This is a genomic window from Hymenobacter sp. BT559 (genome assembly GCF_017571525.1).
Classification (GTDB): domain Bacteria; phylum Bacteroidota; class Bacteroidia; order Cytophagales; family Hymenobacteraceae; genus Hymenobacter; species Hymenobacter ginsengisoli.
Map to the genome: position 1 here is coordinate 1 of NZ_JAGETY010000019.1, position 57,671 is coordinate 57,671.

The following is a 57,671-nucleotide window of genomic DNA, read 5'->3' on the forward strand; positions in this document are numbered from 1 at the left end:
GGTACTGCCTTCACCGGTGGGAGAGTCGGTCGCCGCCAACTTTATCGTGAGCCCTGCTTACTGCGCTTTCACCAGCGTGTAAGCAGGGCTCTTGCATTTCCTGCCCTCGACCCACGCCCCCGCCCCTCGCTGCCGGCGCCACGCGCCACGCGCCACACGCCACACGCCTGCTGAACAAGGAGCTAACATTGGGAGCTACCGCTCTAGTAGATTAGCGAGAAGGTCGTTACCATTGTTCCTTAAATTCCTCACTTTAGTTGTGTTTCAAGGGGCTGGAGATACATTAGCCGTACTACCAATCGCGGTGGCTTTGGTCCAGGAATTTAATTGCGCCTGCTGGTGAATAAAAGGGTAGATTTGTAGTTCTAGCTAAGCGAATTAAGCTAAGCAAGATTACAAGCGAATGCAGTTAGTATATCCAGAATTTTTATGGGGCTTAGTAGCAGTAGGCCTTCCCATTATAATTCATTTATTGCAATTAAGAAGGCCACAAAGGGTACTTTTTACTAACACTGGTTTTATTAGGCAAGTTGAACTGACAACCATGCGTCGGCGTCGGTTGCAGAAGCTGTTAGTATTGCTGGCGAGAATGTTGGCTGTAGTAGCATTAGTACTACTCTTCTGCCAGCCTTTCATACCGGCGGCTAATACTAGTATTGAAAACGCTGGTGAAACTATAGGCGTGCTGGTTGATAACTCGGGTAGTATGCAGGCGGCCGGCTTAGTGCAGCCACATTTAGCGCAGGAGGCAGTGACTGGCGCTGTTGCCTTGGGTAAAAATTATGGGCCTAGCACCCATTTTAAGCTTTTGGGGCAGCATGGCCGTAATCTGAATGAGGCGGCTTATCGAGTTGAAGTGGCAAACCAGCCGACAGCAACACGAACAGCTAGCTGGGGGGTGACGTCGGTGCGCGAGGCTTTGCAGGATGAACAGCAGGGGCCCCTCTACTTATTTAGCGATTTTCAGAAAAACGAAGTGCCTCCGCAGTTTTGGCAGCATGTCAGGCAGAGGGGCGAGGTGGTGCTGGTGCCCCAAGTGGCTCGGCCGGTCGGGAATATGTACGTAGATAGCGTTTGGCTGAATGATGCTTTTGTGCGGGCGCATACCACTGTTGGGCTGCACATTAGGCTGCGTAATGGTGGAAGTGAAACGGTCGCTGACTGCCCGGTAAAAGTATTGCTAGGGTCACAGCAGGCGGCAACCTTCCAAGTGACGGTGGGCGCCGGGCAACTGCGTGAGGTAACGGCTCAGGTGCAAGTGCCAGATACGAGCTTGGCGCTGGGGCGGGTTGTAACGAGTGATGTGCCGGTAACCTTTGACAATACATATTACTTCACCATGCAGCCAGCGGCGGCCATCCGCGTATTAGAAATAGGCGCGGAACCGGTTACTAAACAGGCTTATGAGGGAGAATCCTTATTTATTTACTCGTTTGCCAAGCCTCACGCGGTGAACTATAACGAAATGCGGCGGGCTAACCTAGTAGTGCTGCGCGAAGTGCCGCAGGTAGATGCCGGGTTGCGGGAGGCGCTAGCGGCGGTGGTACGGAGGGGCGGGAGCGTAGTAGTGGTGCCGCCGGCTAGCCCGGCAGCGCGGGGTACCTACCATGAGCTGTTTCGGATGCTAGGCATTGCAGGGGAGCAATGGGAGTTGCCCGGCCCCGGTGCTAGTGGGCTAGCACGGCAGGAAGTAGCGCTGCCTAATGCAGGCAATCCCTTTTTTAAAGATGTGCTGGGAGCGCAGCCACGGCAGGTAGTAATGCCAACAGTGGCGCCAGTAGTGCGGTTAGGCCGGGGCGGCACTGATATTCTGCGCTTGCGTGATGGCGATGGCTACCTTACGGAATTTACTAGTGGTTCGGGACGAGCTTACGTATTTGCGGCGCCTTTCGCGAAGGAGTATTCTGACTTTACTGCGCACGCACTGTTTGTGCCGGTGCTCTACCGCCTAGCCATGCTCAGCTATCATAGCGACCAGCCATTGGCTTACCGGCTTAATGCGCCCGCGCTGACTTTGACGGTGCCAGCGGGTAGCGGCGCAGTTGACGAAGCCAGCTACCGTCTAGTACATGACAGCCTGACGTACATCCCGGCCCAGCGCCTGCTAGGTGGCCAACTGCACTTAGATGTGCCAACTGGCTTGACAACCCCAGGCTTTTATGAGGTAACCAAGCAGGGTAAGGGACTAACCACCTTAGCCTTTAATATGGCGAAGCGCGAATCGGAGCTAGCTGCCTATTCGGCAGCTGAGCTACGGCAACTGTTAAGGCCAACTCACCCTAATGTGCAAGTGCTGGAAGGTGGCGCTCAGCCAGAAGTAGTAGCGCGCTATCGTGCGGAGCAAACTGGCCGGCCCCTCTGGCGCTATTGTCTGCTCTTGGCCCTAGCCTGCCTGCTGGCCGAGGCGCTGTTGCTGCGCTTTGGGCGTCCCCACGCCAGCACAGCCTCAGCGGCGGCCTAGCCGGCTGAGGCGCCTCACCAGGCCGTATCTTGCGGGCCGATTCGTAGGATATGCAGCCAGAAGATTCAAAAGCTAACGTAAGTGTAGGGGCTACCGATGCGTCGGGGCTAGTAGTGCGGCTCGGTTTATACTTTGGTGTGGGTGCGGGGCTAGTGTGTGCTGCATGGCTATTGTTTTTGCAATGGTCGGGCAACAACCCCTTTAGCCCTAAGCAGATAATGGGCCTGCTGGTAGTGCCATTCGTGGCGGCAGGCAGCCAGTGGTTTTTGCGCTATAAGCTGACGCCGGTGCGGCCGGGCGTGGGGCGTGCGCTCGCTGTTGGTGGCCTCACGGTGCTGCTGGCGGCCAGCATGGCTGCTGCCAGCGTCTGGGTGCTCGGGCACACTGTCAGCGAGCAGGAGCTGGCCCGCAACCGCAGCGAGCTGCTCGAAATAACCCGGGTGCAGCAGCGCCTGCGCGATAAGACCAAGCGCAACGCGGCATTCGAAAAGCAGGAGCTGGCGCAAGCCGCAGCCTTGTCAATTAATGATTTAGCTAGGGGTACATTTACGTGGACTATCTTGCTGGGCCTGTTGCTAGCTGTGCCCAGCGGCATATTTTTGCGCAAGTAGCTTCTCTCACCTCTTGTCCTGTTTCCTATGCAAACTGTTACGCCTTCCGCTTCTACTGCCGCCGTTGGCGGTCGCTTTGGCTTGCTCACTGGCTTGGTAAGCATTATTATCTCGTTTGGTATCTACGCGCTGCAACTGGAAACATATACCGCCGTGCGTTTTCTCACCACGGCGGTATTGGCTGTCGGGATTATCCTGGCGATGCGTAGCTTCAAAGACCAAAATGCAGGTTTTATGGGCTATGGCCAGGGGGTGGGGGTAGGCCTGGTGGTTTCGGGGGTAGTCGGGCTGCTTGGCGGAGCTTTTATGTACGTCTACACAACCCTCGTAGACCCAGACGTGCTCATGCGAATGATGGATAAGGCACGGGCGGATATGGAAGCCAAAGGCTTGGCTGATGCGCAAATTGACCAGGCAATGGCCCTATCGGGTAAGTTTATGAATGGTCCGTTTATGGCTCTTTCTGCACTACTAATTACTTTATTTTTCGGCTTAGCCATCAGCTTGCTAGCAGCCGCTTTTGTTAAAAACCCCAAGCCCGAGTTTGAATAAGCTAGCTGTCAGCTTTCCGGTGGAGCTTTCCATCGTTATTCCCTTGCTCAATGAAGCTGAGTCTTTGCCTGAGCTGACGCGCTGGATTCAGCGCGTGCTTACGGCGCGGGGGCTGTCGTACGAGGTGATTCTGATTGACGACGGCTCGACCGACGACTCGTGGGCGGTGATTGAGGCGCTGGCTGGCCAGGATATGGCACTGCGCGGTATTCGTTTCAACCGCAACTACGGCAAGTCGGCGGCGTTAAACGTAGGCTTCGACGCGGCCAGAGGCCGGGTGGTGTGCACCATGGACGCCGACCTGCAAGACTCGCCCGAGGAGTTGCCCGAGCTTTATCGCATGATAACAGAGGATGACTACGACCTGATAAGCGGCTGGAAGCAAAAGCGTTACGACCCCCTGTCAAAAACCATCCCGACTAAGCTCTTCAACGGCGCCACCCGGGCCATCTCGGGCATCCAGCTGCACGATTTTAACTGCGGGCTTAAGGCCTACGACCAGCGCGTGGTGAAGAGCATCGAGGTCTACGGCGAGATGCACCGCTACATACCGGTCATTGCCAAATGGGCCGGCTTCAGGAAGATAGGGGAGAAGGTGGTGCAGCACCAGGAGCGCAAGTACGGCGTCACCAAATTTGGCCTGGAGCGTTTTATCTACGGCTTTCTCGACCTGGCTAGTATCACGTTTGTGAGTCGGTTTCGGCGGCGGCCTATGCACTTCTTTGGTACGCTCGGCACGCTGTCGTTCTTCATTGGCATGGTGCTGACCGTATGGGTGACGGGCGAAAAAGTGTGGTTGTCGCTGCACAACCTGCGGGCGCGCAATGTGACCGAGCAACCATTGTTTTTTCTGTCGCTGGTGGCCGTCATTATTGGGGTGCAGCTGTTTCTGGCCGGGTTTCTGGCCGAAATGGTGCAGCTTAATGGGCCGCGCCGCAACGACTACCTAGTGCGCGAAACCCTGCGATGAAGGTTGTTATCATTGGCCCGGCTTACCCATTGCGCGGTGGCCTAGCCACGTATAATGAGCGACTGGCGCGTGCTTTTCGGGCAGCGGGCGATGAGGTGCGCCTCGTCACCTTTTCGCTACAATACCCTGATTTTCTGTTTCCGGGCCAGACGCAGTTTAGCACTGAAGCAGGCCCAGCTGACCTCGACATTGAAGTCAGTTTGAATTCGGTAAATCCGCTCTCATGGCTGGCGGTGGGGCGGCGACTACGCCGCGAGCGCCCCAATTTAATCGTTTTTCGGTTTTGGCTGCCGTTTATGGGGCCAGCGCTAGGCACGGTGGCGCGGCTGGCGCGCGGCAATGTCCATACCCGGGTGGTAGCCATCACCGACAACGTGATTCCGCACGAAAAAAGGCCCGGCGACGCACCACTCACGCGCTACTTCTTGAGTGCCTGCGATGGCTTTGTGACGATGAGCCGCGCCGTATTGGCCGATTTGCAGCGGCTAGGCTTTGGGCAAAAGCCGGCACTTTACCGGCCGCACCCGCTCTACGACAACTTCGGCCCGGCCCGGCCTAAGGCCGAAGCCCTAGCTGCGTTGAACCTTTCGCCCAAGTTTCACTACGTATTGTTTTTTGGCTTTATCCGGGCGTATAAAGGGCTGGATATCTTGCTCGAAGCCTTCGCCGATGCGCGCGTGGCGACGCTCCCCGTAAAGCTTATCATTGCCGGCGAGTTTTATGAGGATGCCGCGCCGTATGAGGCGCTTATTCACAAACACGACCTCGAAAGCCGGCTAGTGCGAGCTACCGACTTCATCCCCAACGAGCGTGTGGCTGACTATTTCAGCGCCGCCGACCTCGTCATTCAGCCTTATAAAAATGCCACCCAAAGCGGCGTGTCGCAAGTAGCCTATCATTTTGGCCGGCCCATGCTCGTGACCGATGTAGGTGGGCTAGCCGAACTCATTCCAGCCGGCGTAGTGGGCTACGTGGTGCCGCCTGCGGCCGGGGCCATTGCCGATGCACTGGTCGATTTTTATGCCCACGACCGTGAAGAGGCATTTGCCGCCGGCGTGCGGCAGGAAGCCAAAAAGTTTTCGTGGGAAGTAATGGTAGCGGCGCTTAAAGAGGTAGCGCAACTTTCGTAGTTGCGCTACTGGGGCACGCTCGCCACTACCGCTTCAAATACCTTTTCAGCGGGCAGGTCTTCCATACAGCTGGTGCCGAGGCGGCAGGTGCCCCGGTAAAAGCACACGCACTGGCGGTTGGGCTGCACGAGCTGGCCCCGGCCGTAGAGGTCAAATTCGTGGGGATTAAAGATGTTGTTCATCAAGATGGTGGGCTTGCGCAGTGCAATGCTGATGTGCATGCCCATGGTCACCTGCGTCACAATGCCCTGCATCTGGTTCATCAGGTTGATGAAATGGGGTAGGGGGAAGGTACCTAGGTAAGCGGCACCAGTGGCAGCTTGCAGCTCCAGGTTGCGCGGGTGCTCGGCCTCGCCGCCAAGTAGCACGGGTGCGTAGCCGGCCGCCTGCAGCTGCTGAATCAGCGCTATCCACTTCTCGGTGCTCCAGAGGCGAGTCGTCCACCGGTCGCCGCAGCCGGTGTTGAGGCCGATGCGCGGCCCGGCGCTGGCCGGCGGCAGGGGAGCCCAGTTGTAACCCTTGTCGTCGTGGGTGTCAAACACGTACTCCTCGCCCCGGAAATCGAAGCCGCAGAGCTCGAAAATTTCCTGCACATAGGGCTTGGTATTGCCCAGGCTGAGCTGGTCGAACACGCCGGTGAGGTACTTGTGGTCGGCTAGCTCGTTGATGGGCCACGGCACGCCGTCGTAGGGGCGCAGCGTGTAGCCAAACTTGCTAGGGGCCTGCACATTGAGTAGCAATGCGCAGGCTTCTTTCTCCTTGTCGAGATTAATAGCAATATCGAACTGCCGGGCCTGTAGCTGCAAGGCACTAGCATAGTCAAACTTCAGAATCTCCTCAATCTGACCCTGCGGCAAGATGGCCGGCGTGAGCGTGAGCCAAGTGATGTAGCAGCCCGGGTATTCTTGCCGCAGCCGCCGCAGCAGCGGCGTGGTGCGGATAACATCGCCGATGGCCCCCAGTTTAATGAGTAAAATGCGCTTCGTAACCGGCTCATATACTGGGCAATCGCCACACATATAGCCATGCTCCTTGTTGGGGCGGCAGGGCAGGTCGCCGCGATAAAAGCGACAATCGGGGCGAACGGGGATATCGTGAAGAAGCTGAGACACTAGGCGAATAGAACAGACAAGCCGCAAAAATAGCCGCTTCCGGCCATAGCCCCGTGCCGGCGGGCGCTAAATGAGGTCGAAGGCGCGGGCATACTGCCCCAACTCAAAGGCCGACTCAACCTTGAGTTTACGGCGCAGATTGCGGCGGTGCGTTTCGGCCGTTTGGGGCGAGATGAAGAGGCGCTGGGCGATTTCGGAGGTCGACTCGCCCAGCACAATGGCGCGCAGCACCTCGCGCTCGCGGCTGGTGAGGGCGGCAAACTGCCCGTAGTGTGCGCGCAAAAAGGTGTTTTCGTCGAGCAGCCGCTGCACCTTGTGGGTGATGTGGCTAGCCGGGTCGATAGACTGCGCCACGGTTAACAGAAGCAAAGGCTGACCTTCGGTATCGCGCTCGATAAGGCGCGAGGCACTCAGGTACCACTCAAAGGACTGATTGGGCCCGGTGCGCACCTGCTGAAAAAACGACACCGTGTAGGTAAGGTCATTCCGTTCCATCAGCTGAAACAGCTTTGGTACGTACTCGTGGGCTTCCTGCGGGTTGAAGTAGCGCTCGTGGTAGCCGGGGCCTAGCGCGCGCAGCTTGGGTAGGGTAGTGCCCAGCAGGGCCAGCCCCCGCGCCGACATATACTCGACTCGGTCATACAGGCGGTTGTGCATAATGACCACGCCCGGATACTGGTCGGCCGTGGCTGCAATCTCCCGTACTTTCTGCTCAATCAGGTAGTCGTTCGTCATAAGCGCGGCGCACAGCACTGTTTTTCAGTCCGGTAGTGCTTGGCAGTCGCTAAGTAATAAAGAAAGCCGGAGTCTTCATAATCGCCCACCCCTAGCGGCCTACGTAGCCAGCAGGCGTAAGGGCGCGCAGCTCGGCCTTCACGCTTTCGGGCACCGCCAGGCCCTCGACGAAGCCGGCAATAGTAGCTGCCGAAATAGCCTCGCCGGTGCGGGTGAGCTGCTTGAGAGCATTGTAGGGGTCGGGGTAGTTTTCGCGCCGCAAAATGGTTTGAATGGGCTCGGCCAGCACGGCCCAGTTCTGGTCGAGGTCGCGGGCTAGGGCACTTTCGTCCAAGGCAAGCTTGCCCATGCCGCGGCCTATGGCACCGAGCGCGATGAGGATGTGGCCTAGCGGTACCCCTAGGTTGCGCAGTACCGTTGAGTCGGTAAGGTCGCGCTGCAAGCGCGAAATCGGCAGCTTGGCTGCGAAGTGTTCGAGCAGGGCATTGGCCACCCCGAGGTTGCCCTCGGCATTCTCAAAATCAATGGGATTTACCTTGTGTGGCATGGCCGACGAGCCCACCTCGCCCGCCTTCAGCGTTTGCTTGAAATAGCCGAGCGAAATGTACTGCCACACATCGCGGCACAGGTCGATGAGGATGGTATTCAGGCGCTTCCAACCGTCGCAGAAGGCCGCCAGATTATCGTAAGGCTCAATCTGCGTGGTGGGGAAGGTGCGGGCCAGCCCGAGCGTATCGTTCACAAAGCGGTCGGCAAAGCCGTGCCAGTCGGTAGTCGGGTACGCCACAAAGTGCGCATTAAAGCCGCCGGTGGCTCCGCCAAACTTGGCCGCGTAGGGTACTTGCTGCAGCAGCGCCAGCTGACCGGCCAGCCGCACGCTAAACACATCGAGCTCTTTGCCCAGCCGGGTTGGCGAGGCAGGCTGGCCGTGGGTGCGGGCCAGCATGGGCACCGTGGCCCAGCCCGCCGCTAGGCTCGCCAGCTGCTGCTGCATGGCGGCCAGGCGCGGCAGCAGCACATCGGTCATGGCGCCTTTCAGGCTGAGCGGGATGGCCGTATTGTTAACATCCTGCGAGGTGAGGCCGAAGTGAATAAATTCCAGATAGTCAGCAAGGTTTAATTTTTTAAACTCGTCGCGCAAGTAATATTCTACCGCCTTTACGTCGTGGTTAGTCACGGCTTCGTGGGCCTTAATGGCTTGGGCTTCAGCTTCGCCAAACTGCTCATAGAGGCCGCGCAATGCCGGAAACACGCTGGCTGGCACGCCCGCCAGCTGCGGCAGCGGCAGCTGGCACAAGGCAATGAAGTATTCAACCTCGACGCGCACCCGGTAGCGCATCAGCGCCAGCTCGGAAAAAAAAAGGCCTAGTGGGGCGGTTTGGCGCTGGTAGCGGCCATCGAGGGGCGAAAGGGCAGTAAGCATAAAAGAGTAGGCGAAACGGGTTTGCGCCTACAAAGCTAGCGGGCAGCCGGGCGTGGCACAGGTGCCTTAAGCACGCAAGCCGGTTTGCCGCCGATGAAAATGTACGTAAAAACGCTGGGCCCCGAAAGCAAAAGCCCGAACCGGAAACCGCCAACCCGGTAACTTTGCGGGTATGCGCGTATCCGCCCTTGCTAAAAAACGAATTATTTACGCCCTGGGCGGCCTGCTAGCGGTGCTACTGCTAGCCTTGGTTGTCTTTTTGTGGAAGCGCCAGCAGCTGCTCAATTATGCGCTGGCTCAGGTTAAAGCCAAAGTCGAGGCCAAATACCCAGCTACTCTCACGCTAGGCCCCGCCCGCTTCACGGGCCTCAAAACGGTCGAAATCAATGGCATGAGCCTGGTACCCACCGCCGCAGCCGGTTCTGCGGCCGCTGGCGATACGCTGCTCACGGCCCGTCGCCTGCAAGCCAGCTTGAGTATGCGCTCGCTCTTCGCCGGCCGGCCGGTGTTCAGCGAACTGCAGATTGACCAGGCGCACCTCACCGCGCACAAAGACGCGCGCGGCCGGAATAATTTTTCTTTCCTACTAAAGAAAACTGGCCCCACCCCGGTAGCGCGCGACACCGCCCACGGCCGCAACTACGGCCTGCTGCTCAATCAAGTGCTTGATGCGGCGTTCGGCAACGTGCCGGGCGCGGCCGACTTCCGTCAGTTTGTGGTGAGCTACGCTAGCCCTCACCACCGCGTGCAGCTCAGCATGCCGCACCTGAGCTTCGACGACGGCGAGGTGCAGGGCCGCCTCACGGCGAATGTCGATTCGGTGGTGAACGAGTTGGGGATGAGTGGCACCATCGAGCCCGGCGACGACGCGCTGAATCTGCGCTTATTTGGGGTAAATGGTTCGGTGCAGGTGCCTTACGTGGCCCGCAGGTTTGGCGCCCTGGTGTCGTTCGATACCATCCGGGTGCAGCTCATGGGCAAAGACTTCAAGGCCGACGACAAAACGGGCGGGCAGCTCACGGTGCGCGGCTCCGTGGCAGCCCGCAATTTTAGCTTCTTTCACAAGCGCCTCTCAAGCGACGACATTGTGGTGCAGCGCGGCCAGCTCGACTTTGTGGCCACGCTAGGCCGTGGTACGGTGGCACTCGACCCCGGCACCCGCGCCGTGCTCAACGAACTCGTGTTTCACCCCGAAATCGCGGTGCGCCTTAAGCCCAAGCTGGCCGTTAACCTGAAAGTAGATTCGGACCCCACGGCTACTAATGCGTTTTTCAATTCGCTGCCCGAAGGCATGTTCGACGTGGTGACCGGCACCGCGGGTACTGGCACGCTGACGTATCACCTCAAAGCCGACGTAGACCTGGCTAGGGTCGATAGCCTGCACTTAAGCTCTTCCTTACAGCCTAGCAATGACTTCAGTATTACCCATTTTGGGGCCGAAGACCTGAGTATGCTGGAGCGGGAGTTTCCGTTTACGGCCTACAACGACAAGGGTGATTCGCTACGCACTTTTATGGTGGGGCCCAGCAACCCCGACTTCACGCCTTTTGCCGAGGTGTCGCCCTTCATGCCGGCCGTTATTCAGACCACTGAAGACCCGCAGTTCTTTCGGCACCACGGCTTTATGGAGAAAGCCTTTGTAAACGCAGCCATTGCCGACATCAAGGAAAAGCGCTTTGCGCGCGGCGGTAGCACGCTCAGCATGCAGCTGGTGAAGAACGTCTTCCTGAGCCGCGAAAAAACCGTGGGCCGCAAGGCCGAAGAAATGCTGATGGTATGGCTCATCGAAAACTGGCTGGTGGCCCGTACCCACACCCTCACCAAGGAGCGCATGTTCGAGATTTACCTCAACATCGTGGAGTGGGGCCCCACCGCCTACCGCTGGCCTAGCGGCAAGCGTGGCGTGTACGGCATTCGAGAAGCGGCTTTGTTTTATTACGCCAAGCGCCCTAGCGAGCTCAACCTGGGCGAGTGCATCTACCTGGCCAGCATCATTCCCAAGCCCAAGTACTACAAAGACTCGTTCAATAAATACGGTGAGCTGCGCGGCCAGACGCGCTGGTTTTTCCGCTTCATCGCCGACATCATGCAGGATAAAGGCCTGATAACGCCCGGCCAGCGTGACAACCTCAACTACGCAGTGAGCCTCAAGGGCCCGGCCAATAAGTACATTGTGCGGGCCATCCGCGATACGGTGCGGACTGTGCAGCCCGGCGACACCGCCGAGCTAGCCCCACTCAACCTGGTCGACCTGCTCAATACCGGTGCCCAGCCGGCCCCGGCGCCCGCCACGAGCACGCCCCCCGCGCCCGGCACGCGGCCCTAGCCCCGGCCAAACCTCCGGCCCGGTTGTTGGTTATCAGCAGCTTTCACGCCTTTACCCCTCTCATTACTCATGAAATTCTCTGTTCTGGCCCTGGCGGCTGCCGCGTCGCTCGGCCTGGCCTTCACCACCCACCGCCCCGCGCCTATGCACCCCACCGAAACTGCCGCCAACCCCGGCACCGTGTACGACTACACGGTGAAAACCATCGATGGCAAAGAAGTGAAACTGAGTAAATACAAGGGCAAAAAGCTGCTCATCGTGAACACCGCTTCCAAGTGCGGCTTCACGCCCCAGTACAAAGAGCTGGAGGAGCTGTCGAAAAAATACGCCGGCAAAGTGACCGTGCTGGGCTTCCCCAGCAACAGCTTCAACCAGGAGCTGGCTTCGAACGAGGAAGTTGCCGCTTTTTGCGAGAAGAATTATGGGGTGACGTTCCCCCTTTTCGACACCGCCCCGGTGAAAGGTGATGACGCCCAGCCACTCTATAAGTTCTTGGCCGACAAGGCGAAAAACGGCGCCGTAAGCGACGCGCCGAACTGGAACTTCTGCAAGTACCTGGTCGATGAAAAAGGCCACGTGGTGGCGTTCTACCCATCGAAAGTGAAGCCTAGCGACCCCGAGCTGGTGGCCGCCCTCACGAAGTAAGTACGCGCTGCATAGCCACATACCAGAACGTCATGCTCATCTGGCGTCTGCTTGCCGAAGCCTCGCATCGTTAGGAATAGTACCCCTAGCGGCGCGGTAGAGCTACTTCGGCAAGCGGATGCCAGATGAGCATGACGTTCTTTTGGTTACTTGTTCACTGAAAACTGTTAATTATTCGCTGATAATGTCTCCCTGGATTTCCGCATTTCGCCCGCGTACCCTGCCCTTGGCGCTGGCCAGCATTCTCACCGGCGGCTTTCTGGCCAAGGCAACCGGGCACTTCAATGGCTGGGTGGTGGCGCTGGCGGCCCTCACTACCATTCTGCTCCAAATCCTGAGTAACCTCGCCAACGACTACGGCGACTCGCAAAACGGCGCTGACAGTGTGCACCGCCAGGGGCCGCAGCGCGCCGTGCAGAGCGGCGCCATCACGCCGGCCGAGATGAAGCGCGCTATGTGGGGCTTCGGGGCAGCAGCGCTGCTGAGTGGCGTTGCGCTGCTGCTGCTAGCCCTGGGGCTAGCGGGGGCGTGGGTGCTGCTGGCGTTTTTTGTGCTAGGGCTGGCCGCCATTTGGGCGGCTGTAAACTACACGGCGGGCAGCAACCCCTACGGCTACGCGGGGCTGGGCGACGTATCGGTGTTTCTGTTTTTCGGTATCGTGGGGGTATGCGGCACCTACTTTCTGCAGGCTTATTCGCACGAGCATATCCTGGCGCAAGCCCTGCCCCTGACCATATTGTTGCCTGCCGCTGCGCTGGGCTGCTTTGCCACGGCCGTGCTGAATGTCAACAATATTCGCGATATTCATTCAGATGAGCTGGCCGGTAAAATCACGGTGCCGGTGCGGCTAGGGCCGCGCCATGCGCGCCGCTACCACTGGCTGCTGCTGCTGCTGGGCGTGGCCTGCGCCGTGCTCTACGTGGCGCTCACCTACCACTCGCCCTGGCAGTGGCTGTTCGTACTTAGCCTGCCGCTATTCATCTTCAACGGCCTGCAAGTGTGGCAGCGCCAGGAGTCGATGAAGCTCGACCCCCTGCTCAAGCAAATGGCCCTGAGTACGCTGGTATTCACGGTACTCTTCGGGCTAGGACAGGTATTATAATAGGAGATAGCCTCTCAATGTTTAATAAGTAAGGCCGTCCGAACTTCGGGCGGCCTTACTTATTAAACATTAACTAGAAATCAGCATCCAGCCCCAGCCGCTGCTTCATTTCTTGGAGAGCGGGGTATTTCTCGGCCAGGTAGGCAAACTTGTCATTTGAGGTATAGAGCTTGCGGCCGGTAGGTGCGGCGCTAGCCACCTCTATTTGCACTGTGAGGCCGGGGTGGCCGGTGCGCCGCCGCAGCTCGGCCATAAACTCGGCCCGGAAATCGTTGAACTGCACCACCTGCACTGGGTTATCGACAGTGAGGGTGATAACGTGGCTGGCATCGGCGGCCACGGCACGATTCAGCACCATAAACTCGCTCATCTTGTCCTGGGCGCGGCGCTCTTCGGCCAGCTGCTTCCACACAGTTTGCAGCAACTCGGGCGCTACGGGGGCTAGCGGGCCGGTGGGCGCCGGTGTGCTCGGCTCAGCTACTGCGGTAGGAACGGCTTTGGTGGTAGGCGCGGCAGTGGGCGTGCCTACGTCGCGCAGGCCGGGCAGGCGGTTGCCCAGGCTTGGTAGCTTGGGCAGGCTCGGGAGCGGACCAGGGGCAGCTGAGGGGGCCGGAATGGTGCCAGGGCGCACATCGGTAGGCCGCTGGGTGGGCTCCAGGCCCTGCATGCTGGGCCGGCCGGTTTCGACGTGCGGCAGAGTGTCGCGCACCTGGTGGCGTGGCGTTATGGGCTCGGCAGCAGCAGGCTCGATGCTGGGGGTAGCGTGCAACTCGACTACGCCGTTTTCCACGGGCAGCGGGTCGGGGCCATCGGCGGGCGCGTTGGTTTCGGGCTCGCCAGTGCCGGGGGCCGGAGCGCTAGCCGGGGCGGGGCTAGCCGCACCAGCGGCTAGGCTGCTAGTTTTTTTTTTAGCCTCGCCATTGCTGGCGGGCGTCAGGTCGCGCACAAATTGCACGGCGCCGTTGAGATAAGCCAGCTTCATAAGGGCTAGCTCGACGTGTAGGCGCTGGTTTTTAGCTTGCTTGAAGTCGCGGTCACACTGGCTCACCAGGTTCAGGGCCGAAAGCAGAAAGGGGAGGGGTGCGGCCTGAGCCTGCCGCACGTACTGCTGCCGAATATTGTCCGACACTTCCAGCAGCTGCACCGTCACGGGGTCTTTGCACACCAGCAGGCCGCGCAGGTGCTCGGCCGTGCCCACCACAAAGTTGTGCAAGTCAAAACCTTGCTGCATCACCGAGTCGAGCAGCAGCAGCGCCGCCGAGAGGTTTTCGCGCAGCAGCGCATCTACCAGCCGGAAGTAGTAATCGTAGTCGAGGATATGCAGATTTTGCACCACCTCTTTATAAGTCAGGTTATTGCCCGCGAACGTTACCTGCTGGTCAAACATCGACAGGGCGTCGCGCAGGCCGCCGTCTGCTTTCTGGGCCAGCAGGTGCAGGGCATCGTCGTCGGCAGTTACGCCCTCGCTGGTAGCCACGTAGCGCAGGTGCTCCCGGATGTCTTCAACCCGGATGCGGTTGAAGTCGAAAATCTGGCAGCGCGACAAGATGGTGGGGATAATCTTGTGGCGCTCGGTGGTGGCCAGGATAAAAATGGCGTAACCCGGCGGCTCTTCCAGCGTCTTCAAAAAGGCGTTGAAGGCCGCGTTCGAGAGCATGTGCACCTCGTCGATAATATAAATCTTGAAGCGACCCTGCTGCGGCGCGTAGCGCACCTGCTCTACCAAGGAGCGAATGTCCTCGACCGAGTTATTCGAGGCCGCATCCAGCTCGTGCACATTAAAAGAGGCATTTTCCTGAAATGCCACGCACGAGGCGCAGATGCCGCAGGCCTCGGCCTCGGGTGTGAGGTTGGTGCAGTTTATCGTCTTGGCCAGAATGCGGGCGCAGGTGGTCTTACCTACCCCGCGGGGCCCGCAAAACAGGAAGGCTTGCGCTAAGTGCTGGCTCTGAATAGCATTCTGGAGCGTAGTAGTGACGTGCTGCTGCCCCACCACGCTTCTAAACGTGGCCGGACGATACTTACGGGCCGAAACAACAAAATTTTCCATAATCGATACTCCACAAAGATACCTCGGCCGGGGCGTGAGGTGGCGCGCCGACTAATGGAGAATAAAGCCCTGCGGCTAGCCCCGGCTGGCGCTGTAAGTGGAACAAAAGCTGACCCCAAAACATTTACTACCCAAGGCGCGTATCTTTACGCCCCGCTTGTGCCTGGCACAGGCGGGCTCGTTCTTTCTAAATTGGGGATGACCGGAATTGACAGCTTGCGCAAGTCGCGGGTAAGCGTGTCGGGAGTTGATGGAAGCTCTCCCGCCAAAAAATCTATCGAAAAACAACCGGCGACTATTCGTACGCCATGGCTGCCTAGTTTAGAACTACGCACTGCCATCGTTCCGCTTGGGTAAGTTTTTACACCTAAGAGTTCGGAGCGTCGTAAGTAGAAACTAGCCTTCGAAGAGCTGTGATTTGGGGGCGAAAACCAACTGCAGCTAAGGGAGTTTCAAGGGCCTGATGTGCGCCTGGAACGCCTCGAAAATCCAAGCATAGATACACACGTAGAAAGCACGTTGGCTTCCTTGTCTGGACCAGGGTTCGAATCCCTGCATCTCCACCAAAAACCCGTCTAGAGCCATTCTAGGCGGGTTTTTTCTTTTTCAGGTAAAACATCGGTTAAACACGGCCTAAAATGACCACTGAAACCCGCACTTACATCGGCGAGTCCGACGCCCCAGCGTTTGATGGTTAGAGCAAAGCTGAAGCGGCGGGGCCAGCGGATGGGTGAGCATGAGACAAAGAAAAGCCCCGCCTACATAGGCGGGGCTTTCGCCACGGTGGTGCGGGCTGCTTTCACCCTATGACCAGCGCTTTTTATACCAAGTCATGGCAGCACGGTGGACCGTTACTTCAACGAATTCGTGCAGGAGTATTGCACTCACCAAATTAATGACAAAGCCTACCGGTAGCACAAGCCAGTTGTCATGCTGAATGTAGCCACCCCCGAGCAGAGCCGCCAGCACAAACAGTAGCGGTATTTGCGCGATATAAAAGCTATAGCTAGTAGCGCCCAGATACCGCAACGGGCGGCTTCCCAGCCACGCAAATAAGGGCGATTGTTTAGGCTGATAAAGCACCGAGAAAAGAATGGCCAGCGTCGGCAGTAGCACTAGGTGGTGGATACTGTTGCGTTCTTGGGTATGGGGAGCAGCAAAAACCAGATAGACGGCTGTCAAACCTAACGCAACTACCGCTGACCACGCCGGCATCTTCCACTGATACTTAATAACTAACAGGCCAATTAGTATGCCGGCTACAAACTCGACGAGCCTGCTTGGAGGAAAGGAGTACATAAACTGCAGATTCCAGGCCGGGTGCAGTTGAAAAACCAGGCCTAGCACTCCGTCTAGCAGAATAAGACTGGCAAGCACTAAAAATACATTTCTACTTGTGCGTTGGCCTAGCTCGTTGCGCGAGCGAATACGTAACGCAAGGGGTAGCAGAACAGGAAATAGGAGGTAGAAGAAAATTTCATTAGCGACTGACCATGCGCCGCTATCGTACCACGTCATTGAAATACTTGGGAAATAGGTCTGCGTAAAAGTGGCGCTCATGAGCATGAGCCACCACTCAGGCAGAGTACTGGTTCGCAAGCTGATGAGTACGCACCCAAGCAAGCCGACAAAAAACACCGGATATATCCTTGCCAGCCTCTTAAACATGAAGTGCAGAGTGTAGCTAAACGGCTTTATGTTCGGCTCGCGATAGTCTTTTAAGTGGCTATAGGTTAACACAAATCCACTAAGCACAAAAAAAATTGTGACGCCTAGGCTGCCTTGCGCTATCAGGGTGCGCAGGGGGGATGGCAGGTAGGTGAGCGGTGTGCGAAAAGGGAGATTTATATGAAAGATGAATACATAGAGGGCAGCTAAAAACCGTAAACCTGTAAGCGTGTTGATTTGGCGCACAAAAAAATTGGATGACAGAACTGGCAAAATTATTTTAGATAGCGTGATAATTAGTAATGACTAGGAATATTCTCTCTCTGCTGGGCAGCGCATATCTCTTATAAACGCCCAGCAGAGTAACCTAAATGTTTCATTGTAGCAATGTTTGGCTACTTCTATGATGTTAGCAACATCGTGCAGGTCGAGTGCGGGAGGAAGGCATAGTGGTTTGGCGGGGCCAGCTAAAGGTGCGCTATCCCGGTGGCTAGCGACTACGACAAGAACTATAAGATGAACCCGCCGCTGCGCACACAGGCCGACTGCGACGCGCTGCTCGAAGGGCTTATCGAAGGCGTGTTCGACTTCATTGCCACCGACCACGCGCCGCACACGCCATTTGAGAAAGCCCAGGATTTCATTAGCGCGCCCAACGGCATCACCGGCCTGGATACGGCCTTAGTTTCGCTCCACCACTTCTTCGTCGAGCCTAAGAAATTTGGCTGGGACCTGGTGGTAAAGCGCTACTCGGCGGAGCCCCGCCGCCTGATGGACCTGCCGGTGCCCAGCATCGAAGTCGGCCAGCCGGCCAACTGCGTCCTGTTCGACACCGAAGCGGAAACGACCTTCACGCGGGACTTTATGAAATCCAAATCCCAGAACACCCCCTTCATCGACCAGACGCTGAAAGGCCGGGTGGATATGGTGATTTTAGGTCCGGAAATTCTGCTGGAACGCTAACCGTTCGTAATGCTGAAACCTATAGTTTTCAGGATTTATCTCAAATTTTGGGCTGCCGCTTTTGCCGCAAATGCACCAGCATTTATACGGCAAGCTAGAAGCGAGCAGACCGCCTTTACACACGCAGGCGTAGCCAAGGATGGGCCGCAAGCCGACTGGCTGGTCGAGGCCCAGGCAAGTGGGCATACACGTTGCCTGCGATATTGGCAGGTGCCTAGTGTTCTTATTAATGCTTGCCGCGCCGCAGGCTTGGCGTTGCGCTATCTCTTCATTGGTTGCTAGCTGCCAAGCGCTCAACTGGCTCTGGTAGACATCTCGTGGTACCATGCTCCGCGCTTGCGTACTTCCGCAACATGCTTGCGAGCTAATTTATTAGCCTGCATTCGCGCGACTACCTGGTTTTGCAGGGTGCCAGGTATCGTGCTAGCCCAACTGCTCGAGGGTAATGGCCCGGAAGGCGACCTGGTGGCCATGGTCTTGCAGGGCAATGTGGCCCTTGGGGTAGGCCGCAAAGTTTTTCCAGGTTTTAAACTTACTATTCTCGACCAGGGCCTGCCACTTGGGGCTGCCCATTTGTACGTCTACTATCTGCGTATTATTCAGCGAGAAGGTGAGGTGGCCCTTGTACTTGCGCAGTTTCACGCGGTTCCACTCGCCAGCGGGCTTGGCGACGTCTTTGGCTGGGGCCAGCATGTCGTAGAGCGACCCGGCTAGGTGGCTGGCTTTCTTGTTGTCTTCGGCACCTTGGTTATCAAGTATCTGCATTTCTATACCGGTGTCATAAGTAGCTTGAAAGGCTGGTTCTTCATGCACCCCGAAGATGATGCCGCTGTTGCCACCGGGCGAGATTTTCCACTCCAGGCTCAACTCGAAGTTCTCGTATTCGCCGTCTGTTACGAGGTCGCCCTGCCCGGGTGCCTGCGGGTTGAGCTGCAGCGCGCCGTCGACTACTGTCCAGGCCGGCTCGGCCGTGGTCTTGAGGTAGGTGTGCCAGCCGTGGGTGGTTTTGCCGTCAAACAAGAGTTGCGGCTTGGACTTGGCAGGTTGGGCGGGGCTAGCTAGGCTGGCCAGGGCCAGCAGGCCGGACAAAAATACGGTCATGCAGTTGGGTGGAAATGAACGAGAAAGAGTACTAAGCTATTCGCAGCCAAATATATCGTCGCTAGTCCAGGCCTTTGCCTCAGGTAGCCAAAAACGGACTGATGGCCTGCGTATACGTTAGCGTGAGGCGGTGCATGGCCCGGGTGCACGCAATGTATAACATACCTTTGTCTACCTCGGTGCGGTAGGTCTGTGCCGTAACGAAGGGCACGATAACTTCGTCAAATTCAAGGCCTTTTGCCAAGTAAGTGGTGGTAATAATCACGCCCTCAGTAAAGGCCGTGGACTCGGCCGTGAGCAGTTGCACGCCGGGAGCTTGCAGCTCCTGGTGCACCACTTCGGCCTGCCGCATAGTTTTGCAAATGACGCCTAGCGACTGGTGCCCGCTGCCCTGGAAAGCAGCTACCAACTGCGGAAGGCCTGCCAGCTCGGCCGCCGGGCTGTCGAAATGCGCTACCACGGGCTCTGGCCCGTGCCGCTCCAGCGCGATGAGGTCGGGATTGGGCGTGATGCGCTGCGCAAAGGTCGTGATTTCCAGCGTAGAGCGGTAGCTGCGCAGTAGCCTGACAACCTCCGCCTGCGGAAAGATGCGCTCGATAATAGCGGCCGAAGAGGCGCTATACGGGTTTACCGTCTGGCTCACATCGCCCAGAATGGTCTTGCGGCAGGCAAACAGGCGCGCCAGTACGGCGTAGTGCACGGGAGTATAGTCCTGCATTTCGTCTACGACCAAGTGCTTCACGTGCTCGTAGGCCGGGAGGCCTTCCAGCCGCAGGCGCAGGTAGATAAACGCAAAAACATCGGCATATTCGAGGTGCCGACGCTGATAGTCGAAGCGCAGCAGCTCGGGGCGGCCTAGCCAGCGGTAGAAATCCTGGTAGAAGTCCAGCACTTGGTGAAACCGGAACATGTGCGGGATAGCCTCGCCGATAGTAGCTTTCTCTGAGCCAGTGAGCTTACGGCCGGTAGCGCTGCGCACGTGGTCGCGCACGTCTTGGGCTACTAAGGGAAAGCGCTTGAGTACCGGCACGCGGTGGTAGGCCCGGAACCGAGCCTGAATAAAGGCTAGCGGAACGAGGATTTTGCCCACTCGCAGCTCGGTGCAGGCAAAGTAGTTGTTCTCCACATGCAGCAGATACTGATTCAGCTGCCGCAGAAAATCGGTGGACGACTTGAACCGGATGCGCTCGATAAAAGCGGGGTCGGGCCGCTCCAGCAGCGCGGCCACTTGTTCGAAAAAGCGTTGGAAGGTGTACTGATTGCCCAGTAAATCGGCCGCCAACTCTTCCATCACCAGTTCCGGAATGTGCTCTTCACCCAGCTCGGGCAAGACGTTGGAGATGTAATCGGCAAAGACTTTATTGGGCGAGATAATCAAGATATCCCTAGCAGCAATCGTTTCGCGGTAGCGATAGAGCAAAAACGCGATGCGGTGCAGGGCAATCGACGTTTTGCCCGAGCCCGCCACCCCCTGGATGACCATCACGGAGGCAGTATCGTTGCGAATTACCGCGTTCTGGTCGCGCTGGATGGTGGCGACGATATTTTTCATTTTATCGTCAGCTGACTTGGCCAGCTCACGCTGCAACACCTCGTCGTGAATGTTGACGTCGTTTTCGAGCATAAACTCCAGCTGGCCATCGCGAATCTTATACTGCCGCTTGCGGTCGATGCTACCCTTGAGAAGGCCCGAAGGCGTCGTGTAGACCGCCGCGCCCAACTCATAGTCATAGAACATCGACGCGATGGGCGCCCGCCAGTCGTATATCAGATTCTGGCGCTGCTGCTCGTCCAGAAACGAGTGTACCCCGATGTATACCGCCGCCTTGGGCTTGCCTTCGGGGGTGAAATCGAGGCGGCCGAAGTAGGGCGACTGTCCCAGCTTGAGCAGCCGGCGCTTGCGGGCCACGGCTGCCTCGCCCGTAAAAGCCATCCGGTTGATGGACTGGTCGGCGGCTACGAGGTCGGCCTCGTCCAGGCTCGACTGGTGCTCGTGGAGGTACTGCTTTTTCTGGCGTAGCTCGTCGGCAAACTGCCTCACGGCCTCGTCGCCGCGCCGGATGGCCAGGGCCAGTTTCTCCTTAATTTCTTCCAGATAAGCTCTTTCTTCTTGCTCCGTTGCGTTCATCTCCTGGGTAGGTAGTTGGCTGGTGGGCCGCAAAGGTGCGCGCAAAGACAGCTTTGGCGAAGCGCCGGGCGAGGGCTCTGGCCGTCTGGATGGTCTGGTGCCCTGGTGGGCCAGCGATGCATGGCCTTCATGCTAGGCAGCACCACGACCCCATTAACTCTGCGTGAGCCATAGAGGGCGGTGGCACCAGCAGCACGCAGCAGCGTTACCTGCCGGATGGGCTAGCTTTGCAACAGGCGCTGGAACTGGCCGACAGTAGCCATATCAGGGTTATAAAAAGTCTGTATATCAAATACATACGCCAAGGGAAACCCTCGCGGCTTAGCAGGGTGCGGGTGCGTAGAAACGAATGCTGCCCTCCGCGTAGCTACGGATACTCCTAGCCAGCACGCCGGCATTTGGTAGGGGGTAGCAAGGTGTCGCGCCAGGCGCGCCGCTGCATGGCGGCCACTTGCTGCGGCAGCTACAGGTGATGCACACTATCGAGCTAAGCTGGATTGCCGGGCTTTCTTGCCGCGGGGCCGGTTTGCCCAGGGCAGGGAAGGCTGCCAAGTAGCAGCATCGCTGGCAGAGGAAGCAGAACGTGACGCCTACTTGACTGATGCTTGAAGGGGGGTGCGTACGGCGGCCCCATAGCCGGCCTACAGGCAGCGGCAGGGAAGGGGGGCCTACGCCAGCGCCGCCAGGCTGCCGTGCTTTAAGTGAAGATGGGGAGTTTGCCAGTTGGGCATGGCCTGGCCCACCAGAGCCCAGAACCGCTTGCTATGCAGCCGCTCGTGCAAGTGCGTCAGCTCGTGCACCAGTACGTACTCCAGGCAGCTCAGGGGCCATTGGCTCAGCTCTAGGCTCAGCCAGATGCGCCGGGCCCGGATGCTGCAGGTGCCCCAGCGTGTGCGCATCTGCTTGATGCCCCAGTCGGCGGCCTGCGCCCCCACCACGGGCTCCCACTTAGCTAGCAAACCCGGTACTTGGGCTTGGAGCTGCGTGCGGCGCCAGCGCGCCAGCACCTGTGCTCGCTGCGCACTGGTGGCGCCCACAGGCACAACCAGGTAGAGGGTGGCCTCGGCGGGGGCTAGCCGTACGTGGGGGCGGCCCACTTGCTCCAGCACGCACAAGCGCCAGGCCTGGCCCTGGTAGTAGTGCGTTTCGCCGGTTTCGTAGCGCAGCTCGGGCACGGGTGGGCGCTGCAGCATCGCAGTCTGGTGATGCCGAATCCAGGCTTGCTTGCGCAATACTACTTCGCGGATGGTTGCCTCGGTTGTGCGCAGCGGCACCGTCACGCGCAGCTGCCCGTGCGGGGCGCGAACTGACAAGCGCACCTGACGCACCGGCTTGCGCACCACCTCCACGACTATATCTTCAACAAGCAACTGAAATACGCTACGAACGGGCACGAGCAAGGGAAAAGGAAGACAAAAATAGGCGTCTTTCCCGTCACCTTCGGGCCGCAGGAGTGCCCATACTTCGCTGCCTTGCCACTAGGCCCGCGCTAGGGCCTCTCTGAGCCAGACCGCCGTACGGTTGCTTACTTCGCCACGACCTCCAGCTGGCCGCCCGTGTTGAATAGCTGGTAAGGCACAAAGTACCCCGCGTTGGGGGCGCCATTCACCCGAATAGCACTCAGGTTGCGGCTAGCCCCCAATTTTTTCACCGTCAGTACTTTGCCGTTGGGCATGGTCCAGCGCACTTCGTCGAAGAGGGGCATGGTGACTACGTAGCGCGTATCGGCGGCCGACAAGGGGTAGAGGCCGGCGGCGCTGAAGACGTACCACGCCGACATCTCACCCGCGTCGTCCATGCCCGAGAAGGCTAGCCCCTTTTCGCCGGTGTTGTAGAAGTTGGCCATGATTTCGTCGAGCCGCCGCTGCGATTTTTCGGGCTTGCCCACGTAGTAGTAAGCAAATGGCGTCTCGTGGTCGGGCTGATTGCCGTGGCAGTACTGGCCGATGAAGCCCGACACGTTGCGGGCAATGTAGCTCGGGTTCCAGGGCACCGTGAACAGCGAATCGAGCTTGGCCTCGAAGGGCTGCGGGCCGCCATACAGCGCTACTAGGCCCGGCATGTCGTGCGGGGCAAAGAAGGAAACCTGCCAGGCATTAGCTTCCCGGTACATGTACTCATAGTAAGGGTATTGCGGGTTGAAAGGCTTCACCCACTGGCCATTGGCCAGCCGGCCGCGCATAAACCTGGTGCCGGGGTCGAATACGTTGCGATAGTTTTTCGAGCGCCGCATCAGCGTGCGGTACTGCGCGGTATCGTGCAGGGCTTGAGCTAGCTGGGCCACGGCGTAATCGTCGAAGGCATATTCCAGCGTTTTCGATACGCCGGCGCTGCCAGGCGTTTCCACGTTGGGCGCGGCCACCTCACTGGTAGAAATGTAGCCTTTTTCGATGTACTCCTTAATGTGCGGCCGCGTGCCGCCTTCCACGTTGGCATTGCGCAGCAGCAGGCGGTACACGTCCTGCACGTCGAAGTTGGTGATGCCGCGCTGGTAGGCCCCGGCCACGAACGAGGCCGCGTGGTCGCCATGAAAAAAGGTCGGAATGAAGCCGGTCTTGTCGCCGATATCCTGCATCGACTTGATAATGTCGGTGGTCACGCCCGGCGCGAGCATGCTCATGAGCACGTCCTTATTGCGGTAAGTGTCCCAGAGCGAAGGCAGGGTGTAGTATTGAAAATTGGCCTTACCCACTTTGCCTTTCACGTCGGTGTACTCGCCGTTGAGGTCGCTGCGCAGGGCGGGCCACAAAAACGAACGGTAGAGGCAGGTGTAAAACATGGTTTGCTGCTGGGCCGTGCCGCCTTTCACTGACACCTTGGTTAGCAGCTGGTTCCAGGTGGTGGTGGCCGCACGCTGCACCTCCTCGAAGGAGCGGTTGCCGAGCTCCTGCGCCAGGTTTTGCTGGGCATTCTGCATGCTCACAAACGAGAGGCCGAGGCGCAGCTCCACGGGCTTGCGGCTGCCGTTGGCGAGGCGCAGCACCGCTAGGCCCTCTTTGCTGCCTTTATGCTGGATAGCCAGGTCCTGGATATCGTCGCTGAGCTGGGCGTAGAAGTAGGCAGTCTGGTCGCCGGTTTTCTGGAAGCCCTGCACAGCCCTAGCCCCGACTTTTTCGAGGGTCCAGTCGTTTACGCGCTCATTCGACCGGCCCAGCTTGAACACGATGCTCCGGTCTTGCGGCTGGGCGTAGGTATACTGGTGCAAGCCGCAGCGCAGGGTCGAGGTCAGTCGCACCTGCACGTTGTAGTCCTTGAGTGTTACCCCGTAGTAGCCCGGCGCCGCCATTTCGGTGGCGTGGGAAAAGCGCGAGGAATAGCCGCCGCTCGCATTGGGCGCGCCCACCACGGGCAGCACCGGCAGGTGGCAGAGGTTCCAATGGCCCTTGTTGGTGTGCGCAAAGCCCTGAATTACCGAGTCTTCATACTGATAGCCCGAGCCGGTGTTGAACTCCGTGATGGGGCTGAGCTGCACCATGGCATTGGGCAGGGCGCTGCCCGGGAAGGCTAGCCCGGCCCACACGCCGTGCCAGTCGGGTGGGGCCACGTAGCCCACCAGCTTGGGGTCGGTGAAGGCAGCCGTGCCGATAAGCGGGTTCACAAGTTGCGCGGGCCCTGTTGGGCTAGCGCCGGTGCGGCCAGTGCCCGTCGGCACCATCTTCGTGCAAGAGAAAAAGCTCACCGTAGCGAGCGTGAGCAGGTAGCCTAGGCGGGGGCTTGGGGGCAGCATCCGTGTCGATAAATTAAAAAGACTGTCATGCTGCGCTTGTCAAAGCATCTCTACCACGCCGCTAGGGCATCGTTCGGGAGAGATGCTTCGACAAGCGCCGCATGACGTTCTAAGAGTGATTTTAGCAAAATCTGCCTATGCTTTTAGCGTCATCAGAAAAAGGCAGCTAGTCGTTTTTTTTACTAAAGCGCTTCGTGATGCGCTGCGCGCCATCGAGCCAGGAGATGATATAAACGCCTGGCGCCAGGGCCGAAACATCGAGCGACGCGGCAGGCGCGTTGGCCGTGAGCACGGTCTGCCCGAGGGCATTGACTACCGTGATGCCGGCTACCGTCTTGCCGCTGGTTTGCAGGGTCAGGCGGTTGGCTGCCGGGTTGGGAAACAGGTCGGCGGCTTTAGAAGCGGCCGATTTGGTGGTCGCGAGCGGGGTATTGCGAGTTACCTGCGCTACGCGCAGGATGGCGGCCGCGGCGCAGGCTTGCCCCATCATCATCACGGAAGAAGGGAAAAGGTAGCGGCGGTCGAGGTTCCAGGTGCCATCAGCGTCGCTGTAAGAGCCGGGGTAGTACCCTAGCTGGTCGCGGCCGTAGTCGATGAGGTAGTCCACGATATTGCGCGCGGCATCGAGCCACTTCGTGTTGTGGTCTACTTCGTAGAAATCAACCAGCATTTCCACCATGTCGCTGCCACCCCAGAAGGAAATTTCCTTCACGCCTTGGCCGGGCGTGTACCACTGCTTGAGGCAGGCGTTAGCCATGAGGGTAGCGTCGTCGAGGTAGCGGCTGTCGCCGGTGCGCTGGTAGAGCTGGAGCGCCAGTTGGATATCCGGCGTGGTTTGGTAGGCGCGGTAGCCGCCGCCGTTTTCGCCGTGGCCGGTCAGGCTCCAGCTGCCATTGTTGTTGAAGGAGAACTGGTTGAGCAGGTTGGTGCCGCTGTCGCGCAGCCGGTGGCCAGGGTCATTGATGAGCTCGTAGTAGCGCTTGGCAATGTCGAGGTACTTGGGGTCGGTGCTGTTCTTGGCAATCAGGGCGCAGTGCAGCGCGGGCAGGATGGTGGCCTGCGAGTAGAATTTACCCCAGCCCAGCTCCGCCTCTTTTTGCGGCACACCCCAGCTGGCATCGCGCGCGTTGAGGCAGTAGTTGAGGCCGATAAGCGAGCGGTCGTAGAGGCCGGTTTCAGTAGGCAGCACCTGCTGGTAGGCATCCATGAGGGCTAGCCCCACGATGGCGTTGTCGTCGTAGAGTGGGTCGGCGCCGGGCACGATGTCGGAGGCGTACTTGCCGTTTTGCTGGTATTGGTCGAGGGCGTAGGCGTAAGACTTGAGCCGCTCGGTGTACTTGCCCGGGTTTTCGAGGGCGCCGTAGCGCAGCGCCCGCAGCATGTGCGAGGCGGGCCACACGTAGCTCACGCCGCCGCGCTCCACTATCACGTTCTCGTTGCCATCGACCTGCTCTACATACAGCTGCTTGCTGGCGTTGTAAAACTTGGTATTGAGCTTGTCGAGAATGGCCTCACCGGCCACCTGATACTTGTTCTGGCCGAAGGCCGCCGAAGCCGTGAGCAGGCAGCCAGCCACCAGCAGGCCTAGCCGCGGCCCGCCAAAAATGAGAGTAGAAAAGCGCATCGCAACTTACCGTAAGGAGGGGTGGGAAATAGGGGTAGGGCCGGGCCCGGCGGGCTAGCGCGCCTCGGTCAGCTAGTGCTGGCGGAGTTCGCCACAAACAAGACGTACGCTAAGCGTTTTTGTACTCGTCCAGATGGTAAGAAACCAGGTCGTCGATGGGCGAGCGGATGATTTTGCCCACCTGCATGCCGTGGGCCGCCGCCGCCCGCGTGAGGGCGTCGCGGAAATTATACCCCACCGAGCCCACGCAATTGAAGGTATGCGCCTGATAGTCAGGATATTTTTTGATGATGTTCCGAAAGAACAAGTCAAACGCCTCCGCCACAAGCTGCTGGCAGTAGCTCGCTTCGTTATGGTCGTAGGCAAACTTGGCGAAGCTGGCGATGAAGCGGTTTGGAAAAGGCTGGTTGTAGAGGCGGTCCAGAATCTCATCGCGCTCCAGGCCATAGGTGGCCTGGAAAGCAATCTTTAGGTCGGCCGGCATGTCGCCGCGCAGGTAGTCGCGCAGCAGCGCCTTGCCGATGAAGGCCCCGCTGCCCTCATCGCCCAAAAAGTACCCTAGCGAGTCTACGTTGTGGGCAATGCCCTCGCCGTCGTACACGCACGAATTGGTGCCCGTGCCTAGAATGGCCGCGAAACCCGCCTGCCGCCCTAGCAGCGCCCGCGCCGCCGCCAGCAAGTCGTGGCCCACAAACACGTGGGCCTGCGTGAACACTGCCTGCATGGCATCGGCTACGGTAGCTACCTGCTGCGGCGACACCACGCTGGCGCCGTAGTAATACACTTCTGTAATAGCATTGGGGGCTAGCGTAGTGGGCAGGTGCTGCCGCAAAGACGCAATGATGCCCGCCGTGTCGATAAACTCGGGGTTGTAGCCCTCGGTGTGGAAAAGGGAGCGGCTAGAATCGGCATCAACCAGGCACCAGGTGGTTTTGGTGGAGCCGCCGTCTGCTATCAGAATCATGGGGTGGAGGAGGAAGGGCTAAAGCGCAATACTGCGCGAAGTTGCCAAGCCATTTCAGGGCTCTTGGCTAAAAGCTTTTGGCAAATTAAACGAATAATATTGCTACAATAAAAATAATTTTTTGCTCGTTTTGGTATCAAACAAACATTTTTAGTGTCAATATTTGCAGCAGATACCACACAAGTGGCTAGCGGGGCTCTCAACATTCGCTGTAAGCACCTTGAAATAGGTGGCAGTCGTGCCAGCCGCAGCCCACTGGCTTAGCCAAGCCTTTCCTGAAAATTCCGAGTTGCCGGCGCCTGATGTGCCTGTTTTTTATTCCTCTAGCTGTTCCTCGTATGCGCTCCTCCAACTATGACAAGTTTCCCTTCGTGTCCATAACGACTGAAGCCGATGCTTGCCAAACGGGGTGGGTGGCTATCGCGGGCGTATTGCGGGCAGCACTGCTAGCGGCAACGTCGGCGCCCGGGCAGCCGCAGGTGTTAGCGGTAGAGTGCTACCCCGGCACCGACTTGGCACAGCTGCGCCAAGAGCTGACGCAGGCGTTGCAGCCAGCGCAGTGCGTGGTGGCCGACGACCTCTACCTACCTGACGCCACTATCGACGCGTTGGTGGCTGGCCCCCTTACCGATGACCCGGTTTTTGGCCGGCTCAATGGGCTGACTATAAAGGACTTTTTTGACCCGCAGTTGCTGCAAGCCGCGCAAGCGGCCCTGGCCGGAGCAGCCGGCCAGCTGGTGCTCGTGCTGGGCACCGGGGCCACCCTGGTGTGCCCTAGCCCCGCCGTGCTGGTGTATGCCGACCTGGCCCGCTGGGAAATTCAGCTGCGCCAGCGGCGCGGCGAAATCGCCAACCTGGGCAGCGCCAACTTTACCGAAAAAGCCAGCCTGAAATACAAGCGGGCCTTTTTTGTGGATTGGCGGGCGGCCGACCGCCTGAAGAAACAGGCGCTGCCCCGCGCCGATTTTCTGCTCGATACCAACGACCCCGCCGCGCCCAAGCTTATCAGTGGGGCCGACCTGCGGGCGGGGCTAGCGGCCACGGTGCGGCGGCCATTTCGGGTGGTGCCGTTTTTCGACCCCGGGGTGTGGGGCGGGCAGTGGCTGCGCGAAGTCTGTGACCTGCCCGATGGCCCGCCCAACTACGCCTGGGGCTTCGACTGCGTGCCCGAAGAAAACTCGCTGCTGCTGGGCTTTGGTGACGCGCGGGTAGAAATTCCGAGCATCGACCTAGTCTTTGCCCACCCGCGCGAGCTGCTGGGCGAGGCCGTGCACGGGCGCTTCGGCACCGAGTTTCCCATCCGGTTCGACTTTCTCGACACCATGGGCGGCGGCAACCTGTCGCTGCAAGTGCACCCGCTCACGGAGTACGCCTTTGATAAGTTTGGCCTGGCTTACACCCAGGATGAAAGCTACTATATGCTAGCCGCCGAACCCGGCGCGGTGGTGTACCTGGGCCTGAAGGAAAACGTGGAGCTGCCCGCGATGCTAGCCGATTTGCAGCGTGCGCAAGACGACCCCGCCGCGCCTTTTCCGGCGGCCGAGTACATCAACGAGTTTCCGGCCCGGGCGCACGACCACTTTCTGATTCCGGCCGGTACCGTGCACTGCTCGGGCGCCAATGGTATGGTGCTGGAAATCTCGGCGACTCCTTACATCTTCACCTTCAAGCTCTGGGACTGGGACCGCCTGGGCCTCGATGGCCAGCCCCGGCCCATTCACCTCACCCACGGCGCGGCCAATATTCAAGCCGACCGCACCACCACCTGGGTCGAGCAAAATCTTGTGAACCAACTACAAGACGTGGCTAGCGGCGACGGCTGGCGCGAGGAGCGCACCGGCTTGCACGAGTGCGAATTCATCGAAACGCGCCGCCACTGGTTTACGGGCCCAGTGCCCCACCATACCAACGGTGGCGTGCAGGTGCTCAACCTGGTGCAGGGCACCGAGGCGATAGTGGAGAGCCCTAGCAGTGCCTTCGAGCCCTTCGTGGTGCACTACGCCGAGACGTTTATCGTGCCCGCGGCGGTGGGCGCCTACACCATTCGGCCCCACGGCGCGGCCGTGGGCACCGAGTGTGCCACCCTGAAAGCCTACGTGCGCACCCAGCCCTAAGGCACGCCGCACGCCTGGCAGCCGCAAACTTTGGGGCGGTAACCACTTTAAACGAAACTCTCTGTGTCTGACATCTTAATTCCGGATAACGCCGCCGCTGCGCGGGCCCAAACCATCGTCGAAAAACTGCTGCACACCGGCACCGTGGCCGTCGATGAACTAGCCGCGCAGTTTAGCGTGTCGGTAGCCACCGTGCGGCGCGACTTGATGGAGCTGGAGCAGCGCGGCCGGCTGCGGCGCACGCACGGCGGCGCCGTGCCCCGCGAGCCGCTGCTCTACGAGCCCTTTCGCTACGACTCCAGCTTTCACGAGCAGATTGACCGCAACCTGGCCGAGAAGCGCCGCATTGGGCTAGCCGCCGCGGCGCTCATTCAGCCGGGCGAAATTATCTCGCTTACGGCCGGCACCACGACCACGCAAGTCACGCGCAGCCTGCGGCCGGGCGCCAACGTGACGGTCGTCACCAACACCGTGAACGTGGCCATGGAGCTGAGCCACCGCGACGACGTGCGCGTGTTCGTGACGGGCGGCTTTCTCACCGGTGGCTGGTTTTCGCTGGTGGGCCCGGCCACGGCGCAAGCCCTCAGCCAATTCTTTGTCGATAAGGTCTTTATCGGCGTCAATGGCATCGATGCCCAGAAGGGCCTGACCTCGCTGCATCCCGAAGAAGCCGCCATTATTCAGGTGATGGTGCGGCAGGCCAAGCAGCGCATCGTGGTGGCCGACCACACCAAGCTTGGCACGGTGGCTACGTCGCTCATCTGCCCCACCGCCGAGATACACCAGCTCATCACCGATACCGGCGCTACCGAAGAGCAGTTGGCACCCTTTCGCCAGCTCGGCATCGAGGTGCTGCTGGTGTGAGGTGCGCGGCTGGCTAGCCCCGCTTTTGCCAGCTCGCAGGCGCCAGCCTGCCCCTAGCAAGTTTTTTACTTCTGATTGTCACTCTTTTCCCACCCTGCTATGGCAATTCAAGCTATTCCTAGCCCTACCCCCCGCGAAGCGATGGTGGGGCCGCCCGCCGGCCCAGCCGGCAGCGCCGGCTACGTGTACCTGATTGCGGCCGTGGCGGCGCTCGGCGGGCTGCTCTTCGGCTTCGATACGGCCATCATCAATGGCGCGCTGGTCTTCCTGAAAAAAGACTTCGGCCTCACCGACGCGCAAACCGAGCTGGCGGCCAGCAGCATCCTGTTTGGGGCAGTGGCAGGGGCAGCCCTAGCAGGTTGGCTCACCGACCGCTATGGGCGCCGCCGCTTGCTATTCGGAGCAGCCCTGCTGTTTACGGTGTCGGCGCTAGCGGCGGCACTGCCGCGCACGCTCACCGAGTTTGTGGTGGCACGGCTAGCCGGTGGTATCGCAATCGGAGTGGCCTCGCTGGTGGTGCCGCTCTACATTGCCGAAATTGCCCCGGCCCGCATTCGCGGGCGGTTGGTGACGCTCAATCAGCTAGCTATTGTGTCGGGCATTCTCCTGGCCTACATAGCCAGCTACTACCTGGCCGGGCTGGGGCTAGCCTCGTGGCGCTGGATGTTTGCTGCTGCTGCTGTGCCTTCGCTGCTGTTTATGCTTACGCTGCTGCTGGTGCCCGAAAGCCCCCGCTGGCTGCTAGGCCGGGGGCGCGAGGCCGAGGCCCTCGGTACCCTCACCCGCCTCAATGGCCCGGTGACCGCTGCCACCGAGGCCGCCGAAATTCAGGCTGCGCTAGCCGACGAGCAGGGCGAACAAGCTAGCCTAAGCCAGCCGCGCTTGCGCCGGCCCTTGCGCATTGCGGTGGTGCTGGCCGTGTTGCAGCAAATCACGGGCATCAACACCATTCTGTACTACGGCTCTATTATTTTCACCGAGCACAGCGGCCAGAGTGCCTCGTCGGCTATCGGGGCCAATGCGCTCATCGGGGGCATCAACTTCGCGGGCACGGTCGTGGCGCTATTCATTATCGACCGGGTGGGGCGCAAGCCGCTGCTGCTCTTTGCCTCGGGCGGCATGGCGCTGGCGCTAGGCGCGCTGGTGGTGGGGCTGCAGCTGCACGCGCCGGCGCCGTGGCTGCTGGGGCTCATCATGGGCTACGTGGCCTGCTTCGCGGTGGGGCTGGGGCCAGGCGTGTGGGTGGTCATTACCGAGATTTTCCCGAATGCCGTGCGCGGCCGTGCGGCTTCACTTGCCACGGTGGCGTTGTGGGTGGCTTGCACGCTTATTTCGTTCACGTTTTTATCGTTGGTAAAAGCAGCGGGCCTAGCGGGCGCATTTGGGCTCTACGCGCTACTTTCGGCCCTCACCTTTGTCTTTGTGTGGCGGGCCGTGCCCGAAACCAAGGGCCGAACGCTAGAGGAGATTGAGCAGGGTTGGCAGTAGGGGAGAGGCCGCCGCTCGGAGGTTGGCTGAAAAAGGTTGCTAATACGTTTAAGCACTACCCAGTCAGTAGTATTTTGGCTGCGTCTCTTCTCTTAACTCAACCAGTCGTATGACTTCGCCTGACGCTTCGCTGTGGAATGACTTTCTGGCGGGCAACAAGCAAGTGTTTGAGCGCATCTTTCTGGCGCACTACGACGACTTGTTTCGCTACGGCATGCGCCTGACCGGCGACGAGGAGGTAGTGAAAGACTGCATTCAAAACCTGTTTCAGCGGCTGTGGCAACGCCGCAAGGCCCTCGAAGCCATCGCGGAAATCAAGCCCTACTTATTTGCGGCGATGCGCCACCACATCACCGACGAGCTACGGGCGCAGAAGCGCCGCTCGGCCCTGCAAACTGGCTACCCCGGGGAGGCAGAACTGACCGTGCAGCACTCGCCCGAAGATTTTCTGATTGCCCAGCAGCTCACTTCTGAGCAACAAAGCCTCCTGCTAGGGGCCCTAAACCAACTCAGCAACCGGCACCGCGAAGCGCTGTATCTCAAGTTTTTCGATGGCTTTGCCTACGACCGCATTGCCGAGATTATGGGCCTCAATCAGCAGTCGGTACGCAATCTGGTGCACCAAGCTATCAAGCGCATGCGCCTAGTGTTGCCCCACTCTCTGGTATTACTCTTGAATGGGCTGTTTCTAAACTTTTTATTTTTTTAGTTTACTGATAATCAGTAAGGTAAAGGGTTTTTGCAAAAAAATTTACGACAGTTAGAGTACAAAACCGCGCTACGTTCGTGGTCAGGAAAAGTTCGGTTATTTTTTGCAGTACACGCCTATGGATTTTACGTCTTACTCGGTTAGTGACTTTGTGAGCGATGAATCGTTTCAGGCTTTTGTAGCCAATGCCGATTCAGATGCAGGGCGTTTTTGGCATGCCTGGCTAGCCGAGCACCCCGCTCAACAGGAGGCCGCCGACCAAGCTTACGCCTTAGTGCAAGGTCTGGGCCCTAGCCAGCTCTACCCGGTGCCGGCCAGCCTCAAACACCAAGAGCTACTGCGCCTGCGGCAGTCGCTGCAAGCCTCGCGCACCCAGCCTTGGCTGCGCTGGCAGCGGCGTACCCGGGTGCTGGTGGGCGCGTCGGCGCTGGTCGTAGGTGCGGCTATTGGCTGGTGGCAGTGGCAGGGTGCTATTGGCCCCACCACACAATATGCCACCGGGCCTAGCCAACAACGCACTATCACCCTTCCTGATGGCTCATCGGTAGTGCTGAATGGCAACGCTACCCTGACTACGGCCGCCCACTGGACCGCCGCTAGCCCCCGTGAAGTGTGGCTGACCGGCGAAGCCTACTTTCGGGTGACGCACCTGGCGGCCCCGGCCGTGCACGACATTGCCGCCGCCCCGGCCAGCACCAAGTTTGTGGTGCATGCGGGCGGGCTCGATATCGCGGTGCTCGGCACCCAGTTCAATGTGAATAGCCAACCGGCGGGCACCAAGGTGGTGCTCAATTCGGGCAAAGTAGCCGTGGACCGCCAGGCCTGGTTCACCTCCGAAAACCTGCTGATGCAGCCCGGCGACCTCGTCGAAACATCAGCCGCTGAGCCGCACTTGGCCCGGCGCCACGTGCAGCCTGCCTTGTACTCAGCCTGGACCCAAGGCGAGCTGCAGCTGCAGGAAACCTCCGTGCGCGACATCGTGCAGCTGCTGCGCGATGCCTACGGGTGGCAGGTGGTCGTTACCGACCCCGCCATTCTGCGCCAGACACTTACGGGTGTGCTGCCCGCCAATAACCCTGACCTGCTCCTGCCGGCCCTAGCCAAGTCGCTGGGCGTGCGGGTAACGCGCACCGGCGACGTCGTGCGCTTCCAGCCCTTGGCCCAGTAACGCTGGTCCTAGGCTTCTGCTGCTTGCTTTTCCATCTTTTTCCCACCCATCATATGGCAAACTTTACTCGCTACGTGCGCCTGGCGCTGCTGCTGGGCGCCGTGCCTAGTGGCGCTAGCCGGGCCCAGGGCCTCCTAGCCCTCGCTAGCCAGAGCCCGCGCCCGTCGGTGGCTTCGGCCCGCGCCTCGGCGGCTGCGCAAGTCTCGCTGGAAACCTTTATCCAGGAGCTGCAAGCCACCTACAAAGTCAACTTTCTTTACCGCAACCAGCTTATTACGGGCCGGTATGTGGCTAAGGCGCACCCAGCCTTCAAGTCGCTGCCCGAGGCGCTGCGCTACGTGACCCAGCAGAGCGGCCTGGAGTTTGAGCGGCTGAAAGACGGCCTCTACGTCATTGTGGCCAAGCCCATGGCCCGCGTCGTAACGGCGGTGCCGGCCACCGAGGTGCCCCCCGTACCGTCGCTGCTCGCCTCGACCGGCAAGCAGCTGGTGCTGGCCGATGTAACCGTGGCCGGCCGCGTAACTGACTCGAAAGGCGCCGGGCTACCGGGCGTGACGGTGGTGGTCAAAGGCACCACCCAAGGCGCGACTACCAACGCCGAAGGCGGCTTTAGCCTGCAAGCGCCCGAGAATAGCGTGCTGGTTTTCAGCTTTGTGGGCTACGCTCGTAAGGAAGTGCCCATCACGGGAGCTACCAGCAGCCTGACCGTGACCCTGAGTGAAGAAGCCCAGTCACTAAACGACGTGGTAGTGGTGGGCTACGGCACCCAGCAGCGCGCCAACGTGACCGGCGCCATCAATACCGTGGGCGGTGCGGTGCTCGAAAACCGGCCCGTGACGACCGTGGCGCAGGCCCTGCAGGGCACCTCGCCCAACCTCACCATTCAGCAGAATAGCGCCGAGCCGGGCGCGGGCCTCAACATCAACATCCGGGGCGTGGGCACCCTGGGCAATGCTTCGCCACTGATTATCGTGGACGGTATTGCGGGCTCGCTCAATGCCATCAATCCCAACGATATTGAGAGCGTGACGGTGCTGAAGGACGCCGCCTCGGCTGCCATCTACGGTTCGCGCGCGGCCAACGGTGTGCTGTTGGTAACGACCAAGCAGGGCGCGCTCAACCAGAAGCCGACCATCGCCTACAACACCACGCTAGGCTACCAGGCGCCCAATTTTCAGCGTAAGCCCGTGACGGGCTTGCAGTTTATGGAGCTGAAAAACGAGGCGCTCGTCAACTCGGGGCAGGCGCCGCAGTTCACGCCCCAGCAGATGCGCGACTTTGCGGCCCACGGCGACTACGACTGGCAGCTCAACCAGGTGCTGAAGAAGAAGGCATTTCAGCAAAACCACAACCTGAGCGTAAGCGGCAGCTCGGGCAAAACCCGCTACCTCGTTTCGCTAGGGTACGTGGACCAGAATAGCCTGTTTTACGGTGATAACTACGGGTTTAAGCGCCTCAACGGCCGCATCAACCTCACCACGCAGGTGACGGACCGGCTCAAGCTCGGCGCCATCGTGTCGTATGCCCACGTGGGCACTCGCGAGCACGCCTTCGATACGCAGTGGATTATCAGCGACGCGGCCCGCATCCCGGTTATCTACCCCGTGCAAGACGACCAGGGCAACTACGTGACTCCGGCCACGGCGAGCGACAACTCGGTGAACCGCCTACTCAATGGCGGCCTGCGCACCAACTCCAACGACAACGTTTTTGGCAACCTCAACGCCGAGTTTGAAATCGTCAAGGGCCTCAAGCTGCGCGGCCTGGTAGGCGGTGACCTATGGTACTACCAGCTCGATGAGTTTCAGCGTAGCCTGCAGTACGTGACGCTCGACGGCTCGCCCACGGCGGGCGGCGACGGCAACAACTCGGTGCAGAACCGCAACCAGCGCACGCTGCTCACCAACTACCAAACCACCCTCAACTTCGACCGCACCTTTGCCGACAAGCACAGCGTGCAGGCCGTGGTAGGCTACTCGACCGAGCACTTTACCGACGACCGCCGCGGCATTCACGTCATCAACGTGCCGGGCAACCAGTTTGGGGTCATTAACAATGGCACCACCTACGCCGGCGTATATGACCCTAGCGGCGGCTACCACGCCAATGGCACCTACGGCAACCAGGAGCAGTGGGCCCTGAACTCGGTATTTGGGCGCGTCAACTACTCCTTTGCCGGCAAGTACCTGGTAGAGGGCAGCTTCCGCTACGACGGCTCCTCCCGCTTTGCCAGCAACCAGCGCTGGGGCTTCTTCCCCTCAGGCTCGGTGGGTTGGCGGCCTTTGGAAGAAAACTTCCTGGACTTCCTGCACCCTGTGTTTAGCGACCTGAAGGTGCGCGCCTCGCTAGGGCAGCTTGGCAACCAGAACATCGGCCTCTACCGCTACCTGAGCACCGTGAGCTTGTCGCCAGGCACGTACTCGTTCGGTGGCACGCCGGTGTCGGGGTCGTACTTCAGCACCTCCAACGCCAACATTACCTGGGAAACCGCCACAATGGGCAACGTGGGCGTAGACTTCGCCTTCTTCCAGAATGCACTGTCGTTCAGCGCCGACTATTTTGATAAGCGCACCAGCAACATCCTCATCGACCTGCCGGTGGCGGGCGCATTCGGGGCCGGCGCGCCCACCCAAAACGCGGCGAAGGTGCGTAACCAGGGCTGGGAAATCACGGCCACCTACCGCATGCGCACGGAGCGCGGCTTCAACCAAAGCCTGAGCCTGAATGCGGCCGACACCCGCAACACCGTGATTGATACCAAGGGCGTCGAAACCATCCGGGGCGGCGACGCCACCAACATCATCCGCGAGGGCTATCCCATCAACTCGTACTACGGCTACAAAACGGACGGCCTCTACCAGACGATGGAGGAAGTAAACGCCGGCCCCAAGCCGTCGTTTGTGGCTCCCGGCACGGTGCGGCCCGGCGACATTCGCTACGTGGACCGCAACGGCGACGGCGTTATCAACCAGGACGACCGCTTTATCCTGGGCAATCCGTTCCCGCGCTACACTTTTGGCGCCACCTATACTGCTGACTACAAGGGATTTGACCTATTGGTGTTTGTGCAGGGTGTGGGCAAGCGCAGCCTCTACATCCGGGGCGAGGGCGTGGAAGCCTTCCACAACAACTGGGAGAACGTGTACCAGCAGCACCTCGACCGCTGGACGCCCACCAACCCCGGCGGCACCTACCCGCGCCTGACCATCGGCACGGCCTCGACCAACAACAACCAGGGCTCGGACTACTGGCTGCGTAACGGCGCCTACGCCCGCCTCAAAAACGTGCAGCTAGGCTACACGCTGCCGGCTACGCTCACCAAGCGGGCCTACATCCAGCGGCTGCGCATTTTCGCCTCGGGCCAGGATTTGTTCACCCTCAGTCACTTGAAGAAAATCGGGTTTGACCCCGAGCTCTCGGAGTTCAGCGAAAGCGTGGGCCTGGGTGGGGGCGTGGGCAGCAGCGGCCGCGTGTACCCGGCCGTGCGGGTCGTGACCCTCGGCGTTGATATCACTCTCTAATCTCTATCCCACCCATCATGCTGATGAACCGCAATCTCCGCCAGACTTTACTGCTTGGGCTAGGGCTAGGTTTGGGGCTCGGGTCGTGCCAGAAGCTCGACCTGCCGCCCACCGACCGCCCCACCGACGCCACGTTCTGGCAGCAGCCATCCGACGCCTCGAATGTGCTGACCACGGCCTACGAAAACCTCTACAATTCCGAGTACTTCTTCTTCAACGAAGTGCTCTCCGATAATGCCTACGACAAAAGCGATGTGAACGGCTCCAACGCCCGCAACATCGCCGAAGGCGCCTATGGCACCAACCAGCAGCGGGTTACCAACGAGTGGAGCTACCACTACAGCGGCATTCGCAAGTGCAACCAGCTGCTGGCCAACATCGACAAGATTGGCACCCTCGATGCCGGCCTCAAAGCCCGCTACATCGCCGAGGCCCGCGCCATCCGCGCCTTCCAGTACTTCCAGCTGATGACCTGGTACGGTGACGTGCCGCTCATAACCACCGAAATCAGCGTGACCGATGCCGCCGGCGTCGTGCGCACGCCCCGCGCCCAAGTGCTCGACTTCGTGCTGAAAGAGCTGGATGCCGCAGCCGGTGCGCTGCCCCTGAACACCGCCTACGCCGCCGAAGACCGGGGCCGCTTTACCAAAGGTGCCGCGCTAGCCCTCAAAGCCCGCGTGCTGCTGTATGAAGGCCGCTGGGCCGACGTAACGGCCATCACCGAGCAGCTGATGGGCGGCACGGCCGGTACCTACAGCCTGTTTCCGAGCTATTCGGGCGTGTTTGCGCCCGGCAACGAGGGCAACAGCGAGGTGATGCTCGACTTGCAGTACCTGTTTCCGTCGCGCACCTACTCCGAGCAGCGCTTCTTCATTCCGCGCACCGAGGGCAAGCTCATCTGCGCCATTGCCCCCACGCAGGAGCTAGTGAATGACTACCTGATGGCTAATGGCAAGCCCATCAACGACCCCGCCTCGGGCTACAGTGAGGCCACGCCCTACGTGGGCCGCGACCCGCGCTTTGCCGCCACGCTGGTGTACGATGGGTACAAATGGGTGCGCCCCGATGGGTCGAGCATTCTTATCAAAACCTTCCCCGGCACCGGCGACAACTCTGTGGACCGCGCCGACGCTAGCCCCACCGGCTACTACTCGGCCAAGTACTTCGACCCCACCGCCGATGCCAACCTCAACTCGGGCCTGAACCTGATTCTGATTCGCTACGCCGACGTACTGCTCATGCACGCCGAAGCCAAGAACGAGCTAGGCCAATTCACCAGCGCCGAGTGGGACCGCACCATCGGGGCGCTGCGGCGCCGCGCCGGCTTCACCGACCCCGCCGCGCTGGCCTTTCCGGGGGGCAGCCAGGCTAGCCTGCAAGCCGTGGTGCGCCGCGAGCGCCGCACCGAGCTGGCCATGGAAGGCCTGCGCATCTTCGACCTGCGCCGCTGGCGCACGGCCCAGGCTGCGCTCACGGGATTCGCGCACGGCATCAAAGCCGGCGACCCCAACGTGGACAACGGCTACCTGCGTGTGGACCAGCGCACGTTTGACCCCGCCAAGCACTACCTCTGGCCAGTGCCCCAGCGCGAGCGCGACATCAACCCCAACCTCACGCAAAATCCTGGCTGGTAGCCTTTTCCTTTCTTCTTGAAATTTTCTTCGCCTCTAGCTCCATGAAAAAGTTTTCCCACCCGCTGCTTCTCCTACTGATGCTCGTTGGCCTGCTGGCCAGCTGCAAAAAAGACGACAAAGCCCTCGACGACACCATCACGCCGGTGTCGAACTACATCTCGCCCGCCGACAACACTTTCATCAAGCTCGACCCGCCTTCCAACGCGGCCGTGACCTTTGAATGGAGCCAGGCCCGCGCTGCCGATGGCACGCTGGTGCTCTACGAAGTGGTGTTTGACAAAGACGGCGGCGACTTCTCGAAGCCCGTGTACACCACCGTGTCGGGTACCAATGGCCTCGATACCAAGCTGGTGCTCAGCCACGGCGACCTCAATAAAATTGCCAACCTGGCCGGTATTCAGTCGCAGAGCCAGGGCAAGCTGAAGTGGATGGTGAACGCCTCCAAAGGCCTGAATGTGATGCCCGCCGCCACCGCCCGCACCCTCACGGTAGAGCGCCCCGCCGGCTTCTCGGTTATTCCGGGCAACCTCTACCTCTCTGGCTCGGGCACCGAGGGCGGCGCTACGCTCAGCCAGGCGCTGCCGTTCAAGCGTCTGTCATCGGGGGTGTTTGAGCTTTATACCAAGCTTTCGCCCGGCGACGTGAAGATTGTGGACGCGACCACCGGCACGCCCACCAACTACTACATCAGCGGCACCAAGCTGCTGCAAGGCGCTACTACTACCAATCCTACTTCGACCACGGGCGTGTACCGCATGACCCTGGACTTCAACAACGGCTCGGCCGTGCTCACCGAGATTCAGTCGGTCGGCCTCTGGGTGGCGGCCCAAAACAAGGTGACTGTGACGCTGCCCTACGTAGGCCAGGGCCTGTGGGAAATCGATAACACGCCGATTGAGTTCTTCCAGTTCAGCTGGGGCCGCGATGAGCGCTACAAGTTCATCTTTACCGAAAAGGATGCCGCCGGCAACGTGAAGGCGCGCCAGTACGGCAGCACCAACGTCGATAACGTGCCCCCCACGGCTACCACGGCTGCGGCCTACTTCTACCTCGTGCCCGTGGCCGACGACCAGTGGAACAACACCTTCAAGTTTCCGGGCACGGCCGACCACAAGAGCGTGGATATCCTGGTGATGATGCAGCCCGCCGCCTACACCCACCAGGTGAAGGTGCACTAGAAGGGTTGATTAGTTAGTGTCCAGCGTTTTATCTCTGTGTTTATGCGTTTCTTTCGGGTCGAGGCTAGCGCCCTGCTAGGCCTGGTTTGCCTTGCCTCCTGCCACGAGAAGGTGGATGATGCCATTACCCCACCGGCCCCCAAGCCGGTGGCGGTAACGGCCAACTGGAGCGCCCGCGCCGACTCGGCGCAGGCCGCGCTCAACCAGTATTTCTGGGCGCCTACCGACCAGTATTACCTGCAAAACAACCTCGGCAAGCCCGACTTCAACTACTGGTGGCAGGCCCACGGCCTCGACATCCTGCTCGACGGCTACCAGCGCACCAAGTCGGCTGACTACACGGCCAAGATGCAGCAGCTGCAGCAAGGCACTAAGCAGAAGAACGGCAACACGTTCCTCAACACCTACTACGACGACATGGCCTGGGAGGCCCTAGCCAACCTACGGGCGTTTCAGCTCACCCAGGACCCCTCGTATAAAGCCACGGCCCTGCTGCTATGGTCCGACCTCAAGGGCGGCTGGAACACGAGCCAGGGCGGCGGCATAGCCTGGCGCAAAACCCAGCTCGACTACAAGAACACGCCGGCCAATGCGCCGGTGGCCATCCTGGCAGCCCGCCTGTATCAGCTCGACCGCAACCCCGACGACCTGGCCTGGGCGCAGAAGATTTATGACTGGGAAAAAAAGACCCTGGTAGACCCCACCAGCGGCTTCGTGTGGGATGGCATCAATGCCAACGGCGACGGCCAGACCAATAAGACGTGGAAGTTTACCTACAACCAGGGCGTCTTTATCGGGGCCGGGCTGGAGCTGTACCGGGCTACCCAGCAGAGCACGTACCTCGACGATGCCAACCGCACGGCAGGCTTTGTGCTCAACGACAGCCAGCTTTCGCCGGGCGGTATTCTGCACGACGAAGGCGGCGGAGATGGCGGCTTGTTCAAAGGCATTCTGGTGCGCTACCTGGCCCTGCTGGCTACCGAGCCCTCCGTGCCCGCCGCCACGCGCGCCAATTACGTGTCGTTCCTAAAGTTCAATGGCGAAAGCCTGTATAAGCAGGGGACGCGCAAGCCGCAGTACCTGTTCAATACCAGCTGGACGGCGCAGCCGGGCGGCACCGTCGACGGCTCGACCCAAATGAGCGGCGTGATGCTATTTGAAGTGATGGCTGACTTGCAGGCACGCAAGCTCCTCTAAGAGCTCTGCTAACTTTTGGGTGGCGGCAAAATGGCCGGGCTCCGCGGTGGGACGCGGCTTGGTCCGCCCGCGCTTGGCTGGTGGGGCCGGGCGCGGGCATTTTTTCGCACCTGCTATTCTAAAAATTCTTGTATGAAATTGATTTTCAAGGCGGGCGTATGGGCACTGGCCCTGCTGGCGGCGGAAGGGGCTAGCGCGCAAAACGTGCTCAAGTACGTGAACCCCAACATTGGCACGGCGCACAGCCGGTGGTTTTTCTACACCCCGGCGGCCGTGCCCTACGGCATGGCCAAGCTAGCCCCCTCTACCAACGGCCACTACGGCAACCCCTCGGGCTGGGAAGCGGTGGGCTACGACACCCGGCAAAACTCCATCGAGGGCTTCGTGCACTTTCACGAGTGGCAGGTGGGTGGCGTAAGCTTTATGCCCACCACCGGCGAGCTGCGCACCCAGCCCGGCGACCTCGACAAGCCCGCCAGCGGCTACCGCTCGCACTTCGACCGCAAAAACCAGGTGGCCGAGCCCGGCTACTACAAGGTATTGCTCGATGACTACGGCATCACGGCCGAGCTCACGGCCACTAAGCGGGTCGGCTTTCACCGCTACACCTTCCCCAAGAGCGACCAGGCGCACATCATTCTCGATATCGGCAACAAGCAGGGCGAGAGCGGCGACGTGACCGATGCCAGCATCCGGATGGTGGACGCCACCCACGTGGAGGGCTTCGTGAGCACCTATCCCAAATACGTGAAAACCTACGACCCTAGCGGCAAGGTGAACATGTACTTCTTTGGCGAAATAAGCAAGGCGCCGGCCAACGTGGGCGCCTTCACGGCTGCGGGCGCCCAGCCCGATACCAAGTCGGCCGCCGGCAAGGGCGCGGGCCTGGTGCTCAACTATAAAACCACGGCGCAGGAGAAGATTGAGCTAAAAATCGGCCTCTCGTACACCTCCATCGCCAACGCCAAGGCCAACCTGCTGGCCGAGGCCAAGAGTCTCACCTTCGACCAGGCCCGCACTGCCGCGCAGGCCACCTGGCAGCGCGAGCTAGGCAAAATCGCGGTGGAAGGCCCTAGCGAGCAAGACAAGACCAAGTTCTACACCGGCCTTTTCCATGCGCTGCTAGGGCGCGGCATTGCCAGCGACGTGAATGGGGCCTACCCTAAGCACGGCGGCCAGGCGGGTCAGCTAGTGGCTAGCGGCCCCGGCCCCAAGCCCGAGTTTATGAACACCGACGCCATCTGGGGCGGCTACTGGAACCTGACGCAGCTCTGGGCCCTGAGCTACCCCGAGTGGTACGGCAACTACGTGAACACCGAGCTGCAAGTGTACCGCGACAAAGGCTGGTTTGGCGATGGGCTGGCCAACAGTGAGTACGTGTCGGGCGTGGGCACCAACTTCGTGGGGCTAGCGGTAGCCGGCGCCTACCAGGTGGGCATCCGCAACTACGACGTGAACCTGGCTTACCAGGCCGTGCGCGCCAATGAGCTGAACTACCGCCACCGCGCCTTCGGCTCGGGCAAGATGGACGTGAAAGCCTTCACGCAGTACGGCTACGTACCCTTCAGGGAAGACTACAAGCAGTACCAGGGCGAGTGGTACAAAACCGACTCGACGGGTTCCTACTTTTCCAACTCGCACACCCTCGAATACAGCTACAGCGCCTTCGCCGCCGCACAAATGGCGAAAGCCCTGGGCAAAAAAGCCGACTACGAGCAGCTACTCAAGCTCTCCAACGGCTGGCAGAAGATTCTGAACCCGCAGAACAAGCTCATGCAGCCCAAGCTGGCGGATGGTACCTTCGTGGGCAATTTCAACCCCTATGAGCCGTGGCGCGGCTTCCAGGAAGGCAACGCCATGCAGTACACCTTCTACGTGCCGCAAAACCCGGCTGGGCTCATTGAGGCGCTAGGCCGCGATAAATTCAACAATCGGCTCGACAGCCTCTTCACCGCCTCGGCCAAAACGGGCTTTGGCGGCGGCAAAGAGATTGACGCCTTCGCGGGCATCAAGGCCATCTACAACCACGGCAACCAACCCTGCCTACACATCAGCTGGCTGTTCAACTTCTCGGGCCAGCCCTGGCTCACGCAGAAGTGGACCCGCCAGATTTGCGACGAGTTTTACGGCACCGAGCCCATCCACGGCTACGGCTACGGCCAGGACGAAGACCAGGGCCAGCTAGGGTCGTGGTACGTCATTACTTCCTTAGGCCTGTTCGATGTGAAGGGCTTCACCGACTCCCGGCCCATTATCGAGCTGGGCAGCCCGATGTTCAGTAAGTCTACCATCCAGCTGGGCAACAAAAAGCAGCTCGTAATCGAGGCCAAAAACACGTCTAAGCAGAACATGTACGTGCAATCGGCTGAGCTAAACGGCAAGCCGCTGAATAACTGCTGGCTCTACCGCGACGAGCTGATGCGCGGCGGCCGGCTGGTGTTCACGATGGGCCCGCAGCCCAACAAAGCCTGGGGCAGCAAGACCCCGCCACCGTCGGCGCAGTAATACGCAGCGCTGAGCCTGCGCCAGGGGCCGAAAAGCTGTCAGTTCTGGCATCAGAAAAGCCTGAAAATTGGCGGGACTGTAGTTGGCGCTCTGGGGGCTAGCGGGCGGCAGAGGATGGAATGCGTGTTGACAGGCGCGCAGTAGGCGCGGGCAGGGCAACAGGTACTTTGGCGAAGTAGTGCGTAGTAGCCGTTGCATGCCAGCTTCCGGCGACTAGTCTTCGATATCTTGTGTGTCAAAGGTTTAAAAGTGGCGTAGACGTTAGCATTTAATGCGTTAACGTATGCACCACTACCTGAGTGCCAAGTAGCCAGCCTTATAGCGCGCTAACCAGCATTAGGCCGGATACCCTACCAATTGCTGCGCCGCAGCCTCTCGGGCTGAAGCACGCGGATGGTGCCGCTCGTGAGCTCAATCAGGCCATCCTGGCGAAACTCGCTGAGGGTGCGGCTAAGCGATTCGGGGGCAGTGCCCACTACGGCGGCCAGGTCCTCGCGGGCTAGCTGAATGGGCGGGCCACCGGGCTGGTGCAGCTGCAGCAGGGCATCGGCGATGCGGCGGCGCAGCGAGTGATAGGCCATTTCGACCAGCTGCTGCTCGCGCTGGCGCTCGCGGCCCGCCAGCAGCCGAATGAACTGCTGGCTGACGTCGGCATTGCGCAGCAGCAGGTCAGTAAACTCTTCGGCCGGAATGTAGAGCAGCGTGGAGTCTTCAACGGCCACCGCTGAATCGTGGTAGGGTAGGCGTTCGAGCAAGGCCTGGTAGCCAAAAAACTCGTCTGCCTGGTACAGCCCCGTTATCAGCTCCTTGCCGGCCGCCGTGGTCTTGCTCGTTTTCACGCGGCCGGCTTGCACGAAGTAAAGCCGCAGGGGCTCATCGCCTTCCGTATAGATAAACTGGCGGCGAGGCACTTGGTGGGGCTTGCGGTCGGTGGCGAGGCTAGCCAGGTTGCTCACCCGGCGGGCATCGGCCAAGAACTCGCCCAGGCCGCCTTCGGCTAGGTCGTAGTCGGGCCGCAGGTGCTGAAAGCGGCTGAGGCGCCCGGCCACCGCGCTTAGCAGCTCGTTGCTGTCGAAGGGCTTGGTGAGGTAGTCGTCGGCACCAAGCTCCATGCCGCGGCGCAGGTCGGCCCGCTCGGTTTTGGCGGTGAGGAAGATGAAGGGAACGCCAGCCAGCTGGGGGTTTTGGTTGAAGATGTGCAGCACGCCATAGCCGTCGAGCACGGGCATCATAATATCGCAGATGACCAGGTTGGGGCGTGTGGCTAGGGCCTGCTCTACGCCTATTTTACCGTTCTCGGCCGTGAGCACGGTGTAGCCGGCCAGCTCCAGCAGCTCGGCGGTGTTTTCCCGAATCAGGTCGTTGTCTTCAATCAGTAAAATGGTTTTCATAAGGCAGCGTGACGGTAACGGTAGTGCCCTGGCCCAGCTCACTGCTCAGGTTGATGGTGCCGCCCATAAGCTCGAGGTAGCGGGCAATGATGTAGAGGCCTAGCCCGGTACCGGGCACGTTGGTGACGTTGCGGGCCCGGAAAAAGCGCTCGAACAAGTGCGCCTGGTCTTCTTGCGAAATGCCCACGCCCTGGTCTTGCACCACCAGCGTGAGCTGGCCGCCGGCGCAGGTAGCGGCCAGGCGCACTACCGTGTTTTCACCCGAATACTTCAGCGCGTTCGAGAGCAGGTTGACCACAATCTTGCGCAGCAGCGAGGGGTCGAGCCACAGCGGCTCGGGGCAGCTGATGGCTTGCTCGATAGTCTGTCCGGCTTTGAGTAGGCCCTGCACGTCGGCCACAGTGTCGTGCAGTAGGGTAGGGAGGTCGAGGCGCGTAGGGTGGGCCACTACCTTGCCTTCCTCGATACGGCCCACCGACAGAAACTCTTCGAGCACATCATTCAAGTGGTTGACTGACTGGCGGATGCGGTCCAGGTGGCGCAGGCGCTTGTCTTGCTGGTCGGCGGCCGGGTATTTTTCGATGAGCGAAGCCGACGTGAGCACGGCCGTGAGCGGGGTGCGAAACTCGTGCGAGGCCATGCTCACGAAGCGCGACTTGAGCTCGCCCAGCTCTTGCTCGGCGGCCAGGGCCTGGGCCAGCTCGGCCTGGCGCTGTTCGAGCTGCTCCAGGGTACTCAGCAGGGCGTGGGTGCGGTCGGCTACTTTTTGCTCCAGGTCGGCGTTGAGGCGCTCCACCCGCTGGCGCTCGGCAACGAGAGCCTGGTCGGCCGTTTTCTTGAACGTCACATCGACCACGTACGACACCACGTACAGCTCGGCATCGAGGTAGAAGTAGCTGAGACTCACCTCGACCGGAAATACCGAGCCATCGTGGCGCTGGCCCTCCAGGTCGCCGCGGTGAGCACTCATGGCGCGCACCTGCGGCTGGGCATTGAAGGACGCGCGCAGCTGCTCGTGGCGGCGGCCGGCGGCCTGCGGCACCAATGCCTCGATGCGCAGGCCTAGCAGCTCGCCTTCAGCATAGCCAAATTGCTGGTGCGCCATCTGGTTGGCCGATACGATGCTGCCCGCTTGGTTGCAAACGATGATGCCGATGGTGGCATTGGCCACCACCGCCTCAAAGCGGCGCACGCTCTGGGCCAGCGCCTGCTCGGCCTGGTGCAGGCGGCTTTGCTCGCTCAGGCGCAGCAGAAAAAACGGGTCGCCTTCGACTTCAAAATACGTGAGCTCAATGCGCGCCTGGAAAGCTTCGCCGGTGGCTTTGAGCACTTCGGTTTCGACGGTTTGGCGGCCAGCGCGCCGGGCTTGCTCGCGCAGGCTGGCCCACTGGGCCGCCGTGAGGGCGGGCGCGTGCGGCACCGGGCCGGGAGCCGCCAGCAGCGCGGCTTCGGAAGGGTAGCCCAGCAGCCGCACGCCGGCCGGGTTTACTTGCGTGAGCTGGCCGGCCGTGGCATCATACACGCCCACCAGCTCGGCAGCCTGATGCAGCAGCACATCGGTGAGCGCGCGGGAGAAAGCAGCGTGGGGCATACAAAGCGGGGCAAATAACCGCCCAAAGGTCGACAGAAGTGGGCGCAAACCCTCTTGACAACTATCAAACATAAGCTTGAGAAGGCTCATGGCAACGGCCGGGGGCGGGGCTGAATTTTGCGTACTCCTAAGTTATTAGCTAGCCTATGTCCTGCTTCACGTCGTTGCCCGAGGGGGCAGTGCTCCTGGTCTTATTGCCGCCCGCCGAGACCAGCCACCCGGCCGACCTCGGGGCCTTGCAGCAGCGGCTAGGCCCCGCCGTGCGCGTGCTCACCATTGACGAGGCCAGCCACCCGGCCGTGGTGCGCAGCTTTGGCCCGCCCCAGCTGCCCACCTGCGTGCTGGTGCGCCAGGGTGTGGAACTGTGGCGCCAGCAAGGCTTGCCCGAAGTCGAGGCCCTAGCCGCGCTGCTGGCGCAGCTCCCGGAGTAGCGCGCCCCGTGCCGGCTAGCGGTCGAAGCCTTTTTAGCTATTCGAGCCGGCGACAAATACCGGCCACTTTGCTTCTAATTACGTGCCCTCTATCCTCGAAGCCCCCGCCACCCGCCTGGCCTGCACCCACTGCGGCGACGACTGCCCGCCCGAGCCGCTGCGGCTGGCCGGCCAGCCCTTTTGCTGTGCCGGCTGCCGCACCGTGTACGAGCTGCTCGATGCCAACAATCTGTGCGCCTACTACAAGCTCGACGAGCGCCCCGGCCTGAAAGTGAAGGAGGTAGAGCTGCCCGGCCGCTTCGACTACCTCGACTCGGAAGCCGTGCAGGCGCAGCTGCTGGCGTTTCGGTCCGACACCCGGGCTAGCCTCACGCTGGCCATCCCGCAGATGCACTGCACCTCGTGCATCTGGCTGCTCGAACACCTGCCGCGCCTCAACCCGGGTATTGTGGAGGCGCGGGTGCAGTTCTTGCGCAAAGAAATCACCATCAGCTACTTGCTTGCGGTCACCAGCCTTAGGGAAGTCGTGCAGCTGCTGGCTTCGGTGGGCTACGAGCCGCAGATAACCCTAGCTGAGCTGGGCGCGCAGCCGCACCGGGCCAGCCGCACGCTCTACTACCAGTTGGGGCTGGCGGCCTTCGCCTTCGGCAACGTGATGCTGCTGGCGCTGCCCGATTACTTCTCTTTTGTAGAAGAATTGCAGGTCGGCTTCGGGCGGTTTTTTGGCTACATAAGTTTGGTGCTAGCCCTGCCGGTGCTGCTGTATAGCGCCCAAACCTTCTTCCGCTCGGCCTGGCAAGGGCTGCGCCAGCGCTACATCAACCTCGATTTTCCCATTAGCCTGGGGCTAACCTCCTTGTTCAGTGTCAGCACGTTTGAGGTACTGACGGGAAGCGGGCCGGGCTATTTCGACTCGTTCACGGGGCTGGTGTTTTTTATGCTGATTGGCAAGTGGGTGCAGCAGCGCACATACGACGCCCTGCGCTTCGACCGCGACTTCACGTCGTATTTCCCGGTGGCTGTCACGCGCCTCACGCCCACCGGCGAGCAGTCTATTTCGGTGAAGGAGCTGCAAGTGGGCCACCGCATCCGGGTGCGGCACCAGGAAGTGGTGCCCGCCGATGCGGTGCTGTTGCGCGGCGCAGGCCAGCTCGACTACTCCTTTGTATCGGGCGAGAGCACGCCGGTGGCCCGCGCCTCGGGCGAGCTGGTGTATGCCGGCGGCCGCCAGCTCGGCGATGCCGTGGAGCTGGAAGTGGTGCGCGAAGTATCGCAAGGCTACCTCACCCAGCTCTGGAACAACCCCGCTTTTGCCAAAGAAGCGAGTCACAACTCGCTGGAAACCTATGCCAACCGTGTGGGCCGCTACTTCGTGGCCCTCACGCTGGTGCTGGCCCTCGGCACGCTGGCTTACTGGGCCGGGCACGATGCCAGCAAAATGTGGCGGGCGTTTACGTCGGTGCTGGTTATTGCCTGCCCGTGCGCGCTGTCGCTGGCCACGCCCTTCGCGCTAGGGGCCGCGCTGCGCACGCTGGGCCGCCACAAGCTCTACCTCAAAAACGCGGCCGTAGTCGAGACGCTAGGCCGGGCCGATACGCTGGTTTTCGACAAAACCGGCACGCTCACCGATACCGCACAAGCCGAGGTGCACTACCACGGCCGGCCCTTAACGGAAGCTGAAAAGCAGCTCATTGCCACGGCCGCCGCGCAGTCTACGCACCCCTTGAGCCAGCGCTTGGCGCAGGAGTTGGGCAGTGCGGCGCTGTCGCTGTTTATGTGCCGGGAAGTACCCGGCCAAGGTGTGGAAGCCGCAGCTGAAGGCGGCCTATTGGTCCGCCTGGGGGCAGCCGCATTTGCTGGCCATGGCGTGAGCCAGCCCGCTAGCCCCCGGCCAACCGCTAAGCCGACCACAGCGGCCGCCCCACCAGAAGCGCCCGAAACCCGCGTGTACGTGGCTCTCAACGGCGAGCCGACCGGTTACTTCACGTTTCACAACGTGTATCGGCCGGCCCTGGCCGCGCTGCTAGCCCGCCTGGGCCGGCGCTACCGCCTGGCCGTGCTCTCGGGCGATACCGATGCCGAGCGCCCGCGCCTGCAAGCGCTTTTTGGGCCCGAGGCGGCGCTGCACTTCCGCCAGTCGCCGGCCGATAAGCTGGCCTACATTGCCGCCGAGCGGGCGCGGGGCCACGCCGTCGTCATGATTGGTGATGGCCTGAACGACGCCGGCGCCCTACGCGCCGCCGACGCCGGCATTGCCCTCACCGACACGCTCACCAACTTCTCGCCCGCCTGCGACGCCATTCTGGATGCCTCGGAGTTTGGGCGGCTCGCTACGTTTCTGGGCTTTTCGCGGGCCTGCCTACGGGTGGTGCTCGCCACCTTCGTGCTGTCTTTTTGCTACAATGGGGTAGGGCTGGCCCTAGCGGTGCAGGGCCGGTTCACGCCCATCGTGTCGGCCATTCTCATGCCCATCAGCTCCTTGAGCGTGATGATAGTAGCCACGCTGCTAGTGCGCCTGGCCGCGCGACGCCACCACTTATAGTCTTGTTATTATGACCATTATCTTCTTGCTGATTGGTATCAGCCTGCTCGTGGCCTTGATGTTTCTGGCCGGCTTTATGTGGGCCGTGCGCAGCGGGCAGTACGACGACGACTACACGCCCTCGGTGCGGATGCTCTTTGATGACGAGGAGTAGCCAGGGGGCGCGGACTACAAAGTCCGCGCCCCCTGGCTCATTTGACATCAATCAAGTGCCCCCTTGAGTTTACTCATAGCCTCCGGGCGGGGCTAGCAGGACCTTTGAAGTAGCAATTCACCTACTTCATTATCTCATGCAAGCCGAGTACATACCGCCGGGCACTGCCGCAAGCTCGCCCTTGACACAGAAGGGTTTAGCGCCGGCTGTTGATACATTTTACTACGACAATAAGATTGTTCGCGACTTCGGCATTGCCACCGTGTTCTGGGGCATTGCCGGCATGATGGTGGGCCTGCTCGCAGCCTTCCAGCTAGCGCAGCCCGAGGCCAACCTGCACACCTCGTTCACCACCTTCGGCCGCATCCGGCCGCTGCACACCAATGCCGTGATTTTTGCCTTCGTCGGCAACGGCATTTTTATGGGTGTGTACTACTCGCTCCAGCGCTTGTGCAAGGCGGCAATGTACTCTAAAGTGCTCAGTCGCGTGCACTTCTGGGGGTGGCAGCTTATCATTTTGAGCGCGCTCATTTCCTTGCCGCTAGGTTTCACCACCAGCAAAGAATACGCCGAGCTAGAGTGGCCCATCGACATCGCCATCACGCTGGTGTGGGTGGTGTTTGGGTGGAATATGTTTGGCACCATTGCCCGGCGGCGCGAGCGGCACCTCTACGTGGGTATCTGGTTTTACATCGCCACGCTCATCACGGTGGCCGTGCTGCACCTCGTCAACTCGGCCGAGGTGCCCGTGAGCTGGATGAAAAGCTACTCGGCCTACGCTGGCGTGCAAGATGCCCTGGTGCAGTGGTGGTACGGCCACAACGCGGTAGCCTTCTTCCTCACCACGCCCTACCTCGGGCTGATGTACTACTTCTTGCCCAAGGCAGCGGGTCGGCCGGTGTATTCTTACCGCCTGAGCATCATTCACTTCTGGTCGCTCATTTTCATCTACATCTGGGCCGGGCCGCACCACTTGCTGTATACCGCCCTGCCCGACTGGGCCCAGAGCCTGGGCGTGGCCTTCTCGGTCATGCTGCTTGCGCCGAGTTGGGGCGGCATGATAAATGGCCTGCTCACGCTGCGCGGCGCCTGGGACAAGGTGCGCACCGAGCCAGTGCTCAAGTTTATGGTGGTGGCCGTGACGGCCTACGGCATGGCCACCTTCGAGGGGCCGATGCTGAGCCTGAAGAACGTGAACGCCATCGCGCACTTTACCGACTGGATTGTGGCGCACGTGCACGTGGGGGCACTGGGCTGGAACGGGTTCCTGACCTTCGCCATCCTCTACTGGCTGTGGCCGCGCCTCTACCGCACCGAGCTGTATTCCAAGAAGCTTGCTAACACGCACTTCTGGCTAGGCACCGTGGGCATCCTGGTCTACGCGCTGCCGCTGTACTGGGCCGGCTTCACGCAGGGGCTGATGTGGAAGCAGTTTAACGCCGAGGGCATGCTGCAATACCCCAACTTCCTCGAAACGGTGCTGCAAATCGTGCCCATGTACTACCTGCGCGGCATCGGCGGCACGCTGTACCTGAGCGGCGTTTTCCTGATGGTGTTCAACCTCATCAAGACGGCCCGGGCCGGCACGCTGCTAGCCGCCGAAAAAGCGCAGGCCCCGGCCCTGGTGCCCGCCGAGCTGGTCGAAGCCCACCAGGGCGGCCACTGGCACCGCTGGATTGAGCGCCGCCCGTTTCAGCTGGCGCTGTGGGCTACGGTGGCCATCGCCATCGGCGGGATAGTGGAGATGATTCCGACTTTCCTGGTGAAGTCCAACGTGCCTACCATCGCCTCGGTAAAGCCTTACACGCCGCTGGAGCTGCAGGGCCGCGACCTCTACATCCGGGAAGGCTGCTCGAACTGCCACACCCAGATGGTGCGCCCGTTCCGCTCCGAAACCGAGCGCTACGGCGAGTACTCCAAGGCGGGCGAGTTTGTCTACGACCGTCCCTTCCTGTGGGGCAGCAAGCGCACCGGTCCCGATTTGCACCGCGTGGGCGGCAAGTACCCGCACTCGTGGCACTACAACCACATGCTGGACCCTACCACCATGTCGCCGGGCTCGATTATGCCGCCCTACCCGTGGCTGTTTGAGAATAAGCTGGATAACAGCACGCTGCCAGCCAAAATCAGGGTGCTCCAGCGGCTAGGCACGCCTTACCCGCGTGGCTACGACCAGCAGGCCCTAGCCGACGCCCGGCGCCAGGCCGACGGCATTGCCCAGGACCTGAAAAAGGAAGACATCGAGGTGATGTCGGACAAAGAAATCGTGGCCCTCATTGCCTACCTCCAGCGCCTGGGCACCGACATCAAGGTGAAGCCCGAGCAAGTGGCTACGGCGGCGCAGTAGCCTGCCAAACCAAACCGGTCAGCCGTCTCCGCGCCGGCTGGCCGGGGCCTGGCTGAGTTCCAACCACACCTTCTACTCTCATGGATAAGAACGTTTTGCAATCCATTGCCGGCGTGGAGATATACCCGCTTATCTCGCTGGCCATCTTCTTTCTTTTCTTCCTCGGGCTGCTGCTCTACGTGGTGCGTGCCAATCGCCAGCACCTGCGCAGCATGAGCGAAATGCCGCTGCTCAGCGACGAGGAAATTCAACAACACCTAAACCACGACGTGATATGCTAAGCCGCCGCTCCCTCCTGATGACTACCACCGGCCTGCTGCTAGGCTACCTGGCCGCCGCCCAAACCACCGATGCGCCCTCGGCAGCTGCCACCGCGGCCAACGCCGATATGCTGTCCTGGATGCTGTGCGGCGTGCTGTGCGCCGCGGGCCTGGTGTTTGTGCTCGCCACCATTGCCGTAACTACGGCCGTTGTCACTAATCGTCCTGAGGCCCCGCAGCCAGCGGTTGCAGAAGCAGTCGCGGCCGTTGAGGCAGCTAGCCCGGCTCCCGAAAGCCAGCCGGCCCTGGCGCCTGCTGCGGCGCCCCAGCTTGTGGAGGAAGGAGTAGCTACGTGGTAGCCCGACCCTTCTTGTGGCGTGCGGCGCTGCTGGGCGCGGTGCTGCTGCAGGCTGGCGCGGCCGCAGCCCAACAGGCTGCCCCGGCGCCACCCCTGGCCGCCAGCAGCCAAACGCTCGTGCTTTGGTTCTTGCTGGCTACCCTGGCGCTGGTAGTTACTGTGTTTGTGCTGGTAGTTAGTTTGATAGTTATTAAGATGCAGCCGCTGCTGCGCCAACTCTACGCCCGCCCCACGGTGCACAATACCTGGAGCGGCAAAGTGCTAGGGCTGTTCGTGGGCGACAACCGCCTCGTGACCGGCGAGAACCGCGACGAGCTCATGGGCCACGAGTACGATGGCATTGCCGAATACGACAACGACCTGCCGCCGTGGTGGAAGTATAGCTTCGTCGGCACGGTGATTTTTGCCATCGGCTACTTTGGCTACTACCAGGTGGCCAAGGCCGGCCCTAATAGCCACGACGAGTACGAAACCGAGATGCGCCAGGCCACGCTGCTCGTCTCGGCCGATGCCGACGACCCCAACAAGCTCACGACCTACACGGCCCTCGGCACCCCGGCCGACCTGAGCGCCGGCAAAGGAATTTTTGTCACCAACTGCGCGCCCTGCCACGGCCCCAACGCCGAGGGCAAAGTAGGCCCCAACCTCACCGACGAGTACTGGCTGCATGGCGGCGAAATCAACCACGTGTACAAAACCATCAAGTTTGGCGTGCAGGGCAAGGGTATGGTAGCCTGGAAGGGCAAGCTCTCGGGCAAGCAAATACTCCAGGTAGCCTCCTACGTGCAGTCGCTGCAAGGCTCGAAGCCCGCCGGCGCCAAGGAGCCGCAGGGCGAAAAGGAAACTATTAAGCCCCTGGCGGCAAAATAATTATCCCAAAACCGGTCGGCCGCGCCGCCAGCGTCACACCGGCCTATCCAGTTGCTTATCAACACCTGGCTACTTACTAACAACAACCAGTCGGCTGGTTTTCAGCCGGCTGGTCAGGTGCTCCTACTATCCCATGTCCACCACTCAGTATAAACCCAACGAGGACTTCCGCAACTCTATCGCCACGGTAGATGCGGCGGGCAAGCGCGTGTGGCTGTACCCCAAGCGCCCTAGCGGCAGCCTGTACCGCGCCCGCAAGTGGCTGAGCTATGGGCTGCTAGGGCTGCTATTTGCCGGGCCGTGGCTGCGCCTCCACGACCTGCCCGTGCTGATGCTGAACCTGCCCGCGCGCAAGTTTATCATCTTCGGCCAGATTTTCTGGCCCCAGGATTTCTTTATCCTGCTGGTGGGGGCGCTGGCGTTCCTGCTGTTCGTCATCCTCTTCACGGTGGTGTACGGCCGCGCTTTTTGTGGCTGGGTGTGCCCGCAAACCATCTTCCTGGAAATGGTTTTCCGCCGCATCGAGTACTGGCTCGAAGGCGACGCACCCCAGCAGAAAGCCCTCGACCGCCGCGAGCTGGACTGGGACAAGCTCTGGCGCAAAACCACCAAGCATGCGCTGTTTCTGGTCATTTCCTTCCTGATTGCCAATACTTTCCTGGCCTACATCATCGGCTCCGATGAGCTGGTCAAAATCGTGGCTGATGCGCCCACGGCCCACCTGGGGGGGCTAGCCGCTATGGTGCTGTTCACCGGGGTTTTTTACGCCGTGTTCGCGCGGTTTCGCGAGCAGGTGTGCACTATTGCCTGCCCCTACGGCCGCCTGCAAGGCGTGATGCTCGACCGCGACAGCGTGGTAGTGGCCTACGACTACCAGCGTGGCGAGCCCCGCGCCAAGCTGCGCAAAAACCAGGCGCGCACCGCCGGCGACTGCATCGACTGCCACCAGTGCGTGCAGGTGTGCCCCACCGGCATCGACATCCGCAACGGCGCCCAGCAGCTCGAATGCACCAACTGCACGGCCTGCATCGACGCCTGCAACAACATTATGGCGATGCTCGACCAGCCGCCGGGCCTCATCCGGCACGCCTCCGAAAACAGCATTGCCACCGGCACCCGCCTGCGCTTCACCGGGCGCATGAAGGCCGTGTCGGGGGCGCTTGTGCTGCTGCTGGCGGGCCTCGCCTTCCTGCTAGCCTCGCGCTCCAACGTGGAGGCCACGGTGCTGCGCACGCCGGGCCAGCTCTTCCAGAAAACCACCCACGGCACCATTACTAACCTCTACAATATCTCGGTCATCAACAAAACCAATCGGCCCTATCCCATCACCCTCAGGGTGTTGGAGCCGGCGGGCGGCGCCATTGCGCTGGTTGGCGCCGAGGGCCTGAAGCTGCCCGCCCAGGGCATTGCCGAGGGCGTATTTTTTGCCGAGCTGCCCCGCACCGCGCTGCACATGACCAACCAGAAAATCCGCATCGGCGTGTTCAGCGGCGACCAGCTTATTACCGAAACCAAGACCAAATTCCTGGGGCCTATCCAGTAACCACCGGTCCCTGTTTCCCGGTCCCAACTAGCTACATGATGCCTACTCAACGCACCCTTTGGCCCTACGCCATCATTGCCACGTTCGTGCTCTTTGCGGGCTACATCGGCTTCATGGTGCAGCGGGCCATGCGCACCACCGTCGACCTGGTAAGCCCCGACTACTACCAGCAGGAGCTGCGCTACCAGCAGCGCATGGAGTCGGTAGCGCGCACCGCCGCGCTGCCCGCGCCGGTGCAAGTGCAGTATGAGCCAGCCCGCCAGCGCCTTACCCTCACGCTACCGCCCGCTTTGGCCGGCCAGCCGGTGCGGGGCCAGGTGCATTTCTTCCGCCCTTCCGACCAAAAGCTGGATTTCACGCTGCCTTTTGCCCCTAGCGGCGAGCGCCCCGCGCAGCAGCTCAGCACCAGCCGCCTGCAAGCCGGCTACTGGCGGCTGCGGCTCGATTTTGAGGCCGGCGGCCAGCAGTATTTCCTTGAAAAAGAGCTTTCTATTAACTAAGAATGGCTATGCTATGGGCTGGTTTTCTATTTGGGCTGCTAGGTAGCTTTCACTGCGTGGGCATGTGCGGCGCCATTGCCCTGGCGCTACCCGGCGCCGGGGGGGCTAGCTGGCGCTACGTGGCCGGCCGTGTGCTCTACAACCTGGGCCGCCTCACCACCTACGCCGCCCTGGGCGCGGCGGCCGGCCTGCTGGGCCAAAGCCTGCGCCTGGCCGGCTGGCAGCAAAGCCTGTCGCTGCTCTCGGGTGGGCTGATTTTGCTGCTGGTGGCGGTGCCCGAGCGCTACCTGGGCGGGGCCGCCAGTATGCTGGGCCTAGCCGGGCTGCTGGGCCAGGTGAAAAGCAAGCTCGTCTACTTCTACGCGCGGCCTTCGCTAGGGGCCTTTTACACAACCGGTTTGCTTAATGGCCTGCTGCCTTGCGGGCTTGTGTACCTGGCACTGGCGGGTGCCCTTAGCGCGCCCGGCGTGGCAGGGGCCGCCGGCTACATGGCGCTGTTTGGCCTGGGCACGCTGCCGCTCATGCTGGGCTTGTCGCTCACGGGGCGGCTGGTGCCGGGCGCCTGGCGCGGGCGCATGCGCCGGGCAGTGCCGGTGCTGGCTACCGTGCTGGCGGGGCTATTCATTGTGCGCGGACTAGGGCTGGGCATTCCTTACCTCAGCCCTCGGCTGGGCCGCGTGGCGACTGGGCCCAAGGCCGGGGCGCCTCCGCCCGCTACGGTGCGCTACTGCCACGGCCCAGTGGCCGCGCAGTAGCCCAGCTATCAGGCAACTATTTGTAAAAGAGATTATAAACCTCATCGCTCCATCCTCATTCCCTGCCGCCATGCAAACCATTCTGGTGCCCATCGATTTTTCAGCGGCTGCCGAAAATGCCCTGGTCTACGCCAATAAGCTAGCTGTACGCCTGCCCGCCGAAATCGTGCTCGTGTACGCCAATACCGGCCCCACCCTCACTACCGATAGCCGCGCCACCCTGCTGCGCAGCCTCACCGCCCTGGCCGAGCGCCTGCGCTACCAGCAGCTTACCCGCCAGGATGGCCGCCGCATCAACTATCATTTTCACCTCTCGGCCGAGCCCCTGGCCGACTGCCTCGAAGTGCTGGTGGCCGGCTACCGCGCCGCGCTGGTGGTGGCGGGCCTCACCCTCACCGACTGCGCCACAGTTACGGCGGCCGGCGCACCGCTCAACTTGCTGCCCGAGCGCGTGAGCTGCCCCGTGCTGCTGGTGCCGCCCGGCCGCCAAGAGCTGCCTGGCCGCCTAGTGGTAGCCGGCGATTTTGCCCGACTCGGCTCGGCGCAGCTGACGCCGCTGGCGGCCCTGGGCCGCACCACGGCCGCGCACTTCGACCTGGTGCAGTTTTACCCGGAAGCACTCGGCGACAGCGCTGCCAGCAAGCAGGTGCTGGCGCTCAGCAAGAGCCTGCAAGCGGCTCAGCAGTACCTGCCTAATTCGGATACGCACCTGCTGCCCGACGACGATGCGCTGGAGGGCCTCAGCGAGTTTTGCGAGCGCCAGCAGGCGCAGCTGCTGGTGCTGGGCACGGCCGATGGATGCCTGGTGCGGCGTTTTTTCAACCCACACTACCGGCGCACCAACGCCTACCACCTGCGCATTCCGGCCCTGCTGTTGCCCACCAGCACCCTGCCTACGGCGGCGTGCTGCGCCAGCTGCGGCCTGCGCCAAGCGGCCGAGGCGCGGCTCATGGCGCGGGTATCGACGGTGACGTTTTAACGGATAATGAATTCTTTATTTTCTCAACCTATGTTAGCTGCTACTGCCCAACCGACGGCCCTAGGAACCCGCACCACCGTCGAAAACTGGATGCGCGATTTTCAGGACTGGCTGTGCCGCCAGCTCGAAACTGCCGATGGCCGGGCCACTTTTCACGAAGACTTGTGGCAGCATGCCGGCGGCGGGGGTGGCCGCACGCGCGTCATCACGGGCGGGGCAGTGCTCGAAAAAGGCGGCGTCAACTTCTCAGCCGTGTGGGGCGAGCTGAGCTCGGCCGCCG

At 60.9% G+C, this 57,671-nt stretch carries 44 protein-coding genes, 1 other RNA gene and 1 pseudogene (1 of these 46 running past the window's edge); 33 read left to right on the top strand and 13 right to left on the bottom strand.

Going from position 1 to position 57,671, the window contains the following annotated elements; genetic code table 11:
* Positions 1-403: 403 nt before the first annotated feature.
* The 6 genes and pseudogenes from J4D99_RS22275 to J4D99_RS19855 form a co-directional block, all read left to right on the top strand.
* Positions 404-628 (top strand): annotated as a pseudogene (locus J4D99_RS22275) (BatA domain-containing protein); the annotation flags it as partial.
* A 429-nt stretch (positions 629-1,057) separates the two neighbouring features.
* Positions 1,058-2,461: a hypothetical protein gene (locus tag J4D99_RS19835; RefSeq protein ID WP_236018761.1), complete on the top strand. Its 1,404-nt coding sequence runs from the start codon at positions 1,058-1,060 to the stop codon at positions 2,459-2,461.
* A 50-nt stretch (positions 2,462-2,511) separates the two neighbouring features.
* Positions 2,512-3,072 carry a DUF4199 domain-containing protein gene (locus J4D99_RS19840; RefSeq protein ID WP_208133491.1) on the top strand — a complete coding sequence of 187 codons (561 nt, stop codon included), beginning with the start codon at positions 2,512-2,514 and terminating at the stop codon, positions 3,070-3,072.
* Between the two features lie 27 nt (positions 3,073-3,099).
* The gene (locus J4D99_RS19845; protein WP_208133492.1) at positions 3,100-3,624 is read left to right on the top strand and encodes a DUF4199 domain-containing protein; all 525 of its coding nucleotides are present in this window, start codon (positions 3,100-3,102) and stop codon (positions 3,622-3,624) included.
* Complete coding sequence (locus J4D99_RS19850) at positions 3,617-4,594, top strand: glycosyltransferase family 2 protein (RefSeq protein WP_208133493.1); 978 nt, start codon at positions 3,617-3,619, stop codon at positions 4,592-4,594. Before J4D99_RS19845 ends, J4D99_RS19850 begins: the two co-directional genes overlap by 8 nt.
* Positions 4,591-5,724: a glycosyltransferase gene (locus tag J4D99_RS19855; RefSeq protein WP_208133494.1), complete on the top strand. Its 1,134-nt coding sequence runs from the start codon at positions 4,591-4,593 to the stop codon at positions 5,722-5,724. Before J4D99_RS19850 ends, J4D99_RS19855 begins: the two co-directional genes overlap by 4 nt.
* Positions 5,725-5,729: 5 nt before the next feature.
* Here J4D99_RS19855 and J4D99_RS19860 read toward each other — a convergent pair whose 3' ends face one another.
* The 3 genes from J4D99_RS19860 to purB all read right to left on the bottom strand — a co-directional run bounded on the left by J4D99_RS19860 (position 5,730) and on the right by purB (position 8,994).
* On the bottom strand, positions 5,730-6,836 hold the full coding sequence (locus tag J4D99_RS19860; protein WP_208133495.1) for a glycosyltransferase family 9 protein: 1,107 nt from the start codon (positions 6,834-6,836) through the stop codon (positions 5,730-5,732).
* Between the two features lie 66 nt (positions 6,837-6,902).
* Positions 6,903-7,571, bottom strand: a complete 669-nt coding sequence (locus J4D99_RS19865) for a helix-turn-helix transcriptional regulator (protein WP_208133496.1) — start codon at positions 7,569-7,571, stop codon at positions 6,903-6,905.
* A 91-nt stretch (positions 7,572-7,662) separates the two neighbouring features.
* The gene (purB, locus tag J4D99_RS19870) at positions 7,663-8,994 is read right to left on the bottom strand and encodes an adenylosuccinate lyase (protein ID WP_208133497.1); all 1,332 of its coding nucleotides are present in this window, start codon (positions 8,992-8,994) and stop codon (positions 7,663-7,665) included.
* A 172-nt stretch (positions 8,995-9,166) separates the two neighbouring features.
* Between purB and J4D99_RS19875 the strand changes: the two genes are divergently transcribed.
* From J4D99_RS19875 to J4D99_RS19885, 3 genes are all read left to right on the top strand, one after another.
* Positions 9,167-11,320 carry a biosynthetic peptidoglycan transglycosylase gene (locus J4D99_RS19875; RefSeq protein WP_208133498.1) on the top strand — a complete coding sequence of 718 codons (2,154 nt, stop codon included), beginning with the start codon at positions 9,167-9,169 and terminating at the stop codon, positions 11,318-11,320.
* Positions 11,321-11,389: 69 nt separating this feature from the next.
* Positions 11,390-11,965 (top strand): glutathione peroxidase, encoded by a 576-nt coding sequence (locus tag J4D99_RS19880; protein WP_208133499.1) that lies wholly within the window; start codon positions 11,390-11,392, stop codon positions 11,963-11,965.
* A gap of 184 nt (positions 11,966-12,149) precedes the next feature.
* Positions 12,150-13,067: a 1,4-dihydroxy-2-naphthoate polyprenyltransferase gene (locus J4D99_RS19885; protein WP_208133500.1), complete on the top strand. Its 918-nt coding sequence runs from the start codon at positions 12,150-12,152 to the stop codon at positions 13,065-13,067.
* A 73-nt stretch (positions 13,068-13,140) separates the two neighbouring features.
* Here the strand turns inward: J4D99_RS19885 and J4D99_RS19890 are convergent, their stop codons facing one another.
* Entirely contained in the window at positions 13,141-15,117 is a 1,977-nt protein-coding gene (locus tag J4D99_RS19890; protein ID WP_208133501.1) for a DNA polymerase III subunit gamma/tau, read from the bottom strand.
* Positions 15,118-15,311: 194 nt separating this feature from the next.
* Here J4D99_RS19890 and ssrA point away from each other — a divergent pair.
* Positions 15,312-15,683: a transfer-messenger RNA gene (gene ssrA, locus J4D99_RS19895) on the top strand.
* Between the two features lie 238 nt (positions 15,684-15,921).
* Here the strand turns inward: ssrA and J4D99_RS19900 are convergent.
* Complete coding sequence (locus tag J4D99_RS19900; RefSeq protein ID WP_208133502.1) at positions 15,922-17,031, bottom strand: acyltransferase family protein; 1,110 nt, start codon at positions 17,029-17,031, stop codon at positions 15,922-15,924.
* Between the two features lie 240 nt (positions 17,032-17,271).
* Here J4D99_RS19900 and J4D99_RS19905 point away from each other — a divergent pair, with 240 nt between their 5' ends.
* The gene (locus tag J4D99_RS19905; protein ID WP_208133503.1) at positions 17,272-17,748 is read left to right on the top strand and encodes an amidohydrolase family protein; all 477 of its coding nucleotides are present in this window, start codon (positions 17,272-17,274) and stop codon (positions 17,746-17,748) included.
* A gap of 423 nt (positions 17,749-18,171) precedes the next feature.
* Here the strand turns inward: J4D99_RS19905 and J4D99_RS19910 are convergent, their stop codons facing one another.
* The 6 genes from J4D99_RS19910 to J4D99_RS19935 all read right to left on the bottom strand — a co-directional run bounded on the left by J4D99_RS19910 (position 18,172) and on the right by J4D99_RS19935 (position 27,292).
* On the bottom strand, positions 18,172-18,849 hold the full coding sequence (locus tag J4D99_RS19910; protein WP_208133504.1) for a 3-keto-disaccharide hydrolase: 678 nt from the start codon (positions 18,847-18,849) through the stop codon (positions 18,172-18,174).
* 79 nt (positions 18,850-18,928) lie between these two features.
* Positions 18,929-21,022: a HelD family protein gene (locus J4D99_RS19915; RefSeq protein ID WP_236018763.1), complete on the bottom strand. Its 2,094-nt coding sequence runs from the start codon at positions 21,020-21,022 to the stop codon at positions 18,929-18,931.
* Positions 21,023-21,645: 623 nt separating this feature from the next.
* Positions 21,646-22,371 carry a YgjP-like metallopeptidase domain-containing protein gene (locus J4D99_RS19920; protein WP_208133505.1) on the bottom strand — a complete coding sequence of 242 codons (726 nt, stop codon included), beginning with the start codon at positions 22,369-22,371 and terminating at the stop codon, positions 21,646-21,648.
* A 131-nt stretch (positions 22,372-22,502) separates the two neighbouring features.
* Complete coding sequence (locus tag J4D99_RS19925; protein ID WP_208133506.1) at positions 22,503-24,704, bottom strand: GH92 family glycosyl hydrolase; 2,202 nt, start codon at positions 24,702-24,704, stop codon at positions 22,503-22,505.
* A gap of 166 nt (positions 24,705-24,870) precedes the next feature.
* Positions 24,871-26,328 (bottom strand): T9SS type A sorting domain-containing protein, encoded by a 1,458-nt coding sequence (locus tag J4D99_RS19930; RefSeq protein ID WP_208133507.1) that lies wholly within the window; start codon positions 26,326-26,328, stop codon positions 24,871-24,873.
* Between the two features lie 109 nt (positions 26,329-26,437).
* On the bottom strand, positions 26,438-27,292 hold the full coding sequence (locus J4D99_RS19935; protein WP_208133508.1) for an N-acetylglucosamine kinase: 855 nt from the start codon (positions 27,290-27,292) through the stop codon (positions 26,438-26,440).
* 338 nt (positions 27,293-27,630) lie between these two features.
* On the opposite strand from J4D99_RS19935, the gene J4D99_RS19940 reads away from it, so the two are divergent.
* From J4D99_RS19940 to J4D99_RS19985, 10 genes are all read left to right on the top strand, one after another.
* Entirely contained in the window at positions 27,631-29,406 is a 1,776-nt protein-coding gene (locus J4D99_RS19940) for a class I mannose-6-phosphate isomerase (RefSeq protein WP_208133509.1), read from the top strand.
* 63 nt (positions 29,407-29,469) lie between these two features.
* Complete coding sequence (locus J4D99_RS19945) at positions 29,470-30,270, top strand: DeoR family transcriptional regulator (protein WP_208133510.1); 801 nt, start codon at positions 29,470-29,472, stop codon at positions 30,268-30,270.
* A 99-nt stretch (positions 30,271-30,369) separates the two neighbouring features.
* Entirely contained in the window at positions 30,370-31,758 is a 1,389-nt protein-coding gene (locus J4D99_RS19950) for a sugar porter family MFS transporter (RefSeq protein WP_208133511.1), read from the top strand.
* Between the two features lie 109 nt (positions 31,759-31,867).
* Complete coding sequence (locus J4D99_RS19955; protein ID WP_208133512.1) at positions 31,868-32,467, top strand: RNA polymerase sigma factor; 600 nt, start codon at positions 31,868-31,870, stop codon at positions 32,465-32,467.
* Between the two features lie 118 nt (positions 32,468-32,585).
* A complete protein-coding gene (locus J4D99_RS19960) occupies positions 32,586-33,635 on the top strand; it encodes a FecR domain-containing protein (RefSeq protein ID WP_208133513.1) in 1,050 nt (349 codons plus the stop codon).
* A 53-nt stretch (positions 33,636-33,688) separates the two neighbouring features.
* Positions 33,689-37,156 carry a SusC/RagA family TonB-linked outer membrane protein gene (locus J4D99_RS19965; RefSeq protein ID WP_208133514.1) on the top strand — a complete coding sequence of 1,156 codons (3,468 nt, stop codon included), beginning with the start codon at positions 33,689-33,691 and terminating at the stop codon, positions 37,154-37,156.
* Between the two features lie 23 nt (positions 37,157-37,179).
* Positions 37,180-38,790, top strand: coding sequence for a RagB/SusD family nutrient uptake outer membrane protein (locus tag J4D99_RS19970; protein ID WP_236018764.1), 1,611 nt, complete (start codon positions 37,180-37,182; stop codon positions 38,788-38,790).
* Positions 38,791-38,831: 41 nt separating this feature from the next.
* Positions 38,832-39,968 (top strand): SusE domain-containing protein, encoded by a 1,137-nt coding sequence (locus J4D99_RS19975; protein ID WP_208133516.1) that lies wholly within the window; start codon positions 38,832-38,834, stop codon positions 39,966-39,968.
* 42 nt (positions 39,969-40,010) lie between these two features.
* Entirely contained in the window at positions 40,011-41,165 is a 1,155-nt protein-coding gene (locus J4D99_RS19980) for a glycoside hydrolase family 76 protein (protein WP_208133517.1), read from the top strand.
* A gap of 132 nt (positions 41,166-41,297) precedes the next feature.
* A complete protein-coding gene (locus tag J4D99_RS19985; RefSeq protein ID WP_208133518.1) occupies positions 41,298-43,670 on the top strand; it encodes a GH92 family glycosyl hydrolase in 2,373 nt (790 codons plus the stop codon).
* A 350-nt stretch (positions 43,671-44,020) separates the two neighbouring features.
* On the opposite strand, the gene J4D99_RS19990 is transcribed toward J4D99_RS19985, so the two are convergent.
* Together J4D99_RS19990 and J4D99_RS19995 are read right to left on the bottom strand one after the other, a co-directional pair.
* Complete coding sequence (locus tag J4D99_RS19990) at positions 44,021-45,061, bottom strand: response regulator (protein WP_208133519.1); 1,041 nt, start codon at positions 45,059-45,061, stop codon at positions 44,021-44,023.
* A complete protein-coding gene (locus tag J4D99_RS19995; RefSeq protein ID WP_208133520.1) occupies positions 45,039-46,652 on the bottom strand; it encodes a sensor histidine kinase in 1,614 nt (537 codons plus the stop codon). Before J4D99_RS19995 ends, J4D99_RS19990 begins: the two co-directional genes overlap by 23 nt.
* A 146-nt stretch (positions 46,653-46,798) precedes the next feature.
* On the opposite strand from J4D99_RS19995, the gene J4D99_RS20000 reads away from it, so the two are divergent.
* From J4D99_RS20000 to hemF, 12 genes are all read left to right on the top strand, one after another.
* Positions 46,799-47,083: a thioredoxin gene (locus J4D99_RS20000; RefSeq protein ID WP_208133521.1), complete on the top strand. Its 285-nt coding sequence runs from the start codon at positions 46,799-46,801 to the stop codon at positions 47,081-47,083.
* 82 nt (positions 47,084-47,165) lie between these two features.
* Positions 47,166-49,625 (top strand): heavy metal translocating P-type ATPase metal-binding domain-containing protein, encoded by a 2,460-nt coding sequence (locus J4D99_RS20005; RefSeq protein ID WP_208133522.1) that lies wholly within the window; start codon positions 47,166-47,168, stop codon positions 49,623-49,625.
* A gap of 10 nt (positions 49,626-49,635) precedes the next feature.
* The gene (gene ccoS / locus J4D99_RS20010) at positions 49,636-49,779 is read left to right on the top strand and encodes a cbb3-type cytochrome oxidase assembly protein CcoS (protein ID WP_208133523.1); all 144 of its coding nucleotides are present in this window, start codon (positions 49,636-49,638) and stop codon (positions 49,777-49,779) included.
* Positions 49,780-49,915: 136 nt separating this feature from the next.
* Positions 49,916-52,126 (top strand): cytochrome-c oxidase, cbb3-type subunit I, encoded by a 2,211-nt coding sequence (gene ccoN, locus J4D99_RS20015; RefSeq protein WP_208133524.1) that lies wholly within the window; start codon positions 49,916-49,918, stop codon positions 52,124-52,126.
* A gap of 80 nt (positions 52,127-52,206) precedes the next feature.
* Positions 52,207-52,407 (top strand): hypothetical protein, encoded by a 201-nt coding sequence (locus J4D99_RS20020; RefSeq protein WP_208133525.1) that lies wholly within the window; start codon positions 52,207-52,209, stop codon positions 52,405-52,407.
* A 17-nt stretch (positions 52,408-52,424) separates the two neighbouring features.
* Positions 52,425-52,745 (top strand): hypothetical protein, encoded by a 321-nt coding sequence (locus J4D99_RS20025; protein WP_208133526.1) that lies wholly within the window; start codon positions 52,425-52,427, stop codon positions 52,743-52,745.
* Complete coding sequence (locus J4D99_RS22280; protein ID WP_208133527.1) at positions 52,739-53,614, top strand: cbb3-type cytochrome c oxidase N-terminal domain-containing protein; 876 nt, start codon at positions 52,739-52,741, stop codon at positions 53,612-53,614. The genes J4D99_RS20025 and J4D99_RS22280 overlap by 7 nt, the downstream gene beginning before the upstream one ends.
* A 133-nt stretch (positions 53,615-53,747) precedes the next feature.
* Positions 53,748-55,157, top strand: a complete 1,410-nt coding sequence (gene ccoG / locus J4D99_RS20035) for a cytochrome c oxidase accessory protein CcoG (RefSeq protein ID WP_208133528.1) — start codon at positions 53,748-53,750, stop codon at positions 55,155-55,157.
* A 35-nt stretch (positions 55,158-55,192) separates the two neighbouring features.
* On the top strand, positions 55,193-55,657 hold the full coding sequence (locus J4D99_RS20040) for a FixH family protein (RefSeq protein ID WP_208133529.1): 465 nt from the start codon (positions 55,193-55,195) through the stop codon (positions 55,655-55,657).
* Positions 55,658-55,659: 2 nt separating this feature from the next.
* Positions 55,660-56,412, top strand: coding sequence for a sulfite exporter TauE/SafE family protein (locus J4D99_RS20045; RefSeq protein WP_236018765.1), 753 nt, complete (start codon positions 55,660-55,662; stop codon positions 56,410-56,412).
* Positions 56,413-56,482: 70 nt separating this feature from the next.
* Positions 56,483-57,391: a universal stress protein gene (locus tag J4D99_RS20050; protein ID WP_208133530.1), complete on the top strand. Its 909-nt coding sequence runs from the start codon at positions 56,483-56,485 to the stop codon at positions 57,389-57,391.
* Positions 57,392-57,421: 30 nt separating this feature from the next.
* Positions 57,422-57,671 carry the 5' portion of an oxygen-dependent coproporphyrinogen oxidase gene (gene hemF / locus J4D99_RS20055; RefSeq protein ID WP_208133531.1) on the top strand. The gene runs 680 nt beyond the window's last position, so 250 of the gene's 930 nt are visible here — the first part of the coding sequence; the start codon lies at positions 57,422-57,424; the stop codon falls past the right edge of the window.

Bases quoted from the DNA above. Each gene is read 5' to 3' on its own strand.
- J4D99_RS19835 (WP_236018761.1), top strand. From the start codon at position 1,058: ATGTACGTAGATAGCGTTTGGCTGAATGATGCTTTTGTGCGGGCGCAT.
- J4D99_RS19840 (WP_208133491.1), top strand. From the start codon at position 2,512: ATGCAGCCAGAAGATTCAAAAGCTAACGTAAGTGTAGGGGCTACCGAT.
- J4D99_RS19845 (WP_208133492.1), top strand. From the start codon at position 3,100: ATGCAAACTGTTACGCCTTCCGCTTCTACTGCCGCCGTTGGCGGTCGC.
- J4D99_RS19855 (WP_208133494.1), top strand. From the start codon at position 4,591: ATGAAGGTTGTTATCATTGGCCCGGCTTACCCATTGCGCGGTGGCCTA.
- J4D99_RS19865 (WP_208133496.1), bottom strand. From the start codon at position 7,571: ATGACGAACGACTACCTGATTGAGCAGAAAGTACGGGAGATTGCAGCC.
- purB (WP_208133497.1), bottom strand. From the start codon at position 8,994: ATGCTTACTGCCCTTTCGCCCCTCGATGGCCGCTACCAGCGCCAAACC.
- J4D99_RS19875 (WP_208133498.1), top strand. From the start codon at position 9,167: ATGCGCGTATCCGCCCTTGCTAAAAAACGAATTATTTACGCCCTGGGC.
- J4D99_RS19880 (WP_208133499.1), top strand. From the start codon at position 11,390: ATGAAATTCTCTGTTCTGGCCCTGGCGGCTGCCGCGTCGCTCGGCCTG.
- J4D99_RS19885 (WP_208133500.1), top strand. From the start codon at position 12,150: ATGTCTCCCTGGATTTCCGCATTTCGCCCGCGTACCCTGCCCTTGGCG.
- J4D99_RS19890 (WP_208133501.1), bottom strand. From the start codon at position 15,117: ATGGAAAATTTTGTTGTTTCGGCCCGTAAGTATCGTCCGGCCACGTTT.
- J4D99_RS19910 (WP_208133504.1), bottom strand. From the start codon at position 18,849: ATGACCGTATTTTTGTCCGGCCTGCTGGCCCTGGCCAGCCTAGCTAGC.
- J4D99_RS19925 (WP_208133506.1), bottom strand. From the start codon at position 24,704: ATGCTGCCCCCAAGCCCCCGCCTAGGCTACCTGCTCACGCTCGCTACG.
- J4D99_RS19930 (WP_208133507.1), bottom strand. From the start codon at position 26,328: ATGCGCTTTTCTACTCTCATTTTTGGCGGGCCGCGGCTAGGCCTGCTG.
- J4D99_RS19935 (WP_208133508.1), bottom strand. From the start codon at position 27,292: ATGATTCTGATAGCAGACGGCGGCTCCACCAAAACCACCTGGTGCCTG.
- J4D99_RS19940 (WP_208133509.1), top strand. From the start codon at position 27,631: ATGCGCTCCTCCAACTATGACAAGTTTCCCTTCGTGTCCATAACGACT.
- J4D99_RS19950 (WP_208133511.1), top strand. From the start codon at position 30,370: ATGGCAATTCAAGCTATTCCTAGCCCTACCCCCCGCGAAGCGATGGTG.
- J4D99_RS19955 (WP_208133512.1), top strand. From the start codon at position 31,868: ATGACTTCGCCTGACGCTTCGCTGTGGAATGACTTTCTGGCGGGCAAC.
- J4D99_RS19960 (WP_208133513.1), top strand. From the start codon at position 32,586: ATGGATTTTACGTCTTACTCGGTTAGTGACTTTGTGAGCGATGAATCG.
- J4D99_RS19965 (WP_208133514.1), top strand. From the start codon at position 33,689: ATGGCAAACTTTACTCGCTACGTGCGCCTGGCGCTGCTGCTGGGCGCC.
- J4D99_RS19970 (WP_236018764.1), top strand. From the start codon at position 37,180: ATGAACCGCAATCTCCGCCAGACTTTACTGCTTGGGCTAGGGCTAGGT.
- J4D99_RS19975 (WP_208133516.1), top strand. From the start codon at position 38,832: ATGAAAAAGTTTTCCCACCCGCTGCTTCTCCTACTGATGCTCGTTGGC.
- J4D99_RS19980 (WP_208133517.1), top strand. From the start codon at position 40,011: ATGCGTTTCTTTCGGGTCGAGGCTAGCGCCCTGCTAGGCCTGGTTTGC.
- J4D99_RS19985 (WP_208133518.1), top strand. From the start codon at position 41,298: ATGAAATTGATTTTCAAGGCGGGCGTATGGGCACTGGCCCTGCTGGCG.
- J4D99_RS19990 (WP_208133519.1), bottom strand. From the start codon at position 45,061: ATGAAAACCATTTTACTGATTGAAGACAACGACCTGATTCGGGAAAAC.
- J4D99_RS19995 (WP_208133520.1), bottom strand. From the start codon at position 46,652: ATGCCCCACGCTGCTTTCTCCCGCGCGCTCACCGATGTGCTGCTGCAT.
- J4D99_RS20000 (WP_208133521.1), top strand. From the start codon at position 46,799: ATGTCCTGCTTCACGTCGTTGCCCGAGGGGGCAGTGCTCCTGGTCTTA.
- ccoS (WP_208133523.1), top strand. From the start codon at position 49,636: ATGACCATTATCTTCTTGCTGATTGGTATCAGCCTGCTCGTGGCCTTG.
- ccoN (WP_208133524.1), top strand. From the start codon at position 49,916: ATGCAAGCCGAGTACATACCGCCGGGCACTGCCGCAAGCTCGCCCTTG.
- J4D99_RS20020 (WP_208133525.1), top strand. From the start codon at position 52,207: ATGGATAAGAACGTTTTGCAATCCATTGCCGGCGTGGAGATATACCCG.
- J4D99_RS20025 (WP_208133526.1), top strand. From the start codon at position 52,425: ATGACTACCACCGGCCTGCTGCTAGGCTACCTGGCCGCCGCCCAAACC.
- ccoG (WP_208133528.1), top strand. From the start codon at position 53,748: ATGTCCACCACTCAGTATAAACCCAACGAGGACTTCCGCAACTCTATC.
- J4D99_RS20040 (WP_208133529.1), top strand. From the start codon at position 55,193: ATGATGCCTACTCAACGCACCCTTTGGCCCTACGCCATCATTGCCACG.
- J4D99_RS20045 (WP_236018765.1), top strand. From the start codon at position 55,660: ATGGCTATGCTATGGGCTGGTTTTCTATTTGGGCTGCTAGGTAGCTTT.
- J4D99_RS20050 (WP_208133530.1), top strand. From the start codon at position 56,483: ATGCAAACCATTCTGGTGCCCATCGATTTTTCAGCGGCTGCCGAAAAT.